General features: G+C 62.6%; 53 protein-coding genes and 1 pseudogene (2 of these 54 running past the window's edge). 33 read left to right on the plus strand and 21 right to left on the minus strand.

Annotated elements, in window-relative coordinates; genetic code table 11:
- From ASF84_RS21370 to ASF84_RS21380, 3 genes are all read right to left on the minus strand, one after another.
- Nucleotides 1-294 carry the start of a type II toxin-antitoxin system HipA family toxin gene (locus tag ASF84_RS21370; protein ID WP_056840878.1) on the minus strand. The gene continues 1,032 nt to the left of window position 1, outside the view, so 294 of the gene's 1,326 nt are visible here — the first part of the coding sequence; the start codon lies at nt 292-294; its stop codon lies beyond the left edge, outside the window.
- 188 nt (nt 295-482) lie between these two features.
- Nucleotides 483-2,291, minus strand: coding sequence for a sodium-extruding oxaloacetate decarboxylase subunit alpha (gene oadA, locus ASF84_RS21375; protein ID WP_056840879.1), 1,809 nt, complete (start codon nt 2,289-2,291; stop codon nt 483-485).
- Nucleotides 2,292-2,302: 11 nt separating this feature from the next.
- Nucleotides 2,303-3,718 carry an acetyl-CoA carboxylase biotin carboxylase subunit gene (locus tag ASF84_RS21380; RefSeq protein ID WP_056841495.1) on the minus strand — a complete coding sequence of 472 codons (1,416 nt, stop codon included), beginning with the start codon at nt 3,716-3,718 and terminating at the stop codon, nt 2,303-2,305.
- A 228-nt stretch (nt 3,719-3,946) separates the two neighbouring features.
- On the opposite strand from ASF84_RS21380, the gene ASF84_RS21385 reads away from it, so the two are divergent.
- Nucleotides 3,947-4,897, plus strand: coding sequence for a LysR family transcriptional regulator (locus ASF84_RS21385; protein ID WP_056840880.1), 951 nt, complete (start codon nt 3,947-3,949; stop codon nt 4,895-4,897).
- Here ASF84_RS21385 and ASF84_RS21390 read toward each other — a convergent pair.
- Entirely contained in the window at nt 4,851-5,075 is a 225-nt protein-coding gene (locus tag ASF84_RS21390) for a PA3496 family putative envelope integrity protein (protein WP_056840881.1), read from the minus strand. The two genes, ASF84_RS21385 and ASF84_RS21390, sit on opposite strands and share 47 nt — an antisense overlap.
- Before the next feature lie 199 nt (nt 5,076-5,274).
- On the opposite strand from ASF84_RS21390, the gene ASF84_RS21395 reads away from it, so the two are divergent.
- Nucleotides 5,275-5,589 carry a hypothetical protein gene (locus ASF84_RS21395; protein ID WP_056840882.1) on the plus strand — a complete coding sequence of 105 codons (315 nt, stop codon included), beginning with the start codon at nt 5,275-5,277 and terminating at the stop codon, nt 5,587-5,589.
- A 39-nt stretch (nt 5,590-5,628) separates the two neighbouring features.
- On the plus strand, nt 5,629-5,946 hold the full coding sequence (locus ASF84_RS21400) for a hypothetical protein (protein WP_056840883.1): 318 nt from the start codon (nt 5,629-5,631) through the stop codon (nt 5,944-5,946).
- A 46-nt stretch (nt 5,947-5,992) separates the two neighbouring features.
- On the opposite strand, the gene hexR is transcribed toward ASF84_RS21400, so the two are convergent.
- Together hexR and ASF84_RS21410 are read right to left on the minus strand one after the other, a co-directional pair.
- On the minus strand, nt 5,993-6,859 hold the full coding sequence (gene hexR, locus ASF84_RS21405) for a transcriptional regulator HexR (protein WP_056840884.1): 867 nt from the start codon (nt 6,857-6,859) through the stop codon (nt 5,993-5,995).
- A 165-nt stretch (nt 6,860-7,024) separates the two neighbouring features.
- A complete protein-coding gene (locus ASF84_RS21410) occupies nt 7,025-9,523 on the minus strand; it encodes a putative bifunctional diguanylate cyclase/phosphodiesterase (protein WP_056840885.1) in 2,499 nt (832 codons plus the stop codon).
- 254 nt (nt 9,524-9,777) lie between these two features.
- Between ASF84_RS21410 and uvrD the strand changes: the two genes are divergently transcribed.
- The 3 genes from uvrD (at nt 9,778) to ASF84_RS21425 (ending at nt 13,479) form a co-directional block, all read left to right on the plus strand.
- A complete protein-coding gene (uvrD, locus tag ASF84_RS21415; RefSeq protein WP_056840886.1) occupies nt 9,778-11,961 on the plus strand; it encodes a DNA helicase II in 2,184 nt (727 codons plus the stop codon).
- 135 nt (nt 11,962-12,096) lie between these two features.
- On the plus strand, nt 12,097-12,936 hold the full coding sequence (locus ASF84_RS21420) for a Tim44 domain-containing protein (RefSeq protein WP_056840887.1): 840 nt from the start codon (nt 12,097-12,099) through the stop codon (nt 12,934-12,936).
- 135 nt (nt 12,937-13,071) lie between these two features.
- Nucleotides 13,072-13,479, plus strand: a complete 408-nt coding sequence (locus ASF84_RS21425; protein ID WP_056840888.1) for an SMI1/KNR4 family protein — start codon at nt 13,072-13,074, stop codon at nt 13,477-13,479.
- A 22-nt stretch (nt 13,480-13,501) separates the two neighbouring features.
- Here the strand turns inward: ASF84_RS21425 and ASF84_RS21430 are convergent, their stop codons facing one another.
- Nucleotides 13,502-15,265 carry a cation:proton antiporter gene (locus tag ASF84_RS21430; protein ID WP_056840889.1) on the minus strand — a complete coding sequence of 588 codons (1,764 nt, stop codon included), beginning with the start codon at nt 15,263-15,265 and terminating at the stop codon, nt 13,502-13,504.
- Nucleotides 15,266-15,583: 318 nt separating this feature from the next.
- Here ASF84_RS21430 and ASF84_RS21440 point away from each other — a divergent pair, with 318 nt between their 5' ends.
- Complete coding sequence (locus ASF84_RS21440) at nt 15,584-16,069, plus strand: acyl-CoA thioesterase (RefSeq protein ID WP_056840891.1); 486 nt, start codon at nt 15,584-15,586, stop codon at nt 16,067-16,069.
- Between the two features lie 88 nt (nt 16,070-16,157).
- Here the strand turns inward: ASF84_RS21440 and pdxY are convergent, their stop codons facing one another.
- The gene (gene pdxY / locus ASF84_RS21445; RefSeq protein ID WP_056840892.1) at nt 16,158-17,027 is read right to left on the minus strand and encodes a pyridoxal kinase PdxY; all 870 of its coding nucleotides are present in this window, start codon (nt 17,025-17,027) and stop codon (nt 16,158-16,160) included.
- 112 nt (nt 17,028-17,139) lie between these two features.
- Between pdxY and ASF84_RS21450 the strand changes: the two genes are divergently transcribed.
- A complete protein-coding gene (locus ASF84_RS21450) occupies nt 17,140-17,532 on the plus strand; it encodes a DUF3301 domain-containing protein (protein WP_056840893.1) in 393 nt (130 codons plus the stop codon).
- 5 nt (nt 17,533-17,537) lie between these two features.
- Here the strand turns inward: ASF84_RS21450 and ASF84_RS21455 are convergent, their stop codons facing one another.
- Nucleotides 17,538-18,512 (minus strand): CobW family GTP-binding protein, encoded by a 975-nt coding sequence (locus ASF84_RS21455; protein WP_056840894.1) that lies wholly within the window; start codon nt 18,510-18,512, stop codon nt 17,538-17,540.
- Between the two features lie 63 nt (nt 18,513-18,575).
- Between ASF84_RS21455 and ASF84_RS21460 the strand changes: the two genes are divergently transcribed.
- Entirely contained in the window at nt 18,576-18,914 is a 339-nt protein-coding gene (locus tag ASF84_RS21460) for an NADH:ubiquinone oxidoreductase (protein WP_236709473.1), read from the plus strand.
- Between the two features lie 204 nt (nt 18,915-19,118).
- Here ASF84_RS21460 and ASF84_RS21465 read toward each other — a convergent pair whose 3' ends face one another.
- Complete coding sequence (locus ASF84_RS21465; protein WP_056840896.1) at nt 19,119-19,775, minus strand: DUF1826 domain-containing protein; 657 nt, start codon at nt 19,773-19,775, stop codon at nt 19,119-19,121.
- Nucleotides 19,775-20,980: a zinc metallochaperone GTPase ZigA gene (zigA, locus tag ASF84_RS21470; RefSeq protein ID WP_056840897.1), complete on the minus strand. Its 1,206-nt coding sequence runs from the start codon at nt 20,978-20,980 to the stop codon at nt 19,775-19,777. Before zigA ends, ASF84_RS21465 begins: the two co-directional genes overlap by 1 nt.
- Nucleotides 20,981-21,071: 91 nt before the next feature.
- On the opposite strand from zigA, the gene ASF84_RS21475 reads away from it, so the two are divergent.
- Nucleotides 21,072-21,476 carry a hypothetical protein gene (locus ASF84_RS21475; RefSeq protein ID WP_056840898.1) on the plus strand — a complete coding sequence of 135 codons (405 nt, stop codon included), beginning with the start codon at nt 21,072-21,074 and terminating at the stop codon, nt 21,474-21,476.
- A 43-nt stretch (nt 21,477-21,519) separates the two neighbouring features.
- Here the strand turns inward: ASF84_RS21475 and ASF84_RS21480 are convergent, their stop codons facing one another.
- On the minus strand, nt 21,520-22,041 hold the full coding sequence (locus ASF84_RS21480) for a DUF3617 domain-containing protein (protein WP_056840899.1): 522 nt from the start codon (nt 22,039-22,041) through the stop codon (nt 21,520-21,522).
- 145 nt (nt 22,042-22,186) lie between these two features.
- Between ASF84_RS21480 and cls the strand changes: the two genes are divergently transcribed.
- Entirely contained in the window at nt 22,187-23,626 is a 1,440-nt protein-coding gene (gene cls / locus ASF84_RS21485; protein ID WP_056840900.1) for a cardiolipin synthase, read from the plus strand.
- 8 nt (nt 23,627-23,634) lie between these two features.
- Here the strand turns inward: cls and cfaB are convergent, their stop codons facing one another.
- Nucleotides 23,635-24,822 carry a C17 cyclopropane fatty acid synthase CfaB gene (cfaB, locus tag ASF84_RS21490; RefSeq protein ID WP_056840901.1) on the minus strand — a complete coding sequence of 396 codons (1,188 nt, stop codon included), beginning with the start codon at nt 24,820-24,822 and terminating at the stop codon, nt 23,635-23,637.
- 226 nt (nt 24,823-25,048) lie between these two features.
- On the opposite strand from cfaB, the gene ASF84_RS21495 reads away from it, so the two are divergent.
- From ASF84_RS21495 to ASF84_RS21540, 10 genes are all read left to right on the plus strand, one after another.
- Nucleotides 25,049-25,666 (plus strand): CDP-alcohol phosphatidyltransferase family protein, encoded by a 618-nt coding sequence (locus tag ASF84_RS21495; RefSeq protein ID WP_056840902.1) that lies wholly within the window; start codon nt 25,049-25,051, stop codon nt 25,664-25,666.
- A 104-nt stretch (nt 25,667-25,770) separates the two neighbouring features.
- Nucleotides 25,771-27,528 carry a bifunctional alpha/beta hydrolase/class I SAM-dependent methyltransferase gene (locus ASF84_RS21500; protein WP_056840903.1) on the plus strand — a complete coding sequence of 586 codons (1,758 nt, stop codon included), beginning with the start codon at nt 25,771-25,773 and terminating at the stop codon, nt 27,526-27,528.
- Nucleotides 27,525-28,862 (plus strand): phosphatase PAP2/dual specificity phosphatase family protein, encoded by a 1,338-nt coding sequence (locus tag ASF84_RS21505; RefSeq protein WP_056840904.1) that lies wholly within the window; start codon nt 27,525-27,527, stop codon nt 28,860-28,862. Before ASF84_RS21500 ends, ASF84_RS21505 begins: the two co-directional genes overlap by 4 nt.
- Complete coding sequence (locus tag ASF84_RS21510) at nt 28,859-29,302, plus strand: hypothetical protein (protein WP_056840905.1); 444 nt, start codon at nt 28,859-28,861, stop codon at nt 29,300-29,302. Before ASF84_RS21505 ends, ASF84_RS21510 begins: the two co-directional genes overlap by 4 nt.
- A gap of 10 nt (nt 29,303-29,312) precedes the next feature.
- Nucleotides 29,313-29,930 carry a lysophospholipid acyltransferase family protein gene (locus ASF84_RS21515; RefSeq protein ID WP_056840906.1) on the plus strand — a complete coding sequence of 206 codons (618 nt, stop codon included), beginning with the start codon at nt 29,313-29,315 and terminating at the stop codon, nt 29,928-29,930.
- 2 nt (nt 29,931-29,932) lie between these two features.
- Nucleotides 29,933-30,862, plus strand: coding sequence for a phosphatidate cytidylyltransferase (locus ASF84_RS21520; protein WP_056840907.1), 930 nt, complete (start codon nt 29,933-29,935; stop codon nt 30,860-30,862).
- Nucleotides 30,863-31,442: 580 nt separating this feature from the next.
- Nucleotides 31,443-33,062, plus strand: a complete 1,620-nt coding sequence (locus tag ASF84_RS21525; RefSeq protein ID WP_056840908.1) for a glucan biosynthesis protein D — start codon at nt 31,443-31,445, stop codon at nt 33,060-33,062.
- 378 nt (nt 33,063-33,440) lie between these two features.
- Entirely contained in the window at nt 33,441-34,748 is a 1,308-nt protein-coding gene (locus tag ASF84_RS21530) for a hypothetical protein (RefSeq protein ID WP_056840909.1), read from the plus strand.
- A gap of 11 nt (nt 34,749-34,759) precedes the next feature.
- Entirely contained in the window at nt 34,760-36,058 is a 1,299-nt protein-coding gene (locus ASF84_RS21535) for a hypothetical protein (protein ID WP_156684335.1), read from the plus strand.
- 209 nt (nt 36,059-36,267) lie between these two features.
- Complete coding sequence (locus tag ASF84_RS21540) at nt 36,268-37,056, plus strand: substrate-binding periplasmic protein (RefSeq protein ID WP_056840911.1); 789 nt, start codon at nt 36,268-36,270, stop codon at nt 37,054-37,056.
- Nucleotides 37,057-37,066: 10 nt separating this feature from the next.
- On the opposite strand, the gene ASF84_RS21545 is transcribed toward ASF84_RS21540, so the two are convergent.
- Nucleotides 37,067-38,341, minus strand: coding sequence for a glucarate dehydratase family protein (locus ASF84_RS21545; RefSeq protein WP_056840912.1), 1,275 nt, complete (start codon nt 38,339-38,341; stop codon nt 37,067-37,069).
- 106 nt (nt 38,342-38,447) lie between these two features.
- On the opposite strand from ASF84_RS21545, the gene ASF84_RS21550 reads away from it, so the two are divergent.
- Both ASF84_RS21550 and ASF84_RS21555 read left to right on the plus strand, forming a co-directional pair.
- Nucleotides 38,448-39,344 (plus strand): LysR substrate-binding domain-containing protein, encoded by an 897-nt coding sequence (locus ASF84_RS21550; RefSeq protein ID WP_056840913.1) that lies wholly within the window; start codon nt 38,448-38,450, stop codon nt 39,342-39,344.
- A gap of 328 nt (nt 39,345-39,672) precedes the next feature.
- On the plus strand, nt 39,673-40,491 hold the full coding sequence (locus tag ASF84_RS21555) for an alpha/beta fold hydrolase (protein WP_056840914.1): 819 nt from the start codon (nt 39,673-39,675) through the stop codon (nt 40,489-40,491).
- Nucleotides 40,492-40,547: 56 nt separating this feature from the next.
- Here ASF84_RS21555 and ASF84_RS21560 read toward each other — a convergent pair whose 3' ends face one another.
- Nucleotides 40,548-41,480: a LysR family transcriptional regulator gene (locus tag ASF84_RS21560; RefSeq protein WP_056840915.1), complete on the minus strand. Its 933-nt coding sequence runs from the start codon at nt 41,478-41,480 to the stop codon at nt 40,548-40,550.
- A 99-nt stretch (nt 41,481-41,579) separates the two neighbouring features.
- Here ASF84_RS21560 and ASF84_RS21565 point away from each other — a divergent pair, with 99 nt between their 5' ends.
- The 5 genes from ASF84_RS21565 (at nt 41,580) to ASF84_RS21585 (ending at nt 46,401) form a co-directional block, all read left to right on the plus strand.
- Nucleotides 41,580-42,926, plus strand: coding sequence for an aspartate aminotransferase family protein (locus ASF84_RS21565; RefSeq protein ID WP_056840916.1), 1,347 nt, complete (start codon nt 41,580-41,582; stop codon nt 42,924-42,926).
- Nucleotides 42,926-43,213, plus strand: coding sequence for a cupin domain-containing protein (locus ASF84_RS21570; protein WP_056840917.1), 288 nt, complete (start codon nt 42,926-42,928; stop codon nt 43,211-43,213). The genes ASF84_RS21565 and ASF84_RS21570 overlap by 1 nt, the downstream gene beginning before the upstream one ends.
- A 53-nt stretch (nt 43,214-43,266) precedes the next feature.
- On the plus strand, nt 43,267-44,760 hold the full coding sequence (locus tag ASF84_RS21575) for a CoA-acylating methylmalonate-semialdehyde dehydrogenase (protein WP_056840918.1): 1,494 nt from the start codon (nt 43,267-43,269) through the stop codon (nt 44,758-44,760).
- 100 nt (nt 44,761-44,860) lie between these two features.
- Nucleotides 44,861-45,745: a DUF6508 domain-containing protein gene (locus ASF84_RS21580; RefSeq protein ID WP_056840919.1), complete on the plus strand. Its 885-nt coding sequence runs from the start codon at nt 44,861-44,863 to the stop codon at nt 45,743-45,745.
- Between the two features lie 68 nt (nt 45,746-45,813).
- Nucleotides 45,814-46,401 (plus strand): SMI1/KNR4 family protein, encoded by a 588-nt coding sequence (locus tag ASF84_RS21585; protein WP_056840920.1) that lies wholly within the window; start codon nt 45,814-45,816, stop codon nt 46,399-46,401.
- Between the two features lie 154 nt (nt 46,402-46,555).
- Here the strand turns inward: ASF84_RS21585 and ASF84_RS21590 are convergent, their stop codons facing one another.
- The 4 genes from ASF84_RS21590 to ASF84_RS21605 all read right to left on the minus strand — a co-directional run bounded on the left by ASF84_RS21590 (nt 46,556) and on the right by ASF84_RS21605 (nt 51,139).
- Nucleotides 46,556-47,686 (minus strand): hybrid-cluster NAD(P)-dependent oxidoreductase, encoded by a 1,131-nt coding sequence (locus tag ASF84_RS21590; protein WP_056840921.1) that lies wholly within the window; start codon nt 47,684-47,686, stop codon nt 46,556-46,558.
- Nucleotides 47,687-47,695: 9 nt separating this feature from the next.
- On the minus strand, nt 47,696-48,952 hold the full coding sequence (locus ASF84_RS21595) for an aromatic ring-hydroxylating oxygenase subunit alpha (protein ID WP_056840922.1): 1,257 nt from the start codon (nt 48,950-48,952) through the stop codon (nt 47,696-47,698).
- 145 nt (nt 48,953-49,097) lie between these two features.
- Complete coding sequence (locus tag ASF84_RS21600) at nt 49,098-50,036, minus strand: LysR substrate-binding domain-containing protein (RefSeq protein WP_056840923.1); 939 nt, start codon at nt 50,034-50,036, stop codon at nt 49,098-49,100.
- A gap of 359 nt (nt 50,037-50,395) precedes the next feature.
- Complete coding sequence (locus ASF84_RS21605) at nt 50,396-51,139, minus strand: class I SAM-dependent DNA methyltransferase (RefSeq protein ID WP_056840924.1); 744 nt, start codon at nt 51,137-51,139, stop codon at nt 50,396-50,398.
- A 183-nt stretch (nt 51,140-51,322) separates the two neighbouring features.
- On the opposite strand from ASF84_RS21605, the gene ASF84_RS21610 reads away from it, so the two are divergent.
- Nucleotides 51,323-51,880 carry a DUF4142 domain-containing protein gene (locus ASF84_RS21610; RefSeq protein ID WP_056840925.1) on the plus strand — a complete coding sequence of 186 codons (558 nt, stop codon included), beginning with the start codon at nt 51,323-51,325 and terminating at the stop codon, nt 51,878-51,880.
- Between the two features lie 94 nt (nt 51,881-51,974).
- On the plus strand, nt 51,975-52,409 hold the full coding sequence (locus ASF84_RS21615; protein ID WP_056840926.1) for a low affinity iron permease family protein: 435 nt from the start codon (nt 51,975-51,977) through the stop codon (nt 52,407-52,409).
- A 2-nt stretch (nt 52,410-52,411) separates the two neighbouring features.
- Here ASF84_RS21615 and ASF84_RS21620 read toward each other — a convergent pair whose 3' ends face one another.
- Nucleotides 52,412-53,284, minus strand: coding sequence for an esterase/lipase family protein (locus ASF84_RS21620; RefSeq protein ID WP_056840927.1), 873 nt, complete (start codon nt 53,282-53,284; stop codon nt 52,412-52,414).
- 207 nt (nt 53,285-53,491) lie between these two features.
- Here ASF84_RS21620 and ASF84_RS21625 point away from each other — a divergent pair, with 207 nt between their 5' ends.
- The 3 genes and pseudogenes from ASF84_RS21625 to ASF84_RS21635 form a co-directional block, all read left to right on the plus strand.
- Nucleotides 53,492-53,938: a hypothetical protein gene (locus ASF84_RS21625; protein WP_056840928.1), complete on the plus strand. Its 447-nt coding sequence runs from the start codon at nt 53,492-53,494 to the stop codon at nt 53,936-53,938.
- Between the two features lie 149 nt (nt 53,939-54,087).
- Complete coding sequence (locus ASF84_RS21630) at nt 54,088-54,747, plus strand: hypothetical protein (RefSeq protein WP_056840929.1); 660 nt, start codon at nt 54,088-54,090, stop codon at nt 54,745-54,747.
- A gap of 85 nt (nt 54,748-54,832) precedes the next feature.
- Nucleotides 54,833-55,108, plus strand: a pseudogene (locus ASF84_RS21635) (HoxN/HupN/NixA family nickel/cobalt transporter); the annotation flags it as partial.
- 460 nt (nt 55,109-55,568) lie between these two features.
- Here ASF84_RS21635 and chrA read toward each other — a convergent pair.
- On the minus strand, nt 55,569-56,152 hold the end of the coding sequence (chrA, locus tag ASF84_RS21640) for a chromate efflux transporter (RefSeq protein WP_056840930.1). The gene runs 769 nt beyond the window's last position; 584 of the gene's 1,353 nt are visible here — the last part of the coding sequence; its start codon lies off the right edge, out of view; its stop codon occupies nt 55,569-55,571.

The raw sequence follows: 56,152 nt of genomic DNA on the forward strand, positions 1-56,152 counted from the left end.
TTTTTGCACACCAAAGAACTTCATCAGAAAGCGCTTGGCCGCACCGGCCGGCGCGATGTCATGCAGGAATGCCGGCGCATGGCTGAACAACAGCGGCTCGAAATCCAACGGCAGACGCGCGCTGACCGCCTTGGCAAAGGGCGTTTCGAACGCTTGCGGATGAGCATGCACGTAGGCGGACTTGTAGGCGATACGGCATGGACTGCCAAAGCCCTTGGCAGGATCACTGAAGGACAGGCTCATGGCGTCCTGCCAGGCACCGTCGGTAAACAGCTGAAGCGTAAGGTTATACATGCCTGATCTGCACTTTAATGCACCCGACCACCAATTGAGCCAAGACTTTCTGCACTATAGTGCATTTTTTAGGGTTTAGACCGCCCAGAGAGTGCATTTTAATGCAGACCGGTTTTTTCACGCTCATAAAAAAAGGGGAGCTATTACGCTCCCCCAATGAGGTTAACCGTTGAATCTGTAAGGCGCTGTCAGCCTTCGATCTCGATCAGGATCTCGCCCGGGTTGACCCGGTCGCCCTTGGCCACATGGATGGCAGCGATCTTGCCGGCAATCGGCGCCTGGACTTCGGTTTCCATCTTCATTGCTTCGGTGATCAATACCGCCTGACCGACCCTGACTGTGTCGCCTTCCTTGACCAGCACATCGACGATATTGCCCGGCATGGTGGTGCTGACATGGCCCGGCGCGCTGGCCTGGCCACGCTTGCTGCCACCACCGCCGACGAACTCATTGAGCGGCTCGAACACCACCTCTTCAGGCATGCCGTCGATGGACAGGTAGAAGTGACGCTTGCCTTCAGCCTTGACGCCGACACCGGTGATGTCGACGCGGTAGGTCTCGCCGTGTACGTCGATGACGAACTCGGTCGGTACGCCTTCACCACCGGCACGGGCCACGCTGCCGGCTTCAGGAATGGGCAGCAGCGCTTCGGGCACCAAGGTGCCAGCGGCACGTTCTTCAAGGAATTTGCGGCCAATGTCCGGGAACATGGCGTAAGTCAGCACGTCCTCTTCGGACCTGGCCAGCCCGTCGATGTCGGCGCGCAGCTTGGTCATTTCCGGCTTGAGCAGGTCAGCGGGACGCACGTCGATCAGCTCTTCGTTGCCGATCGCCTGGCGGCGCAGTTTCTCGTCAACGGCACCCGGCGCCTTGCCGTAGCCGCCTTGCAGGTACAGCTTCACCTCGTTGGTGATGGTCTTGTAGCGCTCGCCGGCCAGCACGTTGAAGAACGCCTGGGTGCCGACGATCTGCGAGGTCGGGGTCACCAGCGGCGGGTAGCCCAGGTCCTTGCGCACCCGCGGAATCTCGGCCAGCACTTCGCTCATGCGGCTCAGGGCGCCCTGCTCCTTGAGCTGGTTGGCCAGGTTGGAAATCATCCCGCCCGGCACCTGGTTGACCTGCACACGGGTATCGACGGCGGTGAATTCGCTTTCGAACTGGTGGTACTTCTTTCGCACCGCATAGAAGTACAGGCCGATTTCCTGCAGCAGCTCAAGGTCCAGGCCGGTGTCGAATTCGCTGCCCTTGAGCGCGGCGACCATCGACTCGGTGCCCGGGTGGCTGGTGCCCCAGGCGAAGCTGGAAATCGCGGTATCGATGTGTTCGGCGCCGTTCTCGACCGCCTTGAGCTGGCACATGGCAGCCAGGCCGGCGGTGTCATGGGAATGGATGAAGATCGGCAGCGACTGCTCGGCCTTCAGCGCCTTGACCAGCTCACCGGTGGCGTACGGCGTCAGCAGGCCGGCCATGTCCTTGATCGCCACCGAATCGCAGCCCATCGCCTCCATCTGCCTGGCCTGGGCCACGAAGGCTTCGATGGTGTGCACGGGGCTGGTGGTGTAGGCAATGGTGCCCTGGGCATGCTTGCCCGACGCCTTGACCGCTTCGATGGCCACGCGCAGGTTACGCACGTCGTTCATGGCATCGAAAATGCGGAACACGTCGATACCGTTGACCGCCGCCTTGGCGACGAACGCCCGCACCACGTCATCGCTGTAATGGCGGTAGCCCAGCAGGTTCTGGCCACGCAGCAGCATTTGCAGCCGGGTGTTGGGCAGCGCAGCACGCAGCTGGCGCAGGCGCTCCCACGGGTCTTCCTTGAGAAAGCGCACGCAGGCGTCGAAGGTGGCGCCGCCCCAGACTTCCAGTGACCAGTAGCCGACCTTGTCGAGCTTGTCGCAGATCGGCAGCATGTCTTCGGTGCGCATGCGGGTGGCCAGCAGCGACTGGTGGGCGTCACGCAGGATGGTGTCGGTTACAAAGATCTTCTTGGACATTATCGGGTTCCTCACAGGCCTGCGTGGGCGGCGATGGCGGCGGCGATGGCCAGGGCCAGCTCTTCGGGTTTGCGCTTGATCGAGTAGTTGGTCAGTTCCGGGTGCGCTTCGACGAAGCTGGTGTTGAACTGGCCGGTGCGGAACTCGGGGTTGCGCAGGATTTCCTGGTAGTAGGCGGCGGTGGTCTTCACGCCTTGCAGGCGCATGTCATCCAGCGCGCGCAGGCCGCGGTCCATGGCCTCTTCCCAGGTCAGCGCCCAGACGATCAGCTTCAGGCACATCGAGTCGTAATACGGCGGAATGGTGTAGCCGGTGTAGATCGCCGTGTCGGTGCGCACACCGGGCCCGCCGGGTGCGTAGTAACGGGTGATCTTGCCGAAGCTGGGCAGAAAGCCGTTTTTCGGGTCTTCGGCGTTGATCCGGAACTGCAGCGCAAAGCCGCGATGAATGATGTCTTCCTGCTTGATCGACAGCGCCAGGCCCGAAGCGATGCGGATCTGCTCGCGGACGATATCGATGCCGGTGATTTCCTCGGTGATGGTGTGCTCCACCTGCACCCGGGTGTTCATCTCCATGAAGTACACCTCGCCCTCGGCGAGCAGGAACTCCACGGTACCGGCATTCTCGTAGCCCACCGCCTTGGCGGCGCGCACTGACAGGTCGCCGATGTAGGCGCGCTGCTCGGGGGTCAGTTGCGGGCTGGGGGCGATTTCGATCAGCTTCTGGTTGCGGCGCTGGATCGAGCAGTCGCGCTCGAACAGATGCACGACGTTGCCGAAGCTGTCACCGAGGATCTGCGCCTCGATGTGCTTGGGGTTGACGATGCATTTTTCCAGGAACACTTCCGCCGAGCCAAACGCCTTGGTCGCCTCGGAAATCACCCGCGGGAAGGCCTGTTCGAGCTCTTCGCGGCTGTTGCAGCGCCGGATACCGCGCCCGCCGCCACCGGAGGTGGCCTTGAGCATCACCGGATAACCGATGCGATCCCCTTCGACCAGCGCCTCGGCGATGTCGGCGACGTTGCCTTCGGTGCCCGGCGTCACCGGTACGCCGGCCTTGATCATGCTGCGCCGCGCTTCGGTCTTGTCGCCCATGCGGCGGATGACTTCCGCCGACGGGCCGATGAACTTGATTCCGCGCTCGGCGCAGATCTCGGCCAGCTCGGCGTTCTCCGAAAGAAAGCCGTAGCCGGGGTGCAAGGCGTCGCAGCCGGTTTCCACCGCCAGGTTGACCAGCTTGCGCGGGTTCAGGTAACCGGCCAGGGGTTCGGCGCCAATGCTATAGGCTTCGTCGGCGCGCTTGACATGCAGGGCATGGCGGTCGGCATCCGAGTAGATCGCCACCGAGCGAATGCCCATCTCGGCGCAAGCGCGCACGATCCGGACGGCAATCTCTCCACGGTTGGCGATCAGAATTTTTTTGATCACTGGCTTTTCCTCGACCATTGGTACAGGCCTGCCGGACGGGCCGGTCGGCACTGGACTGCCCGGGGCACGGGGCAGTCGTCGCTTTGTTTTTGTAACAGCTCATGTGACGCGTCGACGCACCGCCACCCTATGCGGGATCCGCGATAAACAAAAATCAGTAAAAATTGGGTGAAGCATAAGCAAAGACTTATAGTTGAAGTTCAGGCGCTCGGAACACAGGATCAGACCATGCGTAAGTCATTGATGCGAATGACATTAAAACAATTGAGAACTTTCAATGAGGTCTGCGACCTGCGCTCGTACAGCCGCGCTGCCGAAGAAATGGCCCTGACGCAACCGGCCGTCAGCCTGCAGATGCGTCAGCTTGAAGAGCTGATCGGTCAGCCCCTGTTCGAGTACGTAGGCAAGAAACTGTACCTGACCGAAGCCGCCGAGGCCTTGCGCCACGCCAGCCGCGACATCTTTGGCCGGCTGGAAAACTTCGACATGCAGCTGTCGGACATGCAGGGCTCGCTGCAAGGCCAGCTTAAACTGGCCATCGAGTCGAGTTGCAAATACTTCATCCCGCACTTGTTTGCCGCCTTCAAACGGCAATACCCGGAAGTCAGCCTGGCACTGGCGGTGGTCAATCGTGCGCAGATCATCCGGCGCCTGGCTGACAATCGCGACGATCTGGTGGTGATGTCGATGGTGCCGCAGGACATGGACCTGGAGTTTCTGCCCTTTCTCAATAACCCGATCGTGGCCGTGGCACCCAGCGATCACGCGTTATGCGGGCAGCCACAATTGACCCTCAAGGACCTGGAGCCCTGGCCGCTGCTGGTGCGCGAGAACGGCTCGGGCACGCGCAAGGCCTGCGAGGAGTATTTCAAGGAAAAGCATGTGCACTTCAACCAGACCCTGGAGGTGTCGTCCAGCGAAGCCCAACGCGAATGCGTGGTGGCCGGCTTGGGGCTGGCCATGCTGACCCGGCACGCAGTCAGTGCCGAGCTGGCCGCCGGCACGCTGACCGAGCTGCCGGTGGCCGAATTGCCGCTGTACCGCAGCTGGTGCGTGGTTCAGGCTCGCGACAAGCGCCTGTCGCCAGTCGCCCATGCGTTCCTGAACTTCATTCGCACCGAGCGGGCGCAGATCAGCCGGCTGGTCGAGCGCTTCGACGGTCGCCGGCAGACGGGCTGACCTGCCAGTGCTGGTCGGTCAGGTTGTCGACATCCAGATAGTCGGAAAGCTTCTGGTTCAGGCGCCGCTCTTCGGAGTAACTCTCGATCGCGCGACGAAACGCCATGCGCCGCTGATCTTCCTGCTGACGGCGCGTCTTGACTGAACTGTGCTGCAAATCATCGTAATGCCGAGCCATAGCCTGTCTCCCAGTACGTTGTGCGGGATGTACAGAGTGGCGCCGGCCAATGACGAATACGCGGCAAAAGCATGACAAGTTGATGAAAAACACCCGCCGATGCACACGAAAAAAATAGATATGTAGTGCATCAACGTGATGCTCATCGGTGATTCTGGGCTGGCGGTAAAGCAACCCACTCAATCAAGGAAGATAGAAAGTGAGCATTCCAAGCAGAAACTGGGATATCCGCGTCGACCACACACCTGGCGTCGAGGGCCTGAAGATCTCGGGCATCGTGACCGTCCCTACACCCGCACACGAAGCAACGCTGGTGGTGACCTCCAGCCAGGGCGCCACACTGACGCTGGATATCGTCTTGCAGGCAAGCAATGAGCCGGCGGCCACCGTCCTGACGGACAAGCTGCTGGACTATTTCGAGCCAGGCCCCATGAAATACAACACGGTATCCATTCGCCATGAAGGTGAAATGGTCGTCACCGTGACTGATTTTCTGATGCAGCCCAAGCCCTGAGCCGGTCAGGCATGACCCACCCCATCAAGGAAGATTGAAATGACCATTGCAACCCAACATTGGCAAATCCAGCTCGAAGATGCAGTCGGCACCAACAAGCGCGAGATCAAGGTCTCGGGCGCCGTGATGGTACCGACCTCGGCCTACCGGGCAGAACTGGTCGTGGGACCGGATCACTCCGAGACCCATCTGCATCTTGATATCAAGCTGACGGAAGAGCCGGAATTCGGCGCGACCCCGCAGATCTACAAGCCGGTGACCTTCTCCCGGTTCGACCTGATCCAGTATCAAAGCATCGCGATCTATCACGAGCGTGAACTGGTCCTGAGCATTACCGGTTTACAGTCGAAATCCTGATCTTCAGGGCGTAGACCGAACCTGACAGCGAACCTTCGGTTCGCTGTCAGTCGTCGTGGTTCTTGATCGACTTGGGCGACAGGCGAAGGCTGCGCAGGCTGCGCTTGACGCTCTTGAGGTGGTTGACCAGGCTCGGCCCGCGCGCCATCGCCACGCCCATGGCCAGCACATCGATGACCACCAGGTGGGCGATGCGCGAGGTCAGCGGGGTGTAGATCTCGGTGTCTTCGTGTACATCAATGGCCAGGTTGATGGTCGACAACTCTGCCAGTGGCGTCTGGCTCGGGCACAGGGTGATCAGCGTGGCACCGCTTTCGCGCACCATGTTGGCGGTAATCAGCAAGTCCTTGGAGCGCCCCGACTGGGAAATACACACCGCAACATCGGCAGGCTTGAGGGTCACCGCCGACATGGCCTGCATGTGCGGGTCCGAATAGGCTGCCGCCGTCAGCAACAGGCGAAAGAACTTGTGCTGGGCATCGGCGGCCACGGCCCCCGAGGCACCGAACCCATAGAACTCCACGCGGCTGGCGCCGGCCATGGCAGTGACCGCCAGTTGCAGGGCATGCGGATCGAGGTTTTCGCGCACTTCCATCAGGGTGTGCAGCGTGGTGTCGAAGATCTTCAGGCTGTAGTCGGCGACCGAGTCGTCTTCGTGGATGGCGAACTGGCCGAAACTGGCCCCCGCCGCCAGGCTTTGCGCCAGCTTGAGCTTGAGGTCCTGAAAGCCGGTGCAACCGATGGCGCGACAGAAGCGCACGATGGTCGGCTCGCTGATCCCGACGCTGTGCGCCAGGTCGGCCATGGAACTGTGCATCACAGCCGCCGGATCGAGCAGCACATGGTCGGCGACCTTCAGCTCCGACTTGCGCAGCAGATTACGGGACTGGGTGATGTGTTGCAGCAGATTCACGGGCTGGACTCGATCAAGGAAGCGTGGGCGGGTATGTAGCTGGCTTGTAGTTATACTACATGACCCGCCAGTCGCCCAGTTCAACGCACTGGAAAAGGTCGCGCACGCGCACACCAGGACATTTCATAAAGACCTGTAGGAAATGTCCCGCATGCTGTTCGAGTGTCAATTCAAGGCAACAGCCGTCAACAATTCTTCCATCACATGCGCCTCGACCGGACGGCTGATCAGATAACCCTGGATCTCGTCACACCCCTGCAACTTGAGAAACTCCAGCTGGGTCTGCTGCTCGACCCCCTCGGCTACCACTTTCAAACCCAGGCTGTGGGCCATGGCGATGATCGCCTGGATGATCGCCGCATCCCCTGAACCCTCATCCAGGCCGCGAATGAACGTCTGGTCGATCTTCACGTAATCCACCGGAAAGCGCTTGAGGTAACTCAACGACGAATACCCGGTGCCGAAATCATCGATGGCCAGTTTCACGCCCAGCCCGCGCAACTGCTGGAAGGTGGCGATGATGTACTCGACGCTGTCGAGCAACTGGCTTTCGGTCAGCTCCAGCTCCAGGCGATGCGGGTCCAGGCCGGTTTCTTCAAGCACCTGGCGCACCAGGCTGACCAGCTTGCCCTGGCGCAACTGGTACACCGACAGGTTGACCGACACCCGGATCGGCTCGCGCCCCTGACGCTGCCATTCACAGGCTTGCCAACAGGCCTGGCGCAACACGAACTCGCCAATCGCCCCGATCAGCCCGGTCTCCTCGGCCAGGCCGATGAACTCACCGGGCGGCACCAGGCCACGCTCCGGGTGCATCCAGCGCACCAACGCCTCGGCGGCGTCCAGGCGGCCGCTGGCCAGGCAAAGACGCGGCTGGTAGTAGACCCGCAATTGCTTGTCGTCGATGGCCTTGCGCAGCTGGATCTCCAGTTGCAGGCGCTCCAGGGTGCTGGCCTGCAAGCTGTCGGTGAAGAACTGGAAATTGTTTCCGCCCAAGTGCTTGGCGTGCTTCATGGCCATGTTGGCCTGGTTGATCAGCGTGGGAATGTCACGCGCCGAGTCCGGCAACAGGCTGATGCCCACCGAGGCACTGACCACCAGCTCGTGTCCGGCCACCATCACCGGCGTGCGCAGCTTGGTCAGCATGCGGCTGGCCACCCGCGCCAGGCTCGACAGGCTGGCGTAGTTGTCGAACAGCACGGCGAACTCGTCGCCGGACAACCGGGCGATGGTGTCGGCTTCAGGCAAGGCACCGGAGAGACGCCGGGCGATATGCTGCAACAACTGGTCGGCCACTTCATGGCCCAGGCTTTCGTTGAGCAGCTTGAAGCGGTCGACATCGATATGCAGCAGGGCCAGGCTGCGCGCCCCCTGGCGCACACGTTGCTGGGCCAGGTTCAGGCGCTCCCGGAACAGCGAACGGTTGGCCAGGCCGGTCAGCTCATCGAAATGCGCCAGGTAGCGCAAGCGCTCTTCGGACTCGCGCCGCGCCGACAGGTCGGTGAAGAAGCCGACGATATGACTGGCTTTGCCCGCCGCATCGCGCACCAGGCTCAGTTGCAGCCACTGCGGGTACAACTCGCCGTTCTTGCGGGTCTCGACCAGTTCGCCCTGCCACTGGCCGGTCTGCTCCAGCGCCTGGTGAATGGCCTGGAAGTGCCGCTGGGCATCGCGGCTGCTGGCGATCTCCATGACCTGACGGCCGACCAGCTCTTCCTGGCTGTAGCCCGAGACCCGGCTGAACGCCTGGTTGATGGTCAGGATCCGGTAGTCGGGGTCGAAGATGACAATGCCCTCGCTGGCCGACGCCAGCACCGTGGCTGCCAGCGGCGCCGGGCTTTTGCTCAGCGCCTGGCGCGCCTGCTCCAGCTCCCGGGTACGCTCATCGACACGGCTCTGCAGGCCGGCCTGGGCCTTGCGCAGGTAGCGCTCGGCGCGGCGACGCTGCTCGACCTCTTTACCCAGGGTCTCGTTGAGCTGTTCGCTGCGCGCCTGCACCCGCTGCAGGTGCTCGATCAGCGCCTGGTTCTGAAAGCGCTGGATCAGATTGCGGCGCAACAGACGATTGATCTGCAAGGCGACGATCAACAGCGCCAGCCATGCCAGCAGGCCCAGCCAGCCCCAGCCACGCAGCGGCACGTCCGGCCCGAAGAACAGATAGACAATCGGCGGCACCAGGCACGACAGGCTGAAGGTCAGAAACGCCGGAAGGCTCACCGCATAAGCCACGCTGGCCGACAGGGTGGCCACGCCGATCATGCCGAACACCCAGGCCTGCTGCTCGAAATTGGCCACCGGCACCAGCAGCATGGCTGCACAAGCCAGGGTCAGGCCGCTGACGCAGGCGCCCAGCAGAAAGCGCCGGCGCCATACCGGCAGTGCCTGGCGCTCGGCAGACGCCGCGGCAAAGGCCTTGACCTGCACCAGGCGCAGGCCGACCAGCGCGGTCAGCCACACCAGCCATACACCCACGCGCCAGTCCTGCGCGGGGCTCCAGAGCAGCCAGGCGCAGATCAGGCCATTGATGAACATGCACAGGGTCGGCAACAGCGAGCCCTGATAAAGCAAGCGCGTGCGCTCGACCTCCAGCGGCCCGGCAAACTGCCGGCGAATGTCACGGCGGCGAGTACCGAAGGCATCGCGCCGTTTGGAAAAATGGGTCATGGCGTCATTCTTGTCGGTTCTTGTTCGGCAGGCCCGGAGCGTGGGCAAGCATACACAGGCACAAGGGTCAGACCAAACAGTCGAGGCGCAGAAAAATAGCACCCTGCCATTACTCTGGCACCCCTGTTCCAGACGGGTTGCGTGCTTTTTTTCAGGTCTGTGGAGCGGCGCAATCGTTTGCCCGTCCGTTCTTTTTATCCGGTTACGCACACGCATGGTTTGCCCGGCGTCAATGCGCACCCTAGAATGGCTGCATGCATGACGACCTCTCTTTTTTGCTCAACTCCCTCAACGATGCCCAACGCCAGGCCGTAGCCGCCTCCGTCGGCCGTCAGTTGGTCCTGGCTGGCGCAGGCTCCGGCAAAACCCGTGTGCTGGTGCATCGCATCGCCTGGCTGATGCAGGTCGAGCGCGCCTCGCCGCATTCGATCCTGTCGGTGACCTTCACCAACAAGGCCGCTGCCGAGATGCGCCATCGCATCGAACAGTTGATCGGCGCCAGCCCGGCCGGCATGTGGGTTGGCACCTTCCACGGCCTGGCGCACCGCCTGTTGCGCGCGCACTGGCAGGAAGCGGGGCTGATGCAGACCTTCCAGATCCTCGACAGCGACGACCAGCAACGCCTGGTCAAGCGGGTGATCCGCGAGCTGGGGCTCGATGAGCAACGCTGGCCGGCGCGCCAGGCGCAGTGGTTCATCAACGGCCAGAAGGATGAAGGCCTGCGCCCGCAGCACATCCAGCCCAGCGGCGATCTGTTCCTGGCAACCATGCGCGGCATCTACGAGGCCTACGAGGCCGCCTGCCAGCGTGCCGGTGTCATCGATTTTTCCGAACTGCTGCTGCGTGCCTTGGACCTGTGGCGCGACCATCCGGGCCTGCTGCAGCACTACCAGCGGCGTTTCCGCCATGTGCTGGTCGACGAGTTCCAGGACACCAACGCCGTGCAGTACGCCTGGTTGCGCCTGCTGGCGCAGGGTGGCGAGAGCCTGATGGTGGTCGGCGACGACGACCAGTCGATCTACGGCTGGCGCGGCGCGCGTATCGAGAACATCCAGCAGTATTCGTCGGACTTCCCGGACGCCGAAGTCATTCGCCTGGAACAGAACTACCGCTCCACGGCCAGCATTCTCAAGGCCGCCAACGGCCTGATCGTCAATAACAGCGGGCGCCTTGGCAAGGAGCTGTGGACCGAGGTCGGCGAAGGCGAACTGATCAGCCTGTACGCTGCCTTCAACGAACACGACGAAGCGCGCTATGTGGTCGAGACCATCGAGCGCGCGCTCAAGACCGGTCTGGCGCGCAGCGACATCGCCATCCTGTATCGCTCCAACGCCCAGTCGCGGGTGCTGGAAGAGGCCCTGCTGCGCGAACGCATTCCGTACCGCATCTACGGTGGCCAGCGCTTCTTCGAGCGTGCCGAGATCAAGAATGCCATGGCTTACCTGCGCCTGCTCGAAGGCCGTGGCAACGATGCGGCGCTGGAGCGGGTGATCAATGTCCCGACCCGTGGCATCGGCGAAAAGACTGTCGAGGCCATTCGCGAGCATGCCCGCCACGCCCAGGTATCGATGTGGGAAGCCATGCGCCTGCTGGTGGCCAACAAGGGCGTGACCGGTCGGGCGGCCAGTGCCCTGAACGGCTTTATCGAACTGATCGAAAACCTGGCCGTCAAGGTCAGCGACATGCCGCTGCACCTGATGACCCAGATCGTCATCGAGCAGTCCGGGCTGATCGGTTATCACGAGCAGGAAAAAGGCGAGAAAGGCCAGGCTCGGGTAGAAAACCTTGAAGAGCTGGTCAGTGCCGCGCGCAACTTCGAGAACACCGAGAGCGAAGAAGACCTCACGCCGCTGGCCGCGTTTCTCGGCCACGCCTCCCTGGAGGCCGGCGACACCCAGGCCGACGAGCACGAAGACAGCGTGCAGTTGATGACCCTGCACAGCGCCAAGGGCCTGGAATTCCCCCATGTGTTCCTGGTGGGCATGGAAGAAGGCCTGTTCCCGCACAAGATGAGCCTGGAAGAACCCGGCCGCCTTGAAGAAGAGCGTCGCCTGGCCTATGTCGGCATTACCCGCGCCATGCAGAACCTGGTGATGACCTACGCCGAGACCCGGCGCCTGTATGGCAGCGAAACCTATAACAAGGTGTCGCGCTTCGTGCGTGAGATTCCTTCGGCGCTGATCCAGGAAGTGCGCCTGTCCAACAGCGTTACCCGCCCGTTCGGCGGCATACCCAAGGCCAACGACAGCCGTCTGTTCACTGGCACCCATATCCCGGAAACCCCCTTCACCCTCGGCCAGCGCGTGCAGCATGCGGTGTTTGGCGAAGGCACCATCCTCAACTTCGAAGGCGCCGGCGCCCAGGCCCGGGTGCAGGTCAATTTCGAAGAAGGCAGCAAGTGGCTGATGATGGGATATGCCAAGCTGGTAGCCCTGTAGATCCGCACCAATACGGGCGGGCCTGCCGACATTTCCTACGCAGCTGTGTAAAAGCCCGAAACATACGCGCGCTAGCCATTGGCCTGCCTGCTGTGCACCATGACGCGCATGTCTTCATAAGAACAGGAACCCCTCATGCAACGTTTTCTTGGTATCGCCATGGCCCTGTGCCTCAGCCTGACGCTGAGCCTGGACGCCAGTGCCGCCCGCTTCGGCGGCGGCAAGAGCAGTGGCTCGGCGCCGGTCCATCAGTCGCGCCAGGCCACCCCTGCCACACCGGCCGCTGCACCGAATGCCGCCGCCCGTCCGCCGGCTGCCAGTGGCGCCTCGCGCTGGCTCGGCCCGCTGGCCGGTATCGCCGCCGGTGGCATGCTGGCCGCCATGTTCATGGGTGATGGTTTCGACGGCATGCAGCTGTTCGACTTCCTGATCATCGGCCTGATCGCCTTCCTGATCTTCCGCTTCATCGCCCGTCGCCGTGCCCAGCAGGCGTCGCAGATGGCCGGTGCCGGTGCACCGTACTCGCGTGAAGCCGCCCCGACCGGGCACAACCCGATCTTCGGTTCATCGACGGCAGCGACGGCAGCCCCTGCGATCAACGCCCCGGCCTGGTTCGACGAAGCGCGCTTCCTGGAGGCCGCACGCGGCCACTTCCAGGCCCTGCAGCAGCACTGGGACGCCAACGAGATCGACAAGATCGCCGAGTTCGTCACCCCGACCATGCTGCAGTTCCTGAAAAAGGAACGTGCCGAGCTGGGCGACAGCTTCCAGTCCACCTACATCGACAACCTGAGCGTGCAGCTCGACGGCGTCGACGACCGTGCCGACCGCACCATCGCCACCCTGACCTTCTCCGGCATTGCCAAGACCTCGCGCTTCGACAAGGGCGAAGACTTCAGCGAAAGCTGGAACATGGAGCGTCAGCCGGGTGAAAACCAGCCATGGCTGGTCGCGGGTATTCGCCAGAACAGCTGAACTACCCGGCACCGCGCGTGATCGAACCCCGGACCTGTTCCGGGGTTTTTCGTTTACCCGATCGGACAGTTATTTTGAAAGCGGCTTTCGGCTACTGTATAACCCGCGCACCCCCCAGCCCAGAGGATCCCCGTCGTGGAAGAAGTCATCGAAGAACTGCGTGAAAAGAACGAGCCGGTCCCGGTCCCGCTCGAACTGCCGGATGAAGAACTGCTGGTCGAAATCGAGGAGCAGTTGTTCATCAACATCCCGTTCGTGTTCAAGGAGTTTCTCCTGACCGTCAGCGATGTGGTCTACGGCAGCCTGGAACCGGTCACGGTCACCGACCCGCAGTCGCACACCTACCTGCCGGACGTGGCAGCCAATGCCTGGGACGATGGCGTACCACGCGAGCTGATCCCGCTGTGCCAGGATGGCGATGACTATTACTGCGTCGAAGAAGACGGCACCGTGGTGCTGTGGTCCGGCGAAGAAGAGCTGGTGGTCGAAGAAAGCTGGGAATCGGTCTGGCACTGGGCCCGGGATGTCTGGCTGGAAAGCTGAGTTTCCAGCCAGCCCCCTCGGTTCAATGCCCTGAGTGATCCTGGTTGTTACCCAGGGTCTCCAGCAGGGCGATCTGCATGCGCGAGTGTACCCGGATGAACCAGCGCCACAGCAGTGCGGCGACACCGGCGGCGACCAGCAGAATCACCACCAGCAGCTCCAGTGTTGGCAGAATGCTGGCCGACAGCGCGGCCAGCAGCACGAAGATCACCGCCAGCGACAGCAGTGGAATCACTTCGGCCACCACCTTGCGCACCCGCGCAGTATGGCGCCCGGCCATTTCCGGCTTGACCCCCATCTCGGCCAGCAGCATCGACAGCGCCTTGAGCTTGCGATAGGCCGCGATCAGGAACGGCAGCGACAGCAGCAGGGCCGCTCCACAGATCCAGGCTTTCTGCTGACCGACATCGTCGATCCATTCGGCCATGTAGCCGCCGATGCGCTCGGCAAAATAGCCTCCACAGAAAAAGATCGCGATGACCAGCGCCAGGTTGACGCCCACCTGCAACAGGATCCTGCGGATCATCGACGCCAGGATCGCACCCTGCCCCTGCGGCTGAATGCTGCGCAGCCACTCGCCATACATCGAGAACACCCGGCCGATACGCCGCGGCATCACCGCGGCCAGCTTGATCGACAGCGGGTCGGCGGCGCGGATCAGGTAGGGAGTCAGCAAGGTGGTAATGGCCGAGACTGCCACCGCCACCGGGTAAAGAAAGTCGCTGGTGACCTGCAAGGTCATGCCCAGCGCGGCAATGATGAAGGAAAACTCGCCAATCTGGGACAGGCCCATGCCGACACGCAACGACGTACGGCCATCGTTGCCGGCGATGAACGCGCCCAGCCCGCAGGAAACCATCTTGCCCAGCACCACGGCCAGGGTGATCACTGCGATAGGCCAGGCGTATTCGAGCAGGATCTTCGGGTCGATCATCAGGCCGATGGCCACGAAGAAGATGGCGCTGAACAGGTCGCGAATCGGCTCAATCAGACCCTCGATCTTCACCAGTTGCCGGGACTCGGCCATGATCGCGCCGATCAGGAAGGCCCCCAACACCATGCTGTACTCAAGCTTGACCACCAGCAGGCAAAAGCCGAAGCACAGGCCCAGCACCGTGATCAACAGCATCTCGTTGCTTTCGAAGCGCGCCACGTAGGCCAGCAGGCGTGGCACCAGCAGAATGCCGATCACCAGCGCCACGATCATGAACAGCGACAGCTTGCCGACCGTCGAGAACACTTCGCCGGAGCTGACCGCACCACTGACCGCAATGCCCGACAGCAACGCAATGATGCCGATCCCCAGGATGTCCTCGACGATCAGCACACCGAAAATCAGCTGGGCAAAGTGCTGGTTCTTCATCTTCAGGTCATTGAGCGCCTTGACGATGATAGTGGTCGAGGAAATCGCCAGGATCGCCCCCAGGAACAGCGAGTCCATGGCGGTCCAGCCGAAGTACTGGCCGATCTCGTAACCGAGCCAGATCATCAGGGTGATTTCCAGGAAGGCCGCGATAAACGCCGTGGCCCCGACCTTGAACAGCTTGCGCAGGCTGAATTCCAGCCCCAGGCAGAACATCAGGAAGATCACCCCCAGCTCGGCCAGGATCCGGATGGTGTGTTCGTCGTGAATCAGGCTGACCGGCGGGGTGTGCGGGCCGATCAGGAAACCGGCCACGATGTAGCCCAGCACCACCGGCTGCTTGAGGCGATGAAAGACAATGGTCACCACGCCGGCCACCAGCATGATCACTGCCAGGTCTTGAATGAAGTCAACGGCATGCATGGCGGGTACGGCTCCTTTTGCAGATGAACACTGCCCAATCCCGGCACGGCCTGTGCGCAAGGCAGGACCACGTGATCCGTGGCAGCGTCATGAATTCAGGTATAAAGCACAGGAAAAAAACGTTACAAGGGCTTGCAAAGGTTAACACCGGCCTCTTCACCATAAAGCCGATGCAATATATGGAAACAGATAGAGCCCAAGCGTGACGGCAAGTGCTTTCCCGGCGTCCCGGTATCTGTTGCAGCCCCTGCGTTTCTTGTTTTACCGAGCGTCAGCATAGATGCCCTACCCTTGACACACCGACCGTGAGAATCAGTGATGGAACCCGGAAACGCCCAGCTGTCGATGACTGTATTGATGACCCCGGACATGGCCAACTTTTCCGGCAATGTGCATGGCGGCACCTTGCTCAAGTACCTGGATGAGGTCGCCTACGCCTGCGCGGCGCGCTATGCCGGCCGCTACGTGGTGACCCTGTCGGTGGACCAGGTGATCTTCCGCGAGCCGGTGCATGTCGGCGAACTGGTGACCTTCCTGGCCTCGGTGAACTACACCGGCAACACCTCGATGGAAGTCGGCATCAAGGTGGTGACCGAGAACATCCGCGAGCGCTCGGTGCGCCACAGCAACAGCTGCTTCTTCACCATGGTCGCGGTGGACGACAACCGCAAGCCGGTCAGCGTGCCGGCGCTGGAACCCCAGACCCCGGATGCCAGGCGTCGCTTCATCCAGGCCCAGCAACGCCGCCAACTGCGCCAGGAACTGGAAAAACGCTACCAGGAGATCAAGGAAGAAACGCTGTAGGACCGGCTTATCCAGCATCCAGGGCCGGCACCCACTGCATTCGCGACCGTTGGTCGCTCCCACAGGATCTGTGGAAGGTGCCAAACTGTCAGGTCAGCGGGCGGGCTTCGAAGCGCACGCGGGGGTGGGCGATACGGTCCTGGGCGCGGACCAGCTCCAGCTCGTAGCTGCCACAGGCCTGGGTTTCCAGCAGTACTTCATGCACGGCGGCGGCGGCGAACTCGAATGCGGCCACCGGCGTGTCGCCCAGCAGGATGCGTGACAGGAACAACCCCGAAGTCAGGTCGCCCACACCCACCGGCTGACGCGGGAAGGCCAGCAGCGGACGGCTCAGGTGCCAGTTGCCTTCGGTGCTGACCAGCAGCATTTCAAAGCTGTCGGCCGGTTTGCCCGGGTAATTGAGGTGCTTGACCAGTACCGCCTTGGGGCCACGGGCCAGCAGCGCCCGGGCCATGCGCAGGCAATCGGTCAGCGACTCGGGGGTGCGTCCGGAAAAGCTGTCCAGCTCCAGCTGGTTGGGGCACAGGTAATCGGCCATCGCCACCGCTTCTTCCAGCAGAAAGGCACTGACCTCGGGCGAGACCACGCAGCCCTTTTCCGGATGGCCCATCACCGGGTCGCACAGGTACAACGCCCGCGGGTTGGCGGCCTTGATGCGCGCCACGCCGGTGAGGATGGCGCGTCCCTGTGCGGCACTGCCCAGGTAGCCCGACAGCACCGCATCACACAGGCCCAGCTCGCCGATGCCCGCGATGCCTTCGATCAGCGCCGGGATCTGCTGGGGCGCCAGCACTTCGCCGGTCCACTGCTTGTATTGGGTGTGGTTGGAGAACTGGACCGTATTGAGCGGCCAGACGTTGACCCCGATACGTTGCATCGGGAACACCGCCGCGCTATTGCCGGCATGGCCGAACACTACATGGGACTGGATAGCGAGCAAATGAGGGGTGCGTTTCATTGACGATCCTGAACACGATACAAGTGCAGTAGTGAGAAATATAAGCGCTGCAGTATGGCTGCAAATGCCCCTGCACAGTTAAGCTTGAGGCTCATCGCTGGAGCATTCCGTCATGCTGACCCTGGGTAATATCTTCGTGCTGATGCTGCTTGCCACTGCAGCGGCCTGGTTGTGGCATGCCCACGGGCTGCGCGAAAAGGCACTGGAGCGGGTCAAGCAGCATTGTGCGCGCCTTGAACTGGAACTGCTCGACGAAAACGTCGCCTTCAAGCGCCTGGCCTGGGCGCCGGATGCCCAGGGTCGCAAGCGCCTGGCACGGGTCTATGGCTTCGAGTTTACCGTCACCGGCGAGCAGCGCCACCCCGGCACCATCACCCAGTTCGGCGCGCACAGTGCCCAGATCGAGCTGGCACCCTACCCGTTCGAGATCAAGACGCCGCAACCGACCGCCGAGGTCATCCGCCTCGACGAGTGGCGCCAGTCACACCAGAAGTGGAAACAGTAACTGCCTCACCCTACACGGCAAGCCGCCAGCCCGGCCTGCAGCGCGTCACTGTCCTGAGCCTGGGCGAAGATGAGCTCCAGGCGTGAATCCTGCCGCCATTCAGTGTTTTTCCAGATAATCGGCGCATTATCCAGCGCATTGGCCGAGTACCAGCCTGGCTCGCCGTGCATCACCAGCTTGGCACGACGCCAATTCATCCCGCCCAGCCATTGCTCAAGACGCCCACAGTCGAAACGCTGCGCCGGGTGCCAGCGCCAGCCGATGCTCCAGCCTTCGGCACTGGCCTGGCTGAACACCTGTGGTTCATCGACCGACGACCACGACACCTGGCGCGGCTCGACACTGGGCGGCACCTTCAGCACCGTGGCCGATGAGGAATACGCCCCCGCGACCGCCTCGATGCCGGGCAATTGCGCCAGTGGCAGGCGTCCCTGGCTGCACCAGGCCTGCGGTCGCGCCGGCAGGGTTGCACTCACCTGCTGGCGGGTGGACGCGTCCAGGCCCTCGGCCTTGTTCAGCACCAGCAGCCCCGCCTCGCCCAGCGCCTGCTGCTGGGTCTCGGGCAATGGCTGGCCGGCGGCCAGGGCAGCGGCATCGAGCACCATCAGCATCGGCATTACGTGCAGCACGCCCTGCCACGGCGGCTGGCGCAGTTGTTCCAGCAGTTGCAAGGGATGCCCCAGCCCCGAGGGTTCGATCAGCACGCGGTCGGGCCGCGCCTTGCGCAACAGGCGCCCCAGACCGATCTGGAACGGCACGCCGTTGACGCAACACAGGCAGCCGCCAGCCACTTCGCCAAGTGCGATACCATCGGCAGCGGTGGTCAGCAGCGCGGCATCCAGCCCGAGCTGGCCGAACTCGTTGATCAACACTGCCCAGCGTTCATGGGCCGGCTTGCTGGCCAGCAGGTGCTGGATCAGGCTGGTCTTGCCGGCGCCCAACGGGCCGCCGATCACATGGGTTGGAATGTTCTGCAGCATCGGCTCGCTTCTGGAGATCAGGGTTTGCAATCGCGATTCAGGTACGCCGTATTAGTCACCGGGTTGCTGGCTTCCAGCCAGGTGCAGGCCCAGGCTTGCGTGGTGCACAGCCAGGGCGAACGGCTCGAGGTGAAGGTCTGCCAGGAGAACATCTCGATACCGCCCACGCTGTTCCACGATGGTTTCTGCCAGCCACAGCTGCCCGGGCAAAAGGTCGAGGTGACCTATTCCGAACAGTGCCCTACCGGTGCCTTCGGCGTCTGCCGCAACGCACAGGTGGCCAATATGCCTTATCGCGAGCACATCCACTATTACGGCGTGGCCAGCGACGCCGCCTACCTCAAGCCGTTTTGCGAAGGCCAGAGCCAGGGCCAGTGGCAGCCGCCACCACTGGACCGGTAGGAAATTACCACCACCTTGGCGCGCAGCAAACATGGGACCGGTGTAGGAGCGCGCTTGCCGGCGACCGAGTGCGAAGCGCTCGCAGAAATTGTGTAGACGCTGAAAATTTACGACTGCGAACCCACCAGGGATCTATGAAACGCCACGAATTTACGACTGCTAACGCAGCCGGTCGCGGGCAAGCGCGCTCCTACAGGGGCTCAGTCAGTCTTGGGCCAACCAGTCCAGCGTCAGAATCAGCCGGCGCTCGTCGCGGGCCAAGGGTGGCGAGCGGTGGATCAGGCCGCAGCCTTCGTTGCCGCTCCAGCGCTCGCCCTTGAGCAGCGCCACGTCGCCGCAGTGCAGTTGCTGGATCTGTGCAGGCTCTGGCAGCTCGATGTCCCGCGGCCCCAGGTGCGCACGGTCCATGGCACGCTCGGCCAGCCATTGGCTGCCGCTGCCGGCATAGGTGGTAATCAGCCGCATGGGCACGTGGTCGACATGAAAGCGCGGGCACATGGCCTTGTCCATCGCCCGCAGGCGCACGCCAACCCGCTCGGCGCCCAGCAGGCAGGCGTAAGCGCTGACCAGCCACGACACATCGGCGATGAACCCGGCATGGCCCTGCACATCGGCGTAGCCCGAAGCCAGCCCGCGCAGGTCGGGCTCGACGTCGCCCCCCTCGACCTCCAGCGCCAGGGATTCGGACAGGGGTTCGTTCAGCGACAGCAAGGCGCTGGCGAAATCCTGGATATGCAACGGCAGCCGGCGCTGCCACACCGCCAGGTTGATACCGTCCTGCACGGCCTCAGCCAGAATCTCCGGTGTGTGGCCCTGCACCTGGCGCGCCCTTGGGCGAAACGGCAAGACGTGCGCAAGCATCAGGCGGCCTCCTCGTGCCAGTCACCGAACGGGTCGGGCAACAGGCTCCAGGCCTCGCTGCCCAGGCCCATCTCGGCCTCGGTCAGCAGGCACGCGTCCAGTTCGGCGGTCAGCCGGGCAAAGTCGATGTTCTGGCCGATGAACACCAGTTCCTGCCGGCAGTCGCCGGTGATGGGCGTCCAGTGCTCCATGATCGCCGTCACGCTCTCCTGATCCTGCGGCCAGTGCGCACGCGGCACGAAACGCCACCAGCGCCCGGCCGGACCGTGGCGCATCAGGCCGCCGGCCTGTGACCAACTGCCAGCCTCCTGGTGCTTGCTGGCCAGCCAGAAAAAGCCCTTGGAGCGCAGCAGCTTGCCATTGGTCCACTCGCGGTTCAGAAAACCGAAAAAACGCTGTGGATGAAACGGCCGACGTGCCCGGTAGGCGGTCGAGGCAATGCCGTATTCCTCGGTCTCGGCCACATGCTCGCCGCGCAATTCTCTGAGCCAGCCGGGCGCTTGGGCGGCGCGGTCAAAATCGAAGCGGCCGGTGTCGAGGATGGTTGCCAACGGCACCTGGCCCATGACCATCGGCACAATCTGCGCCTGGGCATTGAGCCGCGCCAGAATGGCCAACAGCTCTTCGCGCTCGCGCGAGCTGATCAGGTCGATCTTGCTGAGCAGGATCACATCGGCAAACTCGATCTGCTCGATCAGCAGGTCGGTGATCGAGCGGTCGTCATCCTCACCCAGGCTCTCGCCACGGCTGGCCAGGCTTTCGGCGGCCTGATAGTCGAGCAGGAAATTCACGCCATCGACCACCGTGACCATGGTGTCCAGCCGCGCAATGTCCGCCAGGCTGGTGCCGGCCTCGTCACGAAAAGTGAAGGTCTCGGCCACCGGCAGCGGTTCGGAAATACCGGTGGACTCGATCAACAGGTAATCGAAACGTCCGTCCCGGGCCAGGCGGCTGACCTCTTCGAGCAGGTCCTCACGCAGGGTGCAGCAGATGCAGCCATTGCTCATCTCGACCAGTTTCTCATCGGCACGGTTGAGGCTGACATCGCGCTGCACTTCGCTGCCGTCGATATTGATTTCGCTCATGTCATTGACGATCACCGCCACCCGCAGATTCTCGCGGTTGCGCAGCACATGATTGAGCAAGGTACTCTTGCCCGCGCCAAGGAAGCCGGACAGGACAGTTACGGGAAGGCGGTTCGGCATCAGGAGTCACCCAGGGTTGCAAAGGTTCATAACGTCGAATGTTATAGTATAACAATGCAAAATAGCGAATTAATCCGATGAAGGTGCAGGCATGAACGTTCTGGCAAAAGTGCTGGCCGGTATTTTTCTGGTGACCCTTGATATTCAAGCCTGGGCATTCGGCACGCAGCCAACCGTTGAGCAGGCCACATGTACACGCAGCCTGACCCTGCTGGCGTGCCGTGATCCGGCCGGCAATGGCTATAGCGTGGCGACTCGGGGCACTACGACTTACCTGCGCGGCTACGAAGTCGCAGGCCACAGGCGCTGGGCACAGACCAATAGCCGCTTCGGACAACTGACGTTTTTCAGCGGGTGGTCATGGGATGGCGAGGCCTGGATTGGCACGATCCAGCGCGTGGGCTGGACCACGATCACGCGCGTCTCGAGTTCGAACGGCACCCGCAGCAGCATCAACTGCGGACGCCTGACAGGGTGTCAGCAACTCAAGCGGTGACTGAAAACGAGAGTGTTCCACGTGGAACACTCGTGTTTCACACTCAGGTGCGTGGGGCGACAGCACCGCATTGGGCGCCCTGCCAAACGGCGCGGGTGTCCATGCTGCCCTTCTGCTGCTGGCCGGAGGCATTGAATGTGCCGGCGACCTTGGTAGTAAATTCACGGTCGCTCAGGAACTGGGCCTGCCCGGTGCCTTGCGCTTTCGGGCAACTGAACTGGAACTTCCAGTTCGGACCGTTGCGCTCGGTGATGCTCTGCTTGCAGCCCGACTTGGGGTCGGTCAGCGGGATGTCGTCCGACTTGACCTGGGCTTCGGTCAGGCAAAAACGCACGCCCTGACCACCCAGGGTAATGCCCTGGTTCTTCATGCCCTGCTCCAGCATGGCGCGCTGCTCAGGCGGCAGGTTCTTCAATTGCCCGAGCATCACCTGCAGGTCCGGCAACGCCTGGCCGTCGACCTGCATGTTGCTTGAGGTCATTTCCCACAGGCCTGGTTGCAGCATCTGCGCCTGGGCGGCAGGCGCGGCCAGGCAAACCAGCAGGGCCAACATGCGTTTGTTCATTTCAAGGATCCTTTTCAGATCGTGGGACAAGTGAGCCTTGGACCGGCACCGGCACGCCGCGTTGCACCCGGAATTAAATAGCGACAATCATGGACGGCTGTGGTCTGTTAGGGCCCATGGTCCGGACTACAGAGAAGCGCTGCGCATGGATTATCACAGCCCGTATTTCTTCGGCTACGTACTGGGGTTCATTCACCTGCTGGGCACGGTGGCCGCCATTCACGCGCTGCTGACTGTGCGTACTGCCCAGGGTGCGATCGCCTGGGCCATGTCCTTGCTGTTCATTCCCTACTTCACCCTGATCCCGTACATGGTGTTCGGCCGCAGTTCGTTCGACGCTTATATCAAGGCGCGGCGCCAGGCCAACAAGGAAATGAAGCACGCCATCGGCAACCTCAACTGGCGACCCTGGATCGACGAAGCCGTAGCGGCGCGGCGCCTGGACGCCTACGCCGCCCTGCGCGCCCTGCCACGCCTGGGCACCATGCCGGCGCTGGCCAATAACCAGGTGAAGCTGCTGATCAATGGCCAGGCCAGCTTTGCCGCCATGTTCGAGGCCATTCGCCAGGCACGGCAGACCGTGCTGGTGCAGTTCTTCATCATTCACGACGATGACCTGGGCCGTCGACTGCAAGACCTGCTGCTGGAAAAAGCCGCTGAGGGCGTAGCGATCTATGTGCTCTACGACGGCATCGGCAGCCATGCGCTGCCGGCCAGCTACGTGGAAAAGCTGCGGGCCGGCGGTGTGCGGGCCAAGGCCTTCGCCACTCACGGCGGCTGGATGAACCGTTTCCAGATCAACTTTCGCAACCACCGCAAGATTGTCGTGGTCGATGGTGTGAAGGGCTATCTGGGTGGACACAACGTAGGCGATGAATACCTGGGCCTCAAGCCGCCGCTGTCACCGTGGCGCGACACCCATGTGCAGGTGATCGGCCCGGTGGTGGCCTGCCTGCAGGAGTCGTTCGCCGAGGACTGGTTCTGGGCCACCCGGCAACTGCCGCCGCTGAGCCTGCCCGACCGCTACCCGGAAGACGGCGTGCTCTGTCAGTTGCTGGCCACCGGGCCTGCCGATGCCCAGGAGACCTGCTCGCTGTTCTTTGTCGAGGCCATTCATTCAGCGCAACAGCGCATCTGGATTACCAGCCCGTATTTCATTCCCGACGAAGCGGTCTCGGCGGCCCTGCACCTGGCCGTGCTGCGCGGTGTGGATGTGCGCCTGCTGCTGCCCTCGCGCCCCGATCATTACGTGGTGTATGCCGCTTCCAGCCTGTATGCGTTCGAGGCGGTGCGCAGTGGCGTGCGGGTGTTCCGCTACCAGCCGGGCTTTCTGCACCAGAAGGTCGTGCTGGTCGACGACGAAGTCACCGCCATCGGCAGCGCCAACCTGGACAATCGCTCGTTCCGACTCAACTTCGAGCTGATGCTGCTGACAGTCGACCGCAGCTTCGCCAGCGAGGTGGAAGCGATGCTCACGGCCGACTTCGAACTGGCCCGGGAAATCACCTTGCAGGACAGCCGTGACGCACGCGGGCTGCATCAGCTGGGCATGCGCGTGGCACGGTTGATCTCGCCCATCCTGTAACTGCAGCGCTACCGATACAGGTCTGCCCGGGTCAGCGGCAGCGTATGCCCGCCATCGGGCAGCGGTTTGACGGTCAGGATCTGGTGCAGGTTGATCCAGCCCCTGGCAAAGGCATAGGCACAGCCAGCCAGGTACAACCGCCAGATGCGCAGGCTGTGTTCCGCCACTTGCGCACGGGCCTGATCCAGGCGCGCTTCAAGGCGGGCGCTCCATTGCTCCAAAGTCATGGCGTAGTGCAGGCGCAGGCTCTCGACATCGACCACTTCCAGCCCGGCCTCGCTCAGGTGGCCGCTGATGGTCGCCAGGTGCGGCAGCTCGCCATTGGGAAACACATAGCGGCCAATGAACTCACCCGCCCCACGCCCGACCGGGCGGCCATCGGTATGCCGGGCGGTAATGCCGTGATTCATCACCAGCCCACCGGGCCGGACGGCGGCGAACAGGCGCTGGCTGTACAGCGGGAGGTTGGCGTGACCGACGTGCTCGAACATACCGACGCTGACCACCTTGTCGAAACGGCCGTCCTGCGGCAGGTCGCGGTAGTCGAGCAGTTGCAGCTCGACCTGCGCCTGCAGGCCTTCGTCGGCCACCCGCTGCCGCGCCAGGTCCAGTTGCTCGCGGCTCAAGGTAATTCCCAGCACCCGGGCGCCATACTCGCGCGCGGCAAAGCGCGCCAGGCCACCCCAGCCACAACCGACATCGAGCAGGTACTCGCCGGGTTGCAAGCGCAACTTGCGGCACAGGTGATCGAGCTTGTTGCGCTGCGCCTGATCGAGGTTTTCCTGGCCGGTCTTGAAGTAGGCGCAGGAGTAGACCATGTCCTGATCAAGCCACAACTGGTAGAACGCATTGGAAAGGTCGTAGTGATAAGAGATCGAGGCGGCATCCAGGGAGGGGTCGTGGGCTGTACGCTCCAGCGGGGCATCATCGCCCTCCTCGGCGCCCAATGCTGTGGTCAGTTCATCGCACAGGCGCACCACTTCGGTGATAGGCCCTTCCAGCTCCAGCCGGCCCTCGACAAAGGCGCTGCCCAGCACATCGAGGCTGGGATGGGTCAGATCATTGATCAGTTGCGGGTCCTTGACCACGAGGGTGACCTGCGGCGACTCATCGAGCGCCAGCTCGTGTCCATCCCAAAACTTGATACGCAGGGGTAAACGCAGGTTTTGCAGAGCCGACGCCAGTTGCAGGTTCATCTCGGTATCCTCCTTATCCACAAGGCCTGTCGCCAACAGGCTAGCGCATAAATCAACCTTGAAAAGTGTCTTCAGGCCAGTGGTTACAGGCGCCTGGCCACTATCAGCGGCGTGTCTCTGCGCCGTCAGAACAAGACCTGCATCACGTTTTCCGTTACCCAACGCTGTACGAAAACGCCTCAGACGCCGATGATGCGCCAGACCTGCCTGACAAGGACGCACCCTCTTGATTTCGATCTACCAGCTCAAACCACGCTTCCAGAACCTGTTGCGCCCTCTGGTGCAGCGCCTCTACGACAAGGGCATTACGGCCAATCAGGTGACCGTCGCGGCCTGCCTGGTGTCGCTGCTGGTGGGGGCCATCGTGGTTGCCGGCCTGCCGCATTACGCGGTATTTGCCCTGATTCCGCTGTGGATGATCGTGCGCATGGCCCTCAATGCCATTGACGGCATGCTGGCCCGCGAGTTCGGCCAGCAGTCGCGGCTGGGGGCTTACCTCAACGAGTTGACCGATGTCATCGCCGACAGTGCGCTGTTTTTACCCTTCGCCCTGATCACCGGCGTCAGCCCGGCGCTGGTGGTGCTGGTCACGCTGCTGGCCGTCATCAGCGAATATGCCGGCGTACTGGGCACCATGGTCGGTGCCGCACGGCGTTACGACGGCCCCATGGGCAAGAGTGACCGGGCATTTGTGTTCGGCGTGCTGGGTGCCGGCGTCGCCGCAGGTTTACTTGCCCCGACATGGATAAATCTGGTGCTGATCGTGGTCTCAGCCTTGCTCGTCTACACCGTGGTCAACCGTGTGCGCCAGGGACTCGCGTCAATCAGCGAACCGACGCACTGAATCTGCCCGGCGGCCGCCTGACGCCGGCCGTTTCGACGCACAGTCGAAGCGCCTCACCCGGCCGCCCTCCCCCCTCTCAAGTAGTTTTGGCAAAGGAACCCGCCATGCGCGATGTGATCGCCCTGCACTTCAGTACCCACGATGGCGTCGAGTTGTTCTATCGACACTGGCCCGCCAGGAATGCGATGCCTGGCAGCACCCGCCAGGCCATCGTGCTGTTGCACCGCGGCCATGAGCATTCCGGGCGCATCGCGCACCTGGTCGAGGAACTCGACCTGCCGGGCTTTGACTTCTTTGCCTGGGATGCGCGAGGTCACGGCCAGTCACCGGGCGAGCGCGGCCATAGCCCAAGCTTTGCCACCAACGTGCGCGACCTGCAGACCTTCGTCGACCACATCGGCGCCAGCCACCTGATCGACCCCGACAACATTGCCGTGGTCGCGCAGAGTGTCGGTGCCGTGATCGCCGCCACCTGGGCCCATGACTACGCCCCGAAAATCCGTGCCATGGTGCTGGCTTCCCCGGCGTTCGACATCAAGCTGTACGTGCCCTTTGCCCGCCAGGGCCTGACCCTGATGCGCCGTATCAAGGGCAACTTCTTCGTCAACAGCTACGTCAAGTCGCGCTTTCTCACCCATGACCGGCTTCGCCAGGTGACCTACGACAGCGACCCGCTGATAGCCCGGGCCATTTCGGTCGACGTGCTACTGGGCCTTTATGAGGCTGCCGAGCGCGTCGTGGCCGATGCCCAAGCGATCCAGGTGCCGACCCAGGTCTTGATCTCCGGCTCCGACTTCGTCGTGCATCGCGCCCCGCAAGAACGCTTCTTCGAGCGCTTGGGCTGCGCGCACAAAGAGAAACACGTACTGCCTGGCTTCTTCCACGACACCCTCGGCGAGCGTGATCGCGAGCAAGCCCTGGTGCGTATTCGCCGCTTTGTTACCCAGGCGTTCGAACGGCCATTGCAGTTGCCATCACTGCTCGACGCCGACCGCGTCGGCGCCACCTGTGCCGAAGCCGAAGTGCTGGCCGCGCCCCTGCCGCCGCGCTCGCTGCGCGGCCTGTACTGGCGCCTGACCCGCGCCGGGCTGAAGCTGGGCAGCCGCTTCTCCACGGGCGTGAAGCTGGGCTTCGACACCGGCTTCGACTCCGGCAGTACGCTGGACTACGTCTACCGCAATCAACCGACCGGGCAAGGTGGCCTGGGCCGGGCAATCGACCAGAACTACCTGCAGTCGATCGGCTGGAAAGGCATTCGCCAGCGCAAGGTGAACATTGAAGAACTGCTGCGCCTGGCCATGCAGCGCCTGCATGAACAACAGCGACCAGTGCGCATCGTCGACATCGCCGCCGGCCACGGACGCTACATTCTCGATGCGCTCAAGGGTGTCGAGCCGCGCCCCGAATCGATCCTGCTGCGTGACTACAGCGACCTTAACGTCAGCCAGGGCAGCGCACTGATCGAACAACTGGACCTGGACGACATCGCCCGCTTCATCAAGGCCGATGCCTTTGACAAGGCAGACCTGGCGGCCATCGAGCCCAAGCCGACCCTGGCGGTGGTCTCGGGCCTGTACGAACTGTTCGCCAGCAACCAGCTGGTCGGTGATTCGCTGGCCGGGCTGGCCGAGGCCGTCGAGCCCGGCGGCTACCTGGTGTACACCGGCCAGCCCTGGCACCCGCAACTGGAACTGATTGCCCGTGCCCTGACCAGCCATCGTGCCGGCCAGGCGTGGGTGATGCGTCGGCGCACCCAGGCGGAAATGGACCAGTTGGTGGAGGCAGCCGGTTTTCGCAAGATCACCCAGCGCATCGACGAATGGGGCATCTTCAGTGTGTCCATCGCGCAACGCCTGCCGTGAGCGGCCTGCGCGAGCCAGGCCTGTGGAAACGCGCCGTGGTCTGGTTGCTGTGCCTGGCGCCGTTGTTCTTCGGCACCTACGGGTTTGCCACCTGGTACACCTCACAACGTGACGATGTCGGCACGCTGGTGTTCGCCTGGGAAAGCCACATGCCGTTCTGGGCCTGGACCATCGTGCCCTACTGGTCCATCGACCTGCTGTACGGGCTTTCACTGCTGGCGTGCCTGACACGCCGGCACCTGGACACCCATGCGCTGCGCCTGCTCAGTGCGCAGTTGCTGGCGGTCAGTTGCTTTCTGTTATGGCCGCTGCGCTTTACCTTCGAGCGCCCGGAAATGGACGGCGTGTTCGGCTGGCTGTTTGCGGTGCTGGCCGGGTTCGACAAGCCCTTCAACCAGGCGCCGTCGCTGCACATCGCCTTGCTGGTGATCCTGTGGGTGTGCTTCGAGCGTTATGCACGGGTGTTTCACAGCGCCTGGCGCTGGCTGCTGCACGGCTGGTTCGCGCTGATCGGCGTGTCGGTGCTGACCACCTGGCAGCATCACTTCATCGACCTGCCCACCGGCGCGCTGGCCGGCTGGCTGTGCGTCTGGCTATGGCCCGACGAAGGCCGCAGCCCGCTGCTCAGTGCCCGACTGACGCGCACCCCGGCGCGACTGAGGCTGGCGTTGTATTACGCCGTGGGCGCGACGCTGCTGGCCTTGCCGGCGTTCACACTGGGCGGCGGCTGGCTGTGGTTGCTGTGGCCGGCGTTATCGTTGGCGCTGGTGGCACTCAATTACCTGTTGTTCGATGCCCAGGGCTTTCAGAAACGCAGCGACGGCAGCCTGACGCCGGCAGCTCGCTGGCTGCTGGCACCGTACCTGCTCGCAGCGTGGTTCAATTCCCGTTGGTGGACACGCAAACACCCGCAGGCTGACCTTGTGCTGGACAACGTCTGGCTGGGCCGCGTGCCGGGTCGTCACCCCACACAAGCCTTCGATGCCATCGTCGACCTGTGCGCCGAGTTACCGGCAACAGTCGGCGAGCGTGCCTATCGCAGCCTGCCACAGCTCGACCTGATTGCCCCGAGCGCGGCGCAATGCCTGGCCGCCGCCCAGGCCATCGAGGCCCTGCGCCCGGCCGGTCCCTTGCTGGTGTGCTGTGCATTGGGGTATTCGCGCAGTGCCACGGCGGTGGCCGCCTGGCTGCTGTACACCGGCCGGGCCGGCTCGGTGGACCAGGCCATCGACCGTCTGCGCCAGGCGCGCCCGGGCATTGTCCTGCACGCCGAGCACCGACAGGCATTGGGCGAGTTACAACCGATGCCGCAACAGCGCGAGTGCAGCGTATGAGCGCAGATATGCAGTTGCACGTCGTAGCCAGCCTGCTGCGCCGTGGCCGGACGCTGGATAATCTGTCCACCGGGTTTACGCTGTTAAGCCTGGCCGTCGGCATGCTGCAGCTGTGGATCACCGCCATGCCCCTGCTCACGGTATGGCTGGGCGCGCTGGTGCTGCTGGGCCTGATTGAAAAGTACTACGCCATGCGCGTCGCGCTCGACGCCGACCTGTTTCATCGCGTGGGCCGTGATGCCCGGCCATTGCCTGAGACCACCCTCGCACTGGATCAGGCTCTGGTCTCTCTCGGCCTGCAGCCTGCCGACAAGGCGGGTCGCCCCTGGGCGGTACGCAGTCAGGGCGCGCTTCGGTTGTTGCGTCGACAGCTGATCCTGGTGGTTGTGCAGCTGCTGGTGCTGCTCATCCCCCTGCTGGTCTTCCCCTTGCTTCATTGAAGGAATCGTCATGTTCGAATCAGTGGTTGCCACACTCATTACCGCCGGTGCGCGCAGCGTCACCGGCGCCCGCAGTCTGTGGCTGGGCTGCACGCCGGAACCGGTGCAGCGGATCTATTACGCCAACCACAGCAGCCACGGCGACTTCGTGCTGCTCTGGGCCTCGTTGCCGCGCCACTTGCGCAGCTTCACCCGCCCGGTCGCCGGTGCCGATTACTGGCAGTCCGGAGCCTTGCGCCGCTACATCATCAATAACGTGTTCGACGGCGTGCTGGTCGACCGTCAGCGTACCGATGAACAGAGCAACCCGCTGCAACCGATGATCGACGCCCTGCAGCTGGGGCATTCGCTGATCATCTTTCCCGAGGGCACGCGCAACCCGGACGAAGGCCTGCTGCCGTTCAAGAGCGGCCTTTACCACCTGGCCAAGAGTTATCCCCAGGCTGAACTGGTGCCGGTATGGATTTCCAACCTCAACCGGGTCATGCCCAAGGGACGCTTCCTGCCGTTGCCGCTGTTGTGCACCACCAGTTTCGGTGCGCCGTTGCGCCTGGAAGAAGACGAAACCAAAGAGCATTTTCTCGCCCGCAGCCGTGAAGCGCTGCTGGCCATGGGGGCGGAGCAGTAATGATGGAGAACCAGACTCAACTGTTGTTCATGGGCATAGGCGTCATCCTGCTGCTGGCCTCGGTGGTCGGCTATGTGCTCAAGCTCAAGGCCCGTGGCCCGCACGCGGTGATCGACAACCTCAACGCCCGCATCAACGCCTGGTGGGTGATGGTGCTGGTCATCGGTGCCGCGTTCTGGCTCGGGCACACGGCGGTGATCCTGCTGTTCTACGCGGTGTCGTTCTATGCGCTGCGTGAGTTCCTGACCCTCACCCCGACCCGGCGCAGCGACTACCCGGCCCTGGTGGCGGCGTTCTATGTGGCCCTGCCGTTGCAGTACGTGCTGATCTCGATGAAGTGGTACGGCCTGTTCTCGATCTTCATCCCGGTGTACGTGTTCCTGCTGCTGCCGATCCTGGCGTCGCTGGGCGGCGACACCAAGAACTTCCTGGAGCGTGCCTCCAAAGTCCAGTGGGGTTTGATGATTGCGGTGTTCTGCGTGTCCTACGTGCCAGCCCTGCTGACACTGGACATTCCGGGCTACGAAGGCCGCCACCTGCTGCTGATCGCCTGGCTGGTGATCGTCGTGCAGCTGTCGGATGTCTTGCAGTACGTGTGCGGCAAGCTGTTCGGCAAGCGCAAGATCGCTCCCAACCTGTCGCCGTCCAAGACCGTCGAAGGCTTTGTCGGCGGCATTGCCCTGGCCTCGATGATCGGCGCCGCTTTGTGGTGGATCACCCCGTTCAATGCCTTGCAGGCGCTGGCCATTGCCGTGCTCATCAACCTGCTGGGCTTTGCCGGCGGCATCGTGATGTCCGCCATCAAGCGCGACCGTGGCGTGAAGGACTGGGGCCACATGATCGAAGGCCACGGCGGCATGCTCGACCGCCTCGACTCGGTGTGCTTCGCCGCCCCGATCTTCTTCCATCTGGTGCGCTACTGGTGGACCTGAAACCCGTGGGAGGGGGGCTCTGCTCCGGGCGGCGATCCGACGATGAGGCCGGCAAGGCCCCTACACCTGCTGCGCCTGTCCCATAGCCATCGCCGGCAAGCCGCCTCCCACAGTCCGGTGCCAGGCACCAGACCTTGGGCGACATCAATCTGGTGGGAGGGGGCTCTGCCCGCGATGAGGCCATCAAGGCCCATACACCTGCTGCGTCTGTCACGCAGCTATCGCCAGCAGAGCTGCCTGCCACAGGTTTGTGTGCAGGCTGATTGAGCGGCATCGGCCGCCCCGGCAAAATGGTTGCGGAATATTGCAGCATTTTGCCTTCATTCAGCGGCCCGCTGCCCTGTTGCCAGGCCCTGTACAGCCTTGCAACCGGTGCCGGGCCGCGTTCCAGAGCCTTTGTCATAAGCGGCAGGCACCTGAATCAACGCCGCGCCAGATAACGGACACCACGCCTTTCTCAAGTTTTTTTCGAACCGCATCTCGTCTTTGTTATCTGTTGTGGGTAGTTTGCGTTCGGCAAGGAGTCGTTGGCGCGCTTTTTTGTGCAGGACGCACGGAATTACTTAGAGGCTTCACGTTTATGAACCGCAGGAATCTCTTGAAAGCATCCATGGCGGTGGCCGCTTATAGCGCCCTGCCTGCCTCGGGGCTTTTTGCTGCGCGCGCCCTCGCCGCGGCAGCCGATGGCGAAAAGGAACCGTTCGATTTCGCCACGTTGCAGGCCCAGGCCAAGCAACTGGCCGGCAATCCTTACGTCAGTACCAAGCAGGTCCTGCCTCCTGTGCTGGCCGACATGACCCCGCAGCAGTTCAATGCCATCCGCTACGACCCCAACCACTCGCTGTGGAAAGAGGTCAAAGGCCAGCTCGACGTGCAGTTCTTCCACGTCGGCATGGGCTTCAAGACGCCGGTGCGCATGTACAGCGTCGACCCCAAGAGCAAGACCGCCCGCGAAGTGCATTTCCGTCACGAGCTGTTCAACTACGAGAACAGCGGCATCGACAAGAACCTGGTCAAGGGCGACCTGGGCTTTGCCGGCTTCAAGGTGTTCAAGGCGCCCGAGATCGCGATCCACGACATCCTGTCGTTCCTGGGCGCCAGCTACTTCCGCGCCGTCGACAACACCAAACAGTACGGCCTGTCGGCCCGCGGCCTGGCCATCGACACCTTCGCCAAGCGCCAGGAAGAATTCCCCGACTTCACCAAGTTCTGGTTCGAGACCCCGGCCAAGAACGCGACCCGCTTCACCGTCTATGCCTTGCTCGACTCGCCGAGCGCCACCGGTGCCTACAAGTTCGACATCGACTGCCAGGCCAACCAGGTGGTGATGGAGATCGACGCGCACGTCAACGCCCGCGCCGACATCGAACAGCTGGGCATCACGCCGATGACCAGCATGTTCAGCTGCGGCACTCATGAGCGCCGCATGTGCGACAGCATTCACCCGCAACTGCACGACTCCGATCGCCTGTCGATGTGGCGTGGCAATGGCGAGTGGATCTGCCGGCCGCTGAACAACCCGGCCAAGCTGCAGTTCAACGCTTTCGCCGACAAGGACCCCAAGGGGTTCGGCCTGGTGCAGTACGACCACGACTTCAAGAGCTACCAGGACACCGTGGTCTGGTACAGCCGTCGCCCGAGCCTGTGGGTCGAGCCGACCAACGCCTGGGGTGAAGGCGAGATCAGCCTGCTGGAGATCCCGACCACCGGCGAAACCATGGACAACATCGTGGTGTTCTGGACCCCCAAGAACAAGGTCAAGGCCGGCGACTCGCTCAACTACAGCTACAAACTGTTCTGGAGCGCCCTGCCCCCGGTCAGCACACCGCTGGCGCAGATTCATGCCACCCGTTCGGGCATGGGCGGTTTTCTGGAAGGCTGGACCCCGGGCGAGCACTATCCCAAGTACTGGGCGCGACGCTTTGCCGTGGACTTCCATGGCGGCGGCCTGGACCGTCTGCCCGAAGGCGTCGGCATCGAGCCGATTCTCAAGGTGTCCCACGGCAAGACCCAGGACTTCAACATCCAGTACCTGCCGGACATCCAGGGTTACCGGGTGATGTTCGACTGGTTGCCCGACAGCGACTCGGTGGAGCCGGTGGAAATGCGCATGTTCATCCGCTCGCGCGACCGTACCCTGAGCGAAACCTGGCTGTACCAGTACTTCCCGCCGGCGCCGGACCAGCGCAAGTACCCATAACGCAATAGCCCCTTGTGTAGGAGCGCGCTTGCCGGAATGCCGGACCACCGCGACCGGCTGCGCTAGCAGTCGTAAATTTGTGGCGCTTCGCAAATTTTGCGAGCGCTGCGCACTCGGTCGCGGGCAAGCGCGCTCCTACCACCGGTTCCATGTTGGGTGCGCGACAGTGTGCCCGGATGGAAAACATTGACAGCTCGCCCATCTGCGTCTGTTATAGAGCCCTGTCACGCCGTTGGAGCGTTCGCTCCAGACTCTCTTGTTGTGCTTGAAAGCCTCCCTGGCTGCATTGACCCCTCCCGCGCGGTCGATGGGCGGTAGCGTGCCTGTGTGACACGGCCGTCTGCATCGATGCCTGCGCCTGCTTGAAGGCAAATCCTCATGGCGTTGAATCCTGCCCTGCACGCCCACGACGCGCGCGCGTCGCTGCTGGTGTTCGATAAATCCACTGTGGTCGTCTGGACCGCCATCAGCCTGCTGCTGGTCGAGACTTTTTCCGGTGCCTTGCGCTATTACTTTGACCTGGCCGGTCTGGGGCCGGTGCTGTACCTGCCGAAAATGGCCTGCACGGCGCTGTTCGTGACCGAGCTGTTCACTTTCAAGGGTGGCCGGGGCTTCTGGCTGTGCCTGCTGGCCCTGTTGATTTCGGGGTTGCTGGCCATGCTGCATGGTGCCAGCGTGCAGAACCTGGCGTTCAGCCTGTTCGCCATCAGCCCGTTGTTGTTCGCCCTGGTGTGCAGCCGGTATCTGCTGCAGCGCCAGACGCTGCTTGGCAAGGCGGTCGCCCTGTGCCTGCTGGCCTCGCTGCTGGGACTGCTGCTCGACAAGTACGCCCAGGTACCCTGGAAAGGCTACAGCTACAGCATGGGCGACACCCAGTTGAGCGGTAATACCGCCTGGAGCGATGCCGACCAGGACCGGGTGGCCGGCTTTGCCCGGGTGTCGAGCGTCCTGGCCAACCTGATTGCCCTGTACAGCCTGTACCTGCTGCTGTTCGTGCGTGCGCTGCCGCTCAGGGCACTGCTGTATGCAGCGGCCGTGGTGGCCGTGTTCATGACCACCAGCAAGGCGCCGGCAGCGGCCCTGGTGCTGACCCTGGGCATGCTGCTGATGCTGCGTCTGCCATGGATCTGCCGGGCCTTGTGTGTGGTGGTGGTAGCGATGGGACTGGGGCTGCCGCTGTTGGGTCTGATCCATGACTTCGACGCCCACACGGTCAGCAGGAGCAGCCACTCGCTGGCGTCGCTGTATGACCGGCTCAACAACACCTGGCCCAACCTGGTCGAGTACATGATGCAGGAGGGCTGGGGCCTGACCGGCGCGGGCTTTGGCATGGTCGGCAGCACCCAGGCGCTGTACCCGGTCATGGGCGCCGGCCTGCTGACCATTGTCGACAGCACCTCGGTCTACCTGTGGGCCATGCTCGGTGTGGCCGGGCTGTGGCTGTACGTCATGCAGGTGCCACTGTTGTTCGCCCTGATCGGCGACAACAGCCGCCAGGCGCGCATGCTGCTGTCGATTGCCTTCTTCTGCTGCCTGGTCAGCTGGACTTCCGACCTGTTCGAGATTGCCGTGGTCGACCTGTTCCTGGGGCTGGTGATCGGCCATGTGCTGGGCAACCGGTCGGCAAGCGAAGCGCAGGAGCGGACCCAGGCGTTCAAGCTGTTGCCTTTTACCCCACAGCCCTGAGGGGGATGACGATGCTACGCAAGCTTTTACACGCCACCCTGCCCTGGCTGGCCGCCACAGCGGCCTGGCTGCCGTCGGCACAGGCCGCCGAGCCTGTCTTTATCCTGGGCGTCACCACGCATCTGATGAATGTCGAGCAGCCTCTACAGGCGCCCTTGAAGCGGGCCGCCGAGGCCGGCTTTACCTCGCTCCGGGACGACATCCTGTGGTCGGCCGCAGCGCCCGGCCCACACCGGTTGCACGTTCCACCGCAGTGGCGGCGTTACCTCAGCCAGGCCGAGACGCTGAAGCTGAGCCGCATGGGCATCCTCGGCTACAGCACCTGGTTTCATGAAAACGCCAAGCCGCGTACGCCGATGGTGACAAGCCAGTACCTCAAGTACGTCGACTACACCAGCCAGCAACTGGGCAACCGGATCAACTTCTATGAAATCTGGAACGAGTGGGACATGGAAGCGCCCCGCGACCGCCAACTGGCCCGCGACTATGCCGCGCTGATCAAGCATACCGCGCCGGTGCTGCGCCGCAACACCCGTGCCGCCCCCGGCACTCCGGCAAAAATCCTGGCCGGCGCGGTGACCACGGCCGGCATGAAAAGCGGCTTTGTCGACCCCCTGATCGACAGTGGTGCACTGGACCTGGTCGATGGCCTGTCCTTGCATCCCTACGTGCATTGCGAGGCCAACGACCAGAACACACCGGAAGCCTGGCGGCGCTGGATGAGCGACTACGAACAGCACGTTCGCACCCGTGCCGGCCGCGACGTGCCGCTTTACCTCACCGAGATGGGCTGGCCGAGCCACCAGGGCGCCTGCGGCAAGAGCGAGGTGACCCAGGCGCTGTACATGGCGCGGGTCTGGTTTCTGGCCCGCACGATTCCCAACGTCAAGGGCCTGTGGTGGTACGACCTGTACAACGATGGACCTGACCGCTTCGATCAGGAGCACAATTTTGGCGTGTTCAACGAAGACCTGTCGTCCAAGCCTGCGCACACCCTGATGAAAGCCATCGCCCCGGTGATCAGCCAGTACACCTATGATGCCCAGGCCAGCACCCTGTCTGACACCACTTATCAATTGCACTTCAGCAAAGGCCAGGAGCGCCTGCTGGTCGCCTGGGCCATTGGCAAGCCGCGTGAAGTGCAAGTCACACGCCAGGGCACGATCAACGGCCCGGTGCACTGGCTCGACACCGTGCAGGCCGAACGGGGTCAGGTCGCCAGTGAACAGAACTGGCAGTGTGACCAGGCGCGCTGTACAGCCACGGTTCCATTGACCCGCTTTCCGAAAATCATTCGCCTGGCACCTTGACCCCTTGACCTCTCACCCCGCCCCCCGTAGCTGATCACAAACGGCAATTCGGGGGATCAACCCTCAGCCTTAAATAGGGGTGGTATTAAATAAACCTGATGCGTCCGTCTGCGTTTCAAGAGTGGCTGGCAGATTCATGTTCGGCAAACATAGGGCTGCCATGCTGAACCCTCAGAATCAATGGATTGAACCGCAACAGGACGCCCGGCATGAAATTTCGCTCACTGATCGTCGCCAGCCTGCTGGCCGCGCTACCGCTTGCCCAGGCCCAGCCGCAGAGCCCGGTTTATCTGGCCGGCGGCTCGGAGTGGCGCCCGTTCAGCTACACCGATGACCAGGCGCGCTTGCGCGGGGTCGCGGTGGACATCGCACGGCGGGTGCTCAAGCAGGCACACCTTGAGGCACAGTTCGTGTCCTACCCGGTCAACCGCCTGCAAGCGATGCTCGACAAGGGCCAGCTCGACTTCAACTATGCCGAGTCACCCGACTGGAAAGCCCCGGCACAAGCGGCGCGCTTCGTGTTTTCCGTGCCGTACCTGAACGTGCGTGAACACCTGTATTTCGCCGCTGGCAACCCGGCCGCCCAAGTGCCGGCCGAGCAGTTGCACAACCTCACCATCGGCATGGTGCGCGGCTATACCTACCCACGGCTGGACGTGGCGTTCGAGTTCAAGCGCCTGCTGAAACTGGAAACCTCCCAGGACCAGGCGCTGCTGGAATTGCTGAAGATCGGCCGGGTCGATGCGGTGGCGATGGTCGACGACCTGTACCAGTCGCTGGTGGCCAGCGGGCAGATCGACGCCAGCCGCTTTCGCCAGGGCGCCCAATTGAGCGAGGCACCGCTGACCATCATGCTCCAGCCTCGCCACGCCGCCCTGCTGCCGCAGATCAACGCCGCGATCACGGCACTGCAGCGCAGTGGCGAGATCCAGCGTATTCGCCAGGGCTACAGGCCGGCGGCGAGCCTGGCCTGCCACTCACCCCGCCAGGCCTGCTAGCCAGGGTCAATCAGAACCGTGGCTTCACCGCCGTCCAGTCCGAGCGGTACTTCTGCATCTGGGTTACGTCGTTGCGCTGGCGGATGCCGCAGCTGTGGTACAGCGCGTTGAGCTTGCCCAACTGGTCATAGTCCAGCTCCACGCCCAGCCCCGGCGCGTCGGTCAGGGCCACGCAGCCGTTGACGATCGGCAGCTTGCCACCCTTGATCACTTCTTCGTCCGGCTCCTGCCACGGGTAGTGGGTGTCACAGGCGTAGGCCAGGTTCGGCACGGCCGCCGCTACGTGGGTCATGGCCATCAGGCTGATGCCCAGGTGCGAGTTGGAATGCATGGACACGCCCAGGCCGAAGGTGTCGCACATGCGCGCCAGGATCTGGGTGTCGCGCAGGCCACCCCAATAGTGGTGGTCGGCGAGGACGATCTGCACGCTGTTCAGGGCCACACTGCGGCGGAACTCGTCGAAGTCGGTGACCACCATATTGGTCGCCAGCGGGATGCCGGTGCGTCTGTGCACCTCGGCCATGCCTTCCAGGCCCGGGCAAGGGTCTTCAAAGTATTCAAGATCCCCCGCCAGTTGTTCGGCCATGCGCAACGAGGTGTCGACCGACCAGTTGCCATTCGGGTCAATGCGCAGCGGTGCGTCGGGGAAGGCCTGGCGCAGCGCCTTGATGCACGCCACTTCATGCTCCGGGCCCAGCAGTGTGCCGGCCTTGAGCTTGATGCTCTGGAAGCCGTTCTCTTCGATCATGGTCCGCGCCTGGGCCACGATCTGCTCGGGGCTGATGCTTTCGCCCCAGCGGTCGGGCTTGTACGGCGAGCCGATGTGCTCGGCGTACTTGAAGAACAGGTAGGCGCTGAACGGCACCTCGCGACGCACGGCGCCACCGAGCAGGTTGACCAGCGGCATGCCCAACGAGCGCGCCTGCAGGTCGAGAAACGCCACTTCGAAGGCCGAATAGGCGTTGGCCACCTGCTTGCTCGGGTGCCAGCCCGGCGCCAGCTCGGCCCCGGCGCTGACCGGCTGCATGGCGGCAACGGTCTTGATCACCCGGGCCCGCAGGCCATTGAGGTCGAACGGGTCCAGCCCCACCAGGCTGTCCTGCATAGCCTGCAACACCTTGAGCACCGGTGCATCGCCATAGCTTTCGCCCAGGCCGATATGGCCGTTGTCGCTTTCGACCTCGATGATCGAGCGCAACGCATAGGGTTCATGAATGCCGCTGGCGTTGAGCAGCGGGGCATCACGAAAGGCGATGGGGGTGACGCGGACCTGTCTGATTTTCATGCCGAGGGTTCCGATTCGTTGTTTTCATGACGTGGGCCGATCATGGACCGGGGTATTGTGTCCGTCTAATCCAGATTGACTGTCGATTGATACCCGGAAACTATCAATGTTCGAACTTGCCCAATTGCGCTGCTTTGCCACGGTGGCCACCGAACTGAATTTTCGCCGTGCCGCCGAACGGCTGAACATGACCCAGCCGCCGCTCTCGCGGCAGATCCAGTTGCTGGAGCACGCCCTGGGCGTGGCGCTGTTCATCCGCAGCACCCGCAGCGTGGTGCTGACCGCCGCAGGCCGTGCCTTCTTCATCGAGGCGCAGCATTTGCTGGAGCGTGCCGAACAGGCTGCAGTGGCCGCCAAGCGCTTTGCCGAGGGCGACATCGGTTCAGTGAGCATCAGCTTTGTCGGCAGCGCGGTGTATGAATTCCTGCCCAAGGTGCTGGCTGAAGCCCGGCTCAACCAGCCGCAGGTCAAGATCGCGCTGAGCGAGATGAACACCGCCCAGCAGCACGAAGCCCTGCGTGCCAGGCGCATCGACCTGGGCATCGTCCGCGCTCCGCTGCTGCAACCGGGTTACCAGAGCGAATGCCTGGTGCGCGAGCCTTTCGTGCTGGCGGTACCGAGCGGCCATCCGTTGGCCACTGACGCGCAGGTCGGGGTACAGGACCTGGCCGGGGTGCCGTTCCTGATGTACTCGCACTCGGCCTACCCGCCGTTCAACGAGCTGCTCACCGGCCTGTTCCGTTCGGCTGGCGTGGCGCCCGAGTACGTGCAATGGCTGGGCTCGTCGCTGACCATCCTGGCGCTGGTGAATGCCGGCATGGGCCTGGCCCTGGTGCCGCGCTGCGCCACCAACGTGGTGTTTCGCGGGGTGACCTTTCGCGACATCGACCTGGGCGAAGGCATCCAGAGCGAACTGCACCTGGTGTGGCGCAGCGACAACGACAACCCGGCATGCCTGATGCTGATCGACGGCATCCGGGCGGCGATGGCGGCCTACGGCTGAAAAGGTCACCCGTAGGAGCGCGCTTGCCCGCGACCGAGTGCGCAGCGCTCGCAAAATCTCGGAAACGCTGAAAATTTTGACTGTGAACACATTCAAGATTTCGGAAACGCTGAAAATTTACGACTGCTAACGCAGCCGGTCGCGGTGGTCCGGCATTCCGGCAAGCGCGCTCCTACCCCCCCGAGGCCGATGTTTGCCATACGACGGCGTTATGGCCATGACAAAAGCACACCCATGCAATCCATCGGGCCGGCGTTGAACAATAGTGAATCGCCGCCACCCGCGTGCGGTCACACTTTTTCATTCCTTGCACACCCAGGAGCTTGTCATGAGTACGTTCGTCACCCGCGATGGAACCGAGATCTACTTCAAGGACTGGGGCACCGGCAAGCCGGTGCTGTTCAGCCACGGCTGGCCGCTGGACGCCGACATGTGGGAATACCAGATGAACTACCTGAGCAGCCGCGGCTACCGCACCATCGCCTTCGACCGGCGCGGCTTCGGGCGTTCGGACCAGCCGTGGACCGGCTATGACTACGACACCTTCGCCGATGACATCAACGATCTGATCAACCACCTGGACCTGCAGGACGTCACCCTGGTGGGCTTCTCGATGGGCGGCGGCGATGTGGCCCGCTACATCGGCCGGCATGGCACCTCGCGGGTTGCACGCCTGGCCCTGCTGGGTGCGGTGACGCCGATCTTCATCAAGACCGACGACCATCCCGAGGGTGTGGATAAGTCGGTGTTCGACGGCATCAAGGCCGGGCTGCTCAAGGACCGCGCCCAGTTCATCGCCGATTTTTCCAGGACCTTCTTCGGCCTGGACGATGGCAATCAAGTCTCCGAAGGCGTACAGACCCAGACCCTGAACATCGCCTTGCTGGCCTCGCTCAAGGGCACGGTCGATTGCGTGACGGCGTTTTCGGAAACCGACTTCCGTGCAGACCTGGCCAAGGTCGATGTGCCGACCCTGGTGATCCACGGCGACGCCGACAAGGTGGTGCCACTGGAAGCCACCGGCCGGCTGGCAGCCAGGCTGGTTGCCGGCGCCGAGCTGAAGATCTACCAGGGTGCGCCGCACGGCTTTGCCGCCACTCACGGTGATCAGTTGAACGAAGACCTGCTGGCGTTTATCGGCGGCTGACGCAAACGGTAAACCCCCTCCGGTGACCGAGTGCACCGGTCGGGCGCCCGTGTCGTTCAGCAGTCGTTGCGCTGCAACACATCGAGAAAATGATCGATGATCAGGTTCGAGCGCCGGCCCCTGAGCGTGACCACCGCCAGCGGCGCATCGAAGAACAGCCGGTGCGGGGCGATGGCCTTGAGCAGGCCTTTCTCGACCCAGCCGGCGGCGTAGTGGTCGGGCAGAAAGCCAATGTAACAACCGGTCAGGATCAGAAACGCAATGCCCTCGCGGTCGGTGGCGGTGGCGGCGCATTCGAGCAACTGGTGCAGGCCGATGGCTTCGGCGGTCATGCGGTAGCTGGGCACGACGGCGTCGACGTCACGCAAGTCGTCGTTGCTCAAGGTCGCGGCATGGGCAAACAGCGGATGATCGGCGCAGCAGTACAGGTAGCTGCGTTCTTCGTAGAGCAGGCTGTATTCCAGGCCGGACAGCGGCGTGATCAGCGGGATGGCACCGACGTGCAGGCGCCCGTCCAGCAAACCGCGCTCGATCTCGCCGGGGGTGCTCATGCTCAGGTTCACCGTCACCCCGTCCCCCTGCTGGCGCAACGAGGCCAGGGCACGGGTGATACGCATCTTCGGCTGGGTCACCAGGTTACTCATCAACCCGATGTTCAGGTCGCCGCGCAACTGGCTGTGCAACTGGTTGACCTCGCTGCGAAACCCCTCGATGGCCGCCAGCACCGCCTCACCTGAACGCAGCACCTCGCGGCCCTGGTCGGTCAGGGCAAAGCCGGCCCGGCCGCGCTGGCACAGACGCATGCCCAGGCGTTTTTCCAGGTCGCTCATGTGCAGGCTGATGGCCGAGCGGCTGATGCCCAGCGTGCTCTCGGCCGCCGAAAAACTGCCGCATTGCACCACGGTCTTGAACAGGCGCAGCAAGCGCAGATCGAAATCGCTGACCTGGCTCAGGGCGGGCTTCTTGGACGACAGTGGCCGGGATGACATAGGTAAGCGATTCCATACCTGAACGTAAGAAGATATAGATTTAACTCACCCATCGAGCAGGCACAAGCTGTGGTCATCCACCCCCACAGGATTTGCGAGATGAACCAGGCCCTGCAGCAGACCCCGCCACTGGCCAGCCAGCTCAAGCTGGACGCCCACTGGATGCCCTTCTCCGCCAACCGCAACTTCAAGCGTGACCCGCGTTTCATCGTGGCCGCCGAAGGCAGCTGGCTGACCGACGACCAGGGCCGGCGCATCTATGACAGCCTGTCGGGCCTGTGGACCTGCGGGGCCGGGCACTCGCGCAAGGAAATCCAGGAAGCGGTGGCCAAACAGCTCGGCACCCTGGATTACTCGCCGGCTTTCCAGTACGCGCACCCGCTGTCGTTCCAGCTGGCCGAGAAAATCACCAGCCTGACCCCCGACGGCCTGGATCATGTGTTCTTCACCGGCTCCGGTTCCGAAAGCGCCGACACCTCGGTCAAGCTGGCCCGTGCCTACTGGCGCCTGAAAGGCCAGGCGCAGAAGACCAAGCTGATCGGCCGCGCCCGTGGCTACCACGGCGTGAACATTGCCGGCACCGCGCTGGGCGGCATTGGCGGCAACCGCAAGATGTATGGCCAGTTGATGGACGTCGACCACCTGCCGCACACCCTGCAACCGGACCTGGCCTTTACCCGTGGCGCGGCCGAGACCGGTGGCGTGGCGCTGGCCAACGAGATGCTCAAGCTGATCGAACTGCACGACGCCTCGAACATCGCGGCGGTGATCGTCGAGCCGATGTCGGGCTCGGCAGGTGTGATCGTGCCGCCGGCCGGCTACCTCAAGCGCCTGCGCGAAATCTGCGACCAGCACAATATCCTGCTGATCTTCGATGAAGTAATCACCGCCTTCGGCCGCCTGGGCACCTGGACCGGTGCCGAGTACTTCGGCGTCAAGCCCGACATCATGAACATCGCCAAGCAGATCACCAACGGCGCCATTCCGATGGGCGCGGTGGTTGCCAGCCGCGAGATCTACGAAACCTTCATGAGCCAGTCGATCCCGGAACACGCCGTCGAATTCACCCACGGCTACACCTACTCGGCGCACCCGGTGGCCTGCGCAGCGGGCCTGGCCTCGCTGGCGCTGCTGGAAAAGGACAACCTGATCCAGCAATCGGCCGAGCTGGCGCCGTATTTCGAAAACGCCATTCATGGCCTCAAGGGCGCCAGGCATGTGGTCGACATCCGCAACTGCGGCCTGGCCGGCGCCTTGCAACTGACCCCGCGTGACGGCGACCCCATCATCCGTCCGTTCGAGGCCGGCATGGCCTTGTGGAAAGCTGGCTTTTATGTGCGCTTTGGCGGCGACACCCTGCAATTCGGGCCGACCTTCAATGCCAAGCCACAAGACCTGGACCGGGTGTTCGATGCCGTCGGCCAGGCTTTGCAAGGGATCGACTGATGAACCCACGCCCACAGGCCATCGCCACCGTGCAGGTGGACACCGCCGAGGTGATCGTCACCGAATGGCGCTTTGCGCCCGGTGCCGAGACCGGCCGGCACCGTCATGGCCGTGATTACGTGGTGGTGCCCATGACTGACGGCACCTTGCTGCTGGAAACCCCGGAGGGCGACAAGCACGCCCCGCTGGTGGCCGGCCAGAGCTACTTTCGCAAGGCCGGCGTGGAGCACAACGTGATCAATGCCAGCGATCACGAAGTGGTCTTTGTCGAAACCGAACTCAAATAGCGCCGCACGCTCTGCGGCGCTTCACCCGATACTGCAAGACGAGAGCCCTACTGATGAGCATTATTTCGCACCTGATCAACGGCGAGCACGTCGCTGATACCGGCCGCACCATCGACGTCTTCAACCCCTCGACCGGCCAGGCCATTCGTAAACTCAGCCTGGCCAGCCGCGCCACCGTGCAACAGGCCATCGACGCCGCCAAGGCCGCTTTTCCGGTGTGGCGCAACACCCCGCCGGCCAAGCGCGCCCAGGTCATGTTCCGCTTCAAGCAATTGCTGGAGGCCAACGAGGCGCGCATTGCGCAACTGATCAGCGAAGAACACGGCAAGACCCTGGAAGACGCCGCCGGTGAACTCAAGCGCGGCATCGAGAACGTCGAGTTCGCCTGTTCGGCCCCGGAAATTCTCAAGGGCGAGTACAGCCGCAACGTCGGCCCGAACATCGACGCCTGGAGCGACCTGCAACCGATCGGCGTGGTCGCCGGCATCACCCCGTTCAACTTCCCGGCCATGGTGCCTTTGTGGATGTACCCGCTGGCCATCGTCTGCGGCAACTGCTTCATCCTCAAGCCGTCCGAGCGCGACCCCAGCTCTACCCTGCTGATCGCCGAACTGCTGCACGAAGCCGGCCTGCCCAAGGGCGTGCTCAACGTGGTGCACGGTGACAAGGAAGCGGTGGATGCGCTGATCGAGGCGCCAGAGGTCAAGGCCCTGAGCTTTGTCGGCTCCACGCCGATCGCCGAATACATCTACGCCGAAGGCACCAAACGCGGCAAGCGCGTCCAGGCCCTGGGCGGGGCGAAGAACCATGCCGTGCTGATGCCCGATGCCGAACTGGACAATGCCGTCAGCGCGCTGATGGGCGCCGCCTACGGTTCGTGCGGCGAGCGCTGCATGGCCATTTCCGTGGCCGTATGCGTGGGTGACCAGGTGGCCGATGCACTGGTACAGAAGCTGGTTCCGCAGATCAAGGCGCTGAAGATCGGTGCCGGCACCTGCGCCGGCCTGGACATGGGCCCGTTGGTCACGGCGGCGGCCAAGGACAAGGTGGTCGGCTACATCGACGATGGCCTGGCTGCGGGTGCCGAACTGGTGGTCGACGGTCGCGGCCTGAGCGTGGCCGGCAACGAGAATGGCTTCTTTGTCGGCGGCACGCTGTTCGACCGTGTCAGCCCCGAGATGCGCATCTACAAGGAAGAGATCTTCGGCCCGGTGCTGTGCATCGTGCGGGTCAACAGCCTGGAAGACGCCATCGCCCTGATCAACGCCCACGAGTACGGCAACGGCACCTGCATCTTCACCCGTGACGGTGAATCGGCGCGGCTGTTCTGCGACGAGATCGAAGTGGGCATGGTCGGCGTCAACGTGCCGCTGCCAGTGCCGGTCAGCTACCACAGCTTCGGCGGCTGGAAGCGCTCGCTGTTCGGCGACCTGCATGCCTACGGCCCGGACGGCGTGCGCTTCTACACCCGCAAGAAAGCCATCACCCAGCGCTGGCCGACCCGTACCAGCCACGAGGCCTCGCAGTTCGCGTTCCCGAGCCTCTAACCCGGCCCGATGATGGCCCCCCAATCACCGGGGGGCCTACGGAACCGGATCCAGTCCAGGCACTCCAAGCTCCACGCCAATCCCTGGATGGAAAGCCTCGATGCCCAGCCTTGTCGCGCAGTTGAAAGCCTGGCTCGGGCGGGCCTTCAAACAGCCCCGCCCTGCTCGCCATGACGAGCACCCGGTGCTGTCCGAGCCCTGGCATCTCATGCCCCCGGCCTTGCCACCGCTGCACGACACAGACCCACCCCTGATCGCCCGCTACGACGCCTTCATCGCCTCGGCCGCACAGCGCGTGCTGCCTGCGGACCGCGCCCGCTTCATGATCGAGAGCAAGCAACTGGCCCGCGATCTGAGCCGTCATGCGACCCACCTCGGCAATTCAAAAGCCTATGAAAACTCCCCGGACATCTATTGGCTGATGCAGGCGGCGGCGACCGTCTCGATGCTGAGCAGCGGCGCGCGTTCGATCGCGTTCCAGGGCTATTACATGGATGTGAATGCTTATCGCCGTGCCCCGCTGACGGCCGGGCAGGTGCAGGTGTTCGATGACTATCAAGCCCGGATTGCCGCCCATGAGGACATCGAGTTCGACTACGCCCAGCCTCGGCCCGAGGACATCGATGAACTGTTGTACTACTTGCCACGCCTGTACCCGCAGGGCGTTGCCATCAAGACGTCTTTTTTTACTGATAACACTCAATGGCCCCGTTACGTGGAGGTCGTCGAGGCGTTCTACAAGGCGGCCGGCCAGACCTGCTGGACCGACTTGACCTACGACATCCAGCGCTCGGGCGAGCGTATTGTCGACCGGGACTATGTGGCCGCCGCGTCCCTGGACGAGCTCAAGAGCCTGCTGACCTGGTGCGTGCGCGGCGAGCGCTTCAGTGACGGCCATCATGGCTGGGTCATCGAGCAAGGTTACGTCCTGGGCCTGCTCCAGCGTCTGGCGGTGTTGCGGCGCGAAGGCAGCGCGGGTTCATGAGCGTGATTGTGGCACCCCTTGTACGGGCCTTGTGCCCTTCTGTTCCTACACTCTGAAAAGGTCGCACCATGTCCATAGTCGATGAATACCTTGCTGGCCTGATGCCCCTGCTGGCCGCCGAAGACCGCGAGCAGTTGCAGCGGGCACACGGCGCCTCGAAAGCTGACCTGCAAGCGCTGGTGGAACGTTATCCACAGACCCCCGCCAGCCTGCTGGAACTGCTGGGACATATCGACGGCACGCATTTTCGCGAATACCCCGAGGGCGAGGTCTGTGTACTGATGCTGGGCTCGGACGTGTTCGAATACCCCTACTACCTGAGTTCGGTGGAGCAGATCATCCAGGAAGCCCGCGAAGGCAAGGACAGCATCGAAGGGATATACGGCGATTACCTGCAGGAGGACGCCGACCTGTTGGGCGCCGGTATCGACAGCACCCTGGCCATGGACCGGCGCCTGTGCTTTTCGCAGTGCATGAACAACGGCGGCACCTCGCGCCTGTACCTGGACTTCGACCCGGCCCCCGGCGGCACCGTCGGCCAGGTCGTGCGCTACCTGCACGACCCGGACAGCTACAAGGTCATCGCCGCCAGCTTCGACGACTACCTGCGCGACCTGATCGAAAACAACTACGAGTTCATCTACGACGTGGAATAACCCGCCATCCAGCGCGCTTGCCGGAATGCCGCGACCACCGCGACCGGCTGCGCAGCAGTCGTAAATTTTCAGCGTTTCACAAATTTTTGCGAGCGCTGCGCACTCGGTCGCGGTGGTCCGGCATACCGGCAAGCGCGCTCCTACTTGGGGGTGGTCACAGGTCGAGCACCAGGTCCGAGGTCGGGCGGCTGCAGCACAGCAGGCGCAGGCCGCGGTCGATCTCGCGCTGGCGGATACCGCCGTTGTGGTTCATTTCCACCGAGCCCTCCAGCACGGCGGTCTTGCAGGTGCCGCACACGCCCTGGCTGCACGATGACGGCACCACGGCGCCCGCCTTTCTGACTGCCGACAGCACGGTCTGGGTGCGGCTCATGCTGAAGGTCTTGCCGCTGCGCGCCAGCTTTACGGTAAAGGAGTCCTGTTCGGCGGCGGCAGTGGCTGGCAGCTCGATCAGGGTTTCGGTCTCGGCCACGCTGATGTCGAAGCTTTCGTTATGAAAGTGCGTCATGTCGAAGCCAGCGCTTTGCAGCAGGTTCTGTACCGCGTTCATGTAACCCTGCGGGCCGCAGGTGAACACTTCGCGCTCAAGAAAATCCGGTACCTGGGTCTGCAGCAGTTCCAGGTCCAGCCGGCCGATCCGGCCTTGCCAGTCGGGCTCGTCGCCCAGCCCTTCACAGATATTGATCACCCGCACAGTGGCGCGTGACGCGGCCAGCCGCGCCATCTCGTCGCGAAACACAATGTCTTTGGGCGTACGCGCGCTGTGCACGAACACGATGTCCATCTCGGCGCACAAGTCGGTGCTGGCGCGTGTCATCGAGGCCAGCGGTGTGACGCCGGAGCCGGCCGACAGGTACAGCACCCTGGCGGCCGGCTTGGCCACCGGGGTGAAATTGCCCGCCGGGCCCGAGGCCAGCAGCCGGTCGCCGGTGCGCAGGTGGTCATGCAACCAGTTGGACACCGTGCCGCCCGGCACGCGCTTGACGGTAATGGCCACGGTGAACGGCCGGGTCGGCGCCGAGGAAATGGTGTAGCAGCGTGACACCGGCTGGCCAGCGATCAGCGCTGTCACAGTAAGGAACTGCCCCGGCTCGAAGCTCACCGCGTTCAGGTCCGGGCAACGGAAGGTGAAGGTCTTCACGTCGTGGGTTTCGTTATCCACTGCACAGCAATACAGTGATTTCTGCTCACCACTGGGCCACTGGGCACCGAAGGCCAGCCAGTGATCGGCATCGGTGAAGCGCGCCGCGCTGGTGGCCAGCAAGGTCTTTTCAAAGCCATTCATCACTGCACCTCACACGCCGTGGGCTTGCAGACGAGCGTCGTACCAGCTCAGGAACTGGTCGACATAGGACTCGGTAAAGGCCGAATACGGCCCTGGAACGTAGGCCGGATCCTGAGTGCCGCGGTGGGTGATACCGACCAGATCGGCGTCCTGCTGGTTGGTGGCGGCCCAGACCTCGGTGAGGGTCTTGAGGTCGTAGTCGACACCCTCGATGGCCTCGGCATGCACCAGCCACTTGCTGCGCACCAGGGTCCTGTCCGGCGCCAGCGGGATGATGTACGAGATCACCGCATGGTCGCTCATGATGTGGGTCCACGAATTGTGGGTCCACAGGTGCATGTCGCCCAAGTCACGGCGGATCAGTTCGCCGAGCAGTTTCTTGCTGGCCACCTGAGTGGTGAGGGTCTGCGATTCGCCATGCCCGGCGATGGCCAGGCGCTGGCTGCGAAACTGGGTCACGGCGTCTACGCCCAAGTGCTCGACGGCGTCGCAGATGAAACCCTGGCGTTCCCAGTCGGCCTTGGTGGCGGCATTGAGCTTGTAGTACTCGTCCAGCGCCTGCAGCGACTCCTCGCTCAGGCCATCGGTGCAGAAGCCGAAATCCTCCGGCAGGAACGAGGCGGTCAGTTCAGGATGAGTGGCCGCGCAGTGATAGCACTCGCGGTTGTTTTCCATCACCAGCTTCCAGTTGCCGTTCTCGATGATCTCGCTTTCGAAGGCAATCTTCGTGCGCTGCATGTCGTACTGATCGAAACGCGGCTGCATGGTCTGCACCAGCCGCGCGATGTCTTGCGGCGCCTCTGCGCCCAGGCACACGAAGATGTGCGTACCGACCACCTTGACGTGCACCCGGTTCAGGCTCTTGCAGGTGGCGTCGAAGTCCTTGCCCATGTGCGCGGCGTGCTTGAGGCTGCCGTCCAGGTCGTAGGTCCATTGATGATAGGGGCATACCAGCATGCCGATGCTCGACTTGCCGGCCGGCTTCAGCCGCGCGCCCCGGTGGCGGCACACGTTGCGAAAGGCACTGATCTGTTCATCATCGTCGCGCACCAGAATGACCGAGGACTTGCCGATGTCGACGGTCGAGATATCGCCCGGCTCCGGCACATCGGCGGTGACACAGACCAGGATCCAGTGCTTGTTGAAAAACACCTCCATGTCGGTCTCGAATACGGCCTGGCTGCCAAATAACTCGCCATTGAAACCATGGCCCGGCTGCCGGGCTTGCAATAACTTTCGGTGGTGTTGAAGTTCGGCGTTAATCATTTTTATTTTACCCCTCAGGCCCACTCAGGCATGTAACGGATGACCATGCGCCGAGTATCTGGAGAGGCTGTAAACGGGTCAACGCGCTTTATTATCCGCCTCGCATCACTTGTGGTTATGCGTAGTACTTGTTGATTCTTTATGATCAGCGACCGACCTGGGCGGTCGCTTGCAACCACTCGACCAGTACCTGCACCGTGGGGGTGACCGGGTGACCATTGGGCACCACCAGGTAATGCGATTCCTGGGTCTTTACCGCATAGGGTGTCAGGCGTATGAGGTCGCCCGAGGCCAGCAGATGATCGAGCATGCCGCTCCAGCCCAAGGCGATGCCCTGGCCGAACAGCGCCGCCTGGATAGTGTCGGTATACAGGCTGAACCGCAGGTTGTACTTGCGCCGCGCCGTCGGGCCGGCCAGCGCCTTGAACCAGGACTGCCAGGTCATCCAGCCTTCGGAGGTGGGGTCCGAATCGATCAGTTCGGCCTGGAACAGTTCTTCCAGCGACGTGGGCGCCTGGTGAATCGCCAGCCAGGCCGGCGAACACACCGGAAACACCTCCTCGCCGAACAGGTGGATGGCCGCACCGTCATCCCATTTGCCGCTGCCGTAGCGCACCGACAGGTCGATGTCGTGATGGCGCAGCTCCGAGGTGAACATCTGTGTGGTCAGGCGCAATTGCAGGTTTGGCTGCAAGACCCGCAGGCGGCCAAGCCGGGGCAGGATGCGAAAGTGCGAGAACGCCGCCGTGGTGGTCAGCACCAGCTCCTGTCCGGTCGTGCCGGCCGCGATCTTGTCGAAGGCGCCGGCGATCTTCTGCATGGATTCGGCGGTGACGGTAAACAGCACATAGCCTTCGCTGGTCAGCCGGATCGAGCGGTGCAGGCGGTGGAACAGCTTGACCCCCAGCACCTCCTCCAGCAGCTTGATCTGCTTGCTGACCGCCGCCTGGGTCACGCCCAGTTCCCGGGCGGCCAGGGTAAAACTGCTCAGCCGGGCCACGGCCTCGAACTCCAGCAGCGCGGTCATCGACGGAATCAACCGCCGGTAGCCTTTGACCCGATTGAGAACTTCAGCGGCGGGCATGAACACCTCTGGCAGTGGACGTGTTGTTATAAAAATACGACGTCTGACCACGCCGAGTTCACGGCACTTGTTAACGTAACCTGTACAGTATCAACCTTGTGTTTACGACGTCCTGTTTTATCAAGCGCCATGACCGCGCTGTTCTATAAGTGCGTTCATTCATTACAACTTCAATTGCCCTGTTGTTTCGGTGCGGATAATAACGCTGTTTTGGTACGGGCGACGACACGGTCAGTGTGCCTGGGCCACCGCCATCGTGGGCAGAGCCCCCTCCCACCAGAAACGCGCGACGTGTGGGAGGCGGCCTGCCGGCGATAACGGTGGCAGGGACGCAGCAGGGTCGTGGGCAGCCCCCGCCTTCAGGCTTTTACACAAACAAAAATTGCATTCCCGGACTCACCGTCCCAGGCCGTGATTTTTTCATAGTCATGCTCGAACAGCGTGACCTCGAACTGCGGCTGCAACAGCGCCTGCAACTCGGCAAAGCTGACAGCCACCATCGGGTGCTCGTCCTGCCAGGTCTGGCTCACCCCGGCGCAGGTCCTGTCGATCCGCAGCCGCAGCGATTGTCGCTCGCCTTCACCGGGGTAATGCCAGGCCGAACCAAAGGCGAAATCGCTGTCGCCTTGGGTGACCCTGTGACTCACCGCCGAGCGGTTGTCGATGCGGTGCTTGTCCACCGCGTTGAAGCAGAACACACCCTTTTCACCCAGCGCATCGTGCACCCTGGCAATGCAGGCCTTGAGGCGCTCGATGCCGGCATTGTAGTGGATGGAATACAGAAAGCAGGTGACCAGGTCCAGCGGCTCAGCCACGGTAAAGTCGCCCATGTCCTGACACGCGAAACGCGCCTCGGGGCAGCGCTGAGCGGCGATATCGAGCATCGGCTGGTTGATGTCCAGGCCGGCGCTGCGGTAGCCGAAGTCGAGAAAGTGGCGGATATGCGGGCCGGTGCCACAGGCCAGGTCCAGATGATTGCGCCCTCCATTGCCAAACAACTGATCAAGCCTGCGAATGCTGCGGCTTTGCGCCGGGTAGTCGATGTCGGCGCACATCAGGTCGTAGTAGCCGGACAGATCGGTGTAGAGCGCATTGGAGGTCATAGAGCACCGGCCGGATAGGCATGAGGGGCAGTGGGCGCGGCATCATACCTGAACGCCTGCGACTGTCTGCAAAAGCGCTGGGTAAACCGTCGGGTCAGATGATCGGCAAAAACGTTGAACTTCGTTTTGAGGGCCTTTGTCCCTTTTGTGGCATGGCCACTAAAACCTGAAAGGAGTTCACTCATGAAGAATGTATTTCGCGCTGGCACCCTGAGCCTGTTTGTTGCAATGGCTAGCAGCATGGCGTTTGCAGCGGATTCTCCCAAAGCGTTCGTCGATGAAGCATCGGCCAAGGGCATTGCGGAAATCGAAGCCGGCAAGCTGGCGCAGCAGAAAAGCCAGTCGGCCGACATCAAGACATTCGCGCAAATGATGATCACGGATCACACCGCGGCGAATGAAAAACTCAAGGGTATTGCCACTACCAAGAAGCTTGAGGTGAGCTCGGACGCCGAACTGATGGACAAGGCCAAGGCGCTCATTCTTGATATTCGCGATGAATCCTTCGACAAGTCGTACGCCAACAATCAGGTCAAGGCGCACGAGCAGACCATCGAACTGTTCAACGAGCAAATCAAGGATGGCAAGGACGCTGAAATCAAGGCGTTCGCCGAAGCTACCCTGCCCAAGCTTGAAGCGCACCTGAAAGAAGCCAAAGCCCTATCGAAAAAATACGGCGGTGACGAAGCCAAACACAGCGGCGACGCGGTCAAGACCACCGGCGACACCACCAAGCAATAAGCCTCACCCCACAGTGTCATCGCCTCTTCGGGCACTCACTTGAAGGTGATGTGCCCGAAGACGCCAGGAACATGGATTTCCCGGAACGCCCGTCATGAAATTTGCCCAGATCGCCCAAGCCATTTCGAAAAAGACCGGCAGCCCCACGGCTTTCCTGGTCGCCCTGTTGCTGATCATGGTGTGGGCCGCCACCGGTCCCTGGTTTCATTACAACGACACCTGGCAACTGATCATCAATACCTCGACCACCATCATCACCTTCCTGATGGTGTTCATCATCCAGAACACCCAGAACCGCGATAACGACATCCTGCACATCAAGATCGATGAACTGCTCAGGGCCACCAACCAGGCGCACCGGGCGGTGCTGGACCTGGACAGCAAGGACTCCAAGCAGCTCAAGCAACTGCGCCGCCAGTACCGCAAGCTGGCCAGCGGCGAGGAGATCGAGATTCTGGAACAGGAGACTGTCGTCAAGGATGAAGTGACCGCACAAGGCCCGCGCGATAAAACGCAGCCAGCCTCGTAGTCTTACAACCCCTTCTGCCTGAGCCGTGCAGCATGCTCAAGGTAAAGCCCGACCGGGTTCACGTTCCAGCTGGTAATCCCGGCCATCTGGTTGACGGCGTCGAAGTGATCCATCGGATAGTCCGAGCGGATCACCTTGCCCAGGTGCGAGCTGTAGCGCCCCACCAGCCCGTCGTTGGCGTGCCTTTCCCTGACAAAGAATTTCGACAGCACCAGGCTGTTCAAATGACTGGGGTCCAGCGGCTGCAGGCTTTGAAAGTTCTGCACAATCCCGCTCCAGGAATAGTAATGCACGCCGTTGTCTTCACGTTCACGGCCCTCCCCGCCCCACTCTGCCGGCATCCCCTGGGGATACTTGCGATTGAAGTCGGCCATGCCGGCCGTGGTCAATGACCCGAATGCCGCCTGCGGGTCCACCGGTTGCGGGCTGCCGCTGATCAGCGCAATCAAGGTGCCGACCGTGCCCAACAGCGCCAGCACCAGGGCTTCGGGCAATTCACCAGGCGTCAGTGCCCGGTGCAGCAGGTCGGCAATCTCCGAGCCGTGATTGGGGCAGGCAACCGAGGTGACCGATGCGACCTTTTGCGGATACAGAGCGGCGACATAGCGTGCGGCCAGCGGTCCTTGGCTATGGCCGATCAGGTTGACCCTGGCGGCACCTGTTTGCAGCAAGATGCGGTCGATGTGGGCAAGCAGGCTTTCGCCACGCGCTTCATTGCTGTGAACGGACGGAATATTGACGGCAAAGACCGTGGCACCGGCCCGCTCCAGCGCGTTTTCGATATCGAAAAAATAAGGGTAGCCGGCGATCTTGTCGAAGCCGAAAAGGCCGTGGATCAATACGATCGGGTACTGCGTAGAGGCATCCATGTCCATGTTCATTACCTGTGGATAGGGTAAGTTAGCCAGGGACTGCTGAAGTCGTGCAGGCTAACCATAGCCTGGAAAGCCGGGGCGCACGCAGAGACAGACGAACAGCCCAGGGCGACGCGGTCAATGGTGGGTGGGGCCGGTCGGCGCCCCGATCAACTCGCGACGGCTTTGGTACAGGCGCAGAACCACTATCAGCAATGGTCCACCACCATGAGCAACGTTTCAGTCTGCAGAAAAATCCTGATCCTGGCCGTCGGCGTATTTGTCGTCTTGCCGACGCTGCTGGCCGCCTGCTTTGGGACCGTGGTGGCAGGGGGCATGATCTATGAGCTTTTTTTCATCCGCGGCCTTACCCCTGAATACGGGATATTCCTGTATGTAAAGCTGTTGGCCATGACGCTGTTGGGGTGGGCGGGGCTGGTCACCGTGGCGCTACTGCATAACCATTTTTTACGATCGCACGCGCTGCCCGCCTGGCATCGCCGCGCCTGGCAGGGATTGCTGTGCGGGGTCGTGGCCTGCATCGGCCTGGTCGGCTGGTTCGACACCTCGTTGATATCGCGCCTGGTGGTCTTTGGCTGGCCGCTGGTTGCGGTGGTTACGTTTGCAGGGTTTCTGGCCGCGGCTCAGCAACGTGAGGCTGCGGCACCGGTCTAGATGAGCAAGTGACACCGCCTGCATGCATCACGCGTTCCGAGACTTGATCCAGGGAACAGATGTGACTGAATATTCAGGCCGTTACAGTGTTTAATCTACCACCCTGAGGTGGACATGCCCCATCAATGCAGTAATGAATGGAATCATCCATGATGAAAGTAGCCACCCGTCTCGGTATTGCAACAGTGCTGTTGTCGTTTGGTACAGCACAAGCGGCGACCGTCGCAGAGGTGTTCACGGGCGACATGCTGGGCAAGAACCAACGGTACTTCGAATCGATTGCAGGCATTGCCCAAGAGTCGAACGGGGACGAACATACCTTCAAGGTCCAGGGTTGCGATGTCACCGCGACGATCGAGGGTGGCAAAGTCACCAGGCTCAGACTGGAAACAGCACCTGAATGCCAGGCGGACCTCACCCGTTTCGTAGGCAGCTACGCGCCTGCTCCGGGCAAACCCTTGACCCTCGGGGCATTCGAAGCCTCATCGGGCGGAGTCATGGTGTATTCGGCCGACTGCCTCAGTATGTGTGGCAATGCCTTCGACCCTTCTGTGTATGCGCTCTGGGAAGGCCCGCATGCAGTCAACTTTATGCAGGTATTGCTGGAGATCAGACTCACGTCTGACGAAGCCATTGCAGCCGCTGACGCCTGGACGGAGCAGATTTTAAAAGCCAAGGGTGAAGACTTCGTCAACGCCACAAACTTCAATTGCGACCCACAGTTTGCAGAAGGTGCGAAGAAAGCCTTTGCCCATGTTCCTGTGACGGCCGTCACTATCGGGACCGGGCTGGCATCGCCCGGTTGTTGAAAGTGCGTTGCCCTCTCTGCAAAACAGCGTAGATCGCCTTACAGATTGATAGCTCGACATCCGTGTTGTGGAGCTATCAATGTGCTTGATTCCGTGCCCTGCGGCCATCACCGTGCTGTTGCTGTGCCTTCAGGTCAAGGACGTTGCCCTTGGCGGCATGCTCGTCCTTTGTTTCAGCATCGGTTTGGCGATCACCCTGGTCACTGTGGGGGCTGCGGCCGCCATTGGTGCCAGACAGGCCTCCAACCGCTGGCCGTGGCTGGGCACTGTGGCTCGACGTGCGCCTTACCTTTCCAGTGTCTTGATCATCGGCGTGGGTCTGTATGTAGGTTTCCATGGCTGGGTTGGCCTGAATGCCTAGGGTCTGTTGTCGTTTCAGCACGAGCCGCGTTGCTGGGCCAAATCTCGCCAGGCCAGGCGGAGGACGCAGAAAAGGGTCACTCCCTTTTCAAGTCCTCCAACACCGCCTGGCGAGATTGGGCACGCAACCCGTAGGGCCGGGCCTGTTTTGCCGCGAGACTGCGTTACTCGCCACTCATCTGGAATGACCAGACTTCGCGGCTCCTGCCTTGCCTCGCGGCAAAACGGGCGCCGGCGCGGCCGTGATGAAACGGCAACAGACCCTAGAGAGGCATTTGGTGTTGCCTCGTTCGAACGCTTATCGTCTGGCCGAAACAGCAGCCTTGATCTGATCAAGTGGCTCGCCATGCTCTTACTGTCGCGAATGTTCGCTACCTCATTTGACTACCACTGCCACTGATCTGTAAGTCCCGCCCCGGCTGGACCTAAAGGCGGGCTTTCCCAATAGCGTGAAGGCCAGTTCATCGCAGCAGATGCACTGCCAGCCCGACAAGCGCACAGCCTGCCAACACCTGAATGACGCCCCGCTTGAAACGGAACAAGGCAATTGCCGCCGCAATCGCGATCAGCGCCGATGGCCAGTCCAGGTGGCCACTGAAGCCTTGGGGCCACAACACGTGATAACCGAAAAAACACGCCAGGTTGAGGATCACGCCCACCACCGCTGCGGTAATGGCGGTCAGAGGTGCGGTGAACCTGAGTTCGTTATGGGTTGATTCCACCAGGGGACCACCCGCCAGAATGAACAGGAACGACGGCAGGAAGGTAAACCAGGTCACCAGTGCGGCAGCCACGGCGCCCGCCAGAAAAGCCTGGTCGGCACCGAAGACCTGCAACACATAGGCCCCGACAAAACCGACAAAGGCCACGACCATGATCAAAGGACCGGGTGTGGTTTCCCCAAGGGCCAGGCCATCGATCATCTGGGTCGGTGTCAGCCAGCCGTAGTGACCCACAGCGCCCTGATACACGTAGGGGAGCACGGCATAGGCACCGCCAAAAGTCAGCAAGGCGGCCTTGGTGAAGAACCAGCCCATCTGCGTAA

This window comes from Pseudomonas sp. Leaf127 (genome assembly GCF_001423155.1).
Lineage (GTDB): Bacteria > Pseudomonadota > Gammaproteobacteria > Pseudomonadales > Pseudomonadaceae > Aquipseudomonas > Aquipseudomonas ovata.

What these genes read in the sequence shown, in the direction of transcription:
- oadA (WP_056840879.1), bottom strand. Translation starts at nt 2,291, where the DNA reads ATGTCCAAGAAGATCTTTGTAACCGACACCATCCTGCGTGACGCCCAC.
- ASF84_RS21385 (WP_056840880.1), top strand. Translation starts at nt 3,947, where the DNA reads ATGCGTAAGTCATTGATGCGAATGACATTAAAACAATTGAGAACTTTC.
- ASF84_RS21390 (WP_056840881.1), bottom strand. Translation starts at nt 5,075, where the DNA reads ATGGCTCGGCATTACGATGATTTGCAGCACAGTTCAGTCAAGACGCGC.
- ASF84_RS21400 (WP_056840883.1), top strand. Translation starts at nt 5,629, where the DNA reads ATGACCATTGCAACCCAACATTGGCAAATCCAGCTCGAAGATGCAGTC.
- ASF84_RS21410 (WP_056840885.1), bottom strand. Translation starts at nt 9,523, where the DNA reads ATGACCCATTTTTCCAAACGGCGCGATGCCTTCGGTACTCGCCGCCGT.
- uvrD (WP_056840886.1), top strand. Translation starts at nt 9,778, where the DNA reads ATGCATGACGACCTCTCTTTTTTGCTCAACTCCCTCAACGATGCCCAA.
- ASF84_RS21420 (WP_056840887.1), top strand. Translation starts at nt 12,097, where the DNA reads ATGCAACGTTTTCTTGGTATCGCCATGGCCCTGTGCCTCAGCCTGACG.
- ASF84_RS21430 (WP_056840889.1), bottom strand. Translation starts at nt 15,265, where the DNA reads ATGCATGCCGTTGACTTCATTCAAGACCTGGCAGTGATCATGCTGGTG.
- ASF84_RS21440 (WP_056840891.1), top strand. Translation starts at nt 15,584, where the DNA reads ATGGAACCCGGAAACGCCCAGCTGTCGATGACTGTATTGATGACCCCG.
- pdxY (WP_056840892.1), bottom strand. Translation starts at nt 17,027, where the DNA reads ATGAAACGCACCCCTCATTTGCTCGCTATCCAGTCCCATGTAGTGTTC.
- ASF84_RS21450 (WP_056840893.1), top strand. Translation starts at nt 17,140, where the DNA reads ATGCTGACCCTGGGTAATATCTTCGTGCTGATGCTGCTTGCCACTGCA.
- ASF84_RS21455 (WP_056840894.1), bottom strand. Translation starts at nt 18,512, where the DNA reads ATGCTGCAGAACATTCCAACCCATGTGATCGGCGGCCCGTTGGGCGCC.
- ASF84_RS21465 (WP_056840896.1), bottom strand. Translation starts at nt 19,775, where the DNA reads ATGCTTGCGCACGTCTTGCCGTTTCGCCCAAGGGCGCGCCAGGTGCAG.
- zigA (WP_056840897.1), bottom strand. Translation starts at nt 20,980, where the DNA reads ATGCCGAACCGCCTTCCCGTAACTGTCCTGTCCGGCTTCCTTGGCGCG.
- ASF84_RS21475 (WP_056840898.1), top strand. Translation starts at nt 21,072, where the DNA reads ATGAACGTTCTGGCAAAAGTGCTGGCCGGTATTTTTCTGGTGACCCTT.
- ASF84_RS21480 (WP_056840899.1), bottom strand. Translation starts at nt 22,041, where the DNA reads ATGAACAAACGCATGTTGGCCCTGCTGGTTTGCCTGGCCGCGCCTGCC.
- cls (WP_056840900.1), top strand. Translation starts at nt 22,187, where the DNA reads ATGGATTATCACAGCCCGTATTTCTTCGGCTACGTACTGGGGTTCATT.
- cfaB (WP_056840901.1), bottom strand. Translation starts at nt 24,822, where the DNA reads ATGAACCTGCAACTGGCGTCGGCTCTGCAAAACCTGCGTTTACCCCTG.
- ASF84_RS21500 (WP_056840903.1), top strand. Translation starts at nt 25,771, where the DNA reads ATGCGCGATGTGATCGCCCTGCACTTCAGTACCCACGATGGCGTCGAG.
- ASF84_RS21510 (WP_056840905.1), top strand. Translation starts at nt 28,859, where the DNA reads ATGAGCGCAGATATGCAGTTGCACGTCGTAGCCAGCCTGCTGCGCCGT.
- ASF84_RS21515 (WP_056840906.1), top strand. Translation starts at nt 29,313, where the DNA reads ATGTTCGAATCAGTGGTTGCCACACTCATTACCGCCGGTGCGCGCAGC.
- ASF84_RS21520 (WP_056840907.1), top strand. Translation starts at nt 29,933, where the DNA reads ATGGAGAACCAGACTCAACTGTTGTTCATGGGCATAGGCGTCATCCTG.
- ASF84_RS21525 (WP_056840908.1), top strand. Translation starts at nt 31,443, where the DNA reads ATGAACCGCAGGAATCTCTTGAAAGCATCCATGGCGGTGGCCGCTTAT.
- ASF84_RS21530 (WP_056840909.1), top strand. Translation starts at nt 33,441, where the DNA reads ATGGCGTTGAATCCTGCCCTGCACGCCCACGACGCGCGCGCGTCGCTG.
- ASF84_RS21535 (WP_156684335.1), top strand. Translation starts at nt 34,760, where the DNA reads ATGCTACGCAAGCTTTTACACGCCACCCTGCCCTGGCTGGCCGCCACA.
- ASF84_RS21540 (WP_056840911.1), top strand. Translation starts at nt 36,268, where the DNA reads ATGAAATTTCGCTCACTGATCGTCGCCAGCCTGCTGGCCGCGCTACCG.
- ASF84_RS21545 (WP_056840912.1), bottom strand. Translation starts at nt 38,341, where the DNA reads ATGAAAATCAGACAGGTCCGCGTCACCCCCATCGCCTTTCGTGATGCC.
- ASF84_RS21550 (WP_056840913.1), top strand. Translation starts at nt 38,448, where the DNA reads ATGTTCGAACTTGCCCAATTGCGCTGCTTTGCCACGGTGGCCACCGAA.
- ASF84_RS21555 (WP_056840914.1), top strand. Translation starts at nt 39,673, where the DNA reads ATGAGTACGTTCGTCACCCGCGATGGAACCGAGATCTACTTCAAGGAC.
- ASF84_RS21560 (WP_056840915.1), bottom strand. Translation starts at nt 41,480, where the DNA reads ATGTCATCCCGGCCACTGTCGTCCAAGAAGCCCGCCCTGAGCCAGGTC.
- ASF84_RS21565 (WP_056840916.1), top strand. Translation starts at nt 41,580, where the DNA reads ATGAACCAGGCCCTGCAGCAGACCCCGCCACTGGCCAGCCAGCTCAAG.
- ASF84_RS21570 (WP_056840917.1), top strand. Translation starts at nt 42,926, where the DNA reads ATGAACCCACGCCCACAGGCCATCGCCACCGTGCAGGTGGACACCGCC.
- ASF84_RS21575 (WP_056840918.1), top strand. Translation starts at nt 43,267, where the DNA reads ATGAGCATTATTTCGCACCTGATCAACGGCGAGCACGTCGCTGATACC.
- ASF84_RS21580 (WP_056840919.1), top strand. Translation starts at nt 44,861, where the DNA reads ATGCCCAGCCTTGTCGCGCAGTTGAAAGCCTGGCTCGGGCGGGCCTTC.
- ASF84_RS21585 (WP_056840920.1), top strand. Translation starts at nt 45,814, where the DNA reads ATGTCCATAGTCGATGAATACCTTGCTGGCCTGATGCCCCTGCTGGCC.
- ASF84_RS21590 (WP_056840921.1), bottom strand. Translation starts at nt 47,686, where the DNA reads ATGAATGGCTTTGAAAAGACCTTGCTGGCCACCAGCGCGGCGCGCTTC.
- ASF84_RS21595 (WP_056840922.1), bottom strand. Translation starts at nt 48,952, where the DNA reads ATGATTAACGCCGAACTTCAACACCACCGAAAGTTATTGCAAGCCCGG.
- ASF84_RS21600 (WP_056840923.1), bottom strand. Translation starts at nt 50,036, where the DNA reads ATGCCCGCCGCTGAAGTTCTCAATCGGGTCAAAGGCTACCGGCGGTTG.
- ASF84_RS21605 (WP_056840924.1), bottom strand. Translation starts at nt 51,139, where the DNA reads ATGACCTCCAATGCGCTCTACACCGATCTGTCCGGCTACTACGACCTG.
- ASF84_RS21610 (WP_056840925.1), top strand. Translation starts at nt 51,323, where the DNA reads ATGAAGAATGTATTTCGCGCTGGCACCCTGAGCCTGTTTGTTGCAATG.
- ASF84_RS21615 (WP_056840926.1), top strand. Translation starts at nt 51,975, where the DNA reads ATGAAATTTGCCCAGATCGCCCAAGCCATTTCGAAAAAGACCGGCAGC.
- ASF84_RS21620 (WP_056840927.1), bottom strand. Translation starts at nt 53,284, where the DNA reads ATGGACATGGATGCCTCTACGCAGTACCCGATCGTATTGATCCACGGC.
- ASF84_RS21625 (WP_056840928.1), top strand. Translation starts at nt 53,492, where the DNA reads ATGAGCAACGTTTCAGTCTGCAGAAAAATCCTGATCCTGGCCGTCGGC.
- ASF84_RS21630 (WP_056840929.1), top strand. Translation starts at nt 54,088, where the DNA reads ATGATGAAAGTAGCCACCCGTCTCGGTATTGCAACAGTGCTGTTGTCG.